The sequence below is a fragment of the Archangium violaceum genome (assembly GCF_016859125.1).
Taxonomy (GTDB): Bacteria; Myxococcota; Myxococcia; order Myxococcales; family Myxococcaceae; genus Archangium; species Archangium violaceum_A.
This window is the reverse complement of the sequence record NZ_CP069338.1, coordinates 7,003,326-7,060,655: the sequence shown is the minus strand read 5'-3', so window position 1 is coordinate 7,060,655 and position 57,330 is coordinate 7,003,326. Positions and strand designations below refer to the sequence as shown.

The 57,330-nt window shown below is 69.7% G+C and carries 45 protein-coding genes and 2 pseudogenes (2 of these 47 running past the window's edge); 13 read left to right on the top strand and 34 right to left on the bottom strand.

What is annotated here, in order from left to right:
* Positions 1-1,086 carry the 5' portion of an FAD-binding oxidoreductase gene (locus JQX13_RS30265; RefSeq protein ID WP_203402955.1) on the bottom strand. Its footprint begins 285 nt before the window's first position, so only the first 1,086 of its 1,371 coding nucleotides appear in the window; the start codon lies at positions 1,084-1,086; its stop codon lies beyond the left edge, outside the window.
* 60 nt (positions 1,087-1,146) lie between these two features.
* On the opposite strand from JQX13_RS30265, the gene JQX13_RS30260 reads away from it, so the two are divergent.
* The gene (locus tag JQX13_RS30260; protein ID WP_203402954.1) at positions 1,147-1,797 is read left to right on the top strand and encodes a hypothetical protein; all 651 of its coding nucleotides are present in this window, start codon (positions 1,147-1,149) and stop codon (positions 1,795-1,797) included.
* 245 nt (positions 1,798-2,042) lie between these two features.
* The gene (locus JQX13_RS30255; RefSeq protein WP_203402953.1) at positions 2,043-2,498 is read left to right on the top strand and encodes a hypothetical protein; all 456 of its coding nucleotides are present in this window, start codon (positions 2,043-2,045) and stop codon (positions 2,496-2,498) included.
* Positions 2,499-2,513: 15 nt separating this feature from the next.
* Here the strand turns inward: JQX13_RS30255 and JQX13_RS30250 are convergent, their stop codons facing one another.
* The 7 genes from JQX13_RS30250 to JQX13_RS30220 form a co-directional block, all read right to left on the bottom strand.
* Positions 2,514-4,400, bottom strand: coding sequence for an OPT family oligopeptide transporter (locus tag JQX13_RS30250; protein ID WP_203402952.1), 1,887 nt, complete (start codon positions 4,398-4,400; stop codon positions 2,514-2,516).
* Between the two features lie 66 nt (positions 4,401-4,466).
* Positions 4,467-4,949, bottom strand: a complete 483-nt coding sequence (locus JQX13_RS30245) for an FKBP-type peptidyl-prolyl cis-trans isomerase (protein ID WP_203402951.1) — start codon at positions 4,947-4,949, stop codon at positions 4,467-4,469.
* A 73-nt stretch (positions 4,950-5,022) separates the two neighbouring features.
* Positions 5,023-6,309: a dicarboxylate/amino acid:cation symporter gene (locus JQX13_RS30240; protein ID WP_203402950.1), complete on the bottom strand. Its 1,287-nt coding sequence runs from the start codon at positions 6,307-6,309 to the stop codon at positions 5,023-5,025.
* A gap of 64 nt (positions 6,310-6,373) precedes the next feature.
* Positions 6,374-7,204 (bottom strand): DNA-methyltransferase, encoded by an 831-nt coding sequence (locus tag JQX13_RS30235; RefSeq protein ID WP_203402949.1) that lies wholly within the window; start codon positions 7,202-7,204, stop codon positions 6,374-6,376.
* A gap of 31 nt (positions 7,205-7,235) precedes the next feature.
* Positions 7,236-7,478, bottom strand: coding sequence for a hypothetical protein (locus JQX13_RS30230; protein ID WP_203402948.1), 243 nt, complete (start codon positions 7,476-7,478; stop codon positions 7,236-7,238).
* Between the two features lie 166 nt (positions 7,479-7,644).
* A complete protein-coding gene (locus tag JQX13_RS30225) occupies positions 7,645-8,775 on the bottom strand; it encodes a TfuA-like protein (protein ID WP_430384220.1) in 1,131 nt (376 codons plus the stop codon).
* Positions 8,776-8,819: 44 nt separating this feature from the next.
* Positions 8,820-9,986: a YcaO-like family protein gene (locus JQX13_RS30220; protein WP_203402946.1), complete on the bottom strand. Its 1,167-nt coding sequence runs from the start codon at positions 9,984-9,986 to the stop codon at positions 8,820-8,822.
* Positions 9,987-10,067: 81 nt separating this feature from the next.
* Between JQX13_RS30220 and JQX13_RS30215 the strand changes: the two genes are divergently transcribed.
* Positions 10,068-10,535 carry a peroxiredoxin gene (locus JQX13_RS30215; protein ID WP_203402945.1) on the top strand — a complete coding sequence of 156 codons (468 nt, stop codon included), beginning with the start codon at positions 10,068-10,070 and terminating at the stop codon, positions 10,533-10,535.
* On the opposite strand, the gene JQX13_RS30210 is transcribed toward JQX13_RS30215, so the two are convergent.
* On the bottom strand, positions 10,532-11,113 hold the full coding sequence (locus JQX13_RS30210) for a TIGR02265 family protein (protein WP_203402944.1): 582 nt from the start codon (positions 11,111-11,113) through the stop codon (positions 10,532-10,534). The genes JQX13_RS30215 and JQX13_RS30210 overlap by 4 nt on opposite strands.
* Before the next feature lie 118 nt (positions 11,114-11,231).
* Complete coding sequence (locus JQX13_RS30205; protein WP_203402943.1) at positions 11,232-11,651, bottom strand: DUF2046 domain-containing protein; 420 nt, start codon at positions 11,649-11,651, stop codon at positions 11,232-11,234.
* Positions 11,652-11,888: 237 nt separating this feature from the next.
* Here JQX13_RS30205 and JQX13_RS30200 point away from each other — a divergent pair, with 237 nt between their 5' ends.
* The 3 genes from JQX13_RS30200 to JQX13_RS30190 are packed head-to-tail and all read left to right on the top strand — an operon-like array spanning position 11,889 to position 13,581.
* On the top strand, positions 11,889-12,467 hold the full coding sequence (locus JQX13_RS30200) for an RNA polymerase sigma factor (protein WP_203412268.1): 579 nt from the start codon (positions 11,889-11,891) through the stop codon (positions 12,465-12,467).
* Positions 12,467-13,015 carry an anti-sigma factor family protein gene (locus JQX13_RS30195; protein ID WP_203402942.1) on the top strand — a complete coding sequence of 183 codons (549 nt, stop codon included), beginning with the start codon at positions 12,467-12,469 and terminating at the stop codon, positions 13,013-13,015. Before JQX13_RS30200 ends, JQX13_RS30195 begins: the two co-directional genes overlap by 1 nt.
* Positions 13,015-13,581, top strand: coding sequence for a hypothetical protein (locus tag JQX13_RS30190; RefSeq protein ID WP_239013944.1), 567 nt, complete (start codon positions 13,015-13,017; stop codon positions 13,579-13,581). The genes JQX13_RS30195 and JQX13_RS30190 overlap by 1 nt, the downstream gene beginning before the upstream one ends.
* A 15-nt stretch (positions 13,582-13,596) precedes the next feature.
* Here JQX13_RS30190 and JQX13_RS30185 read toward each other — a convergent pair whose 3' ends face one another.
* Complete coding sequence (locus JQX13_RS30185; RefSeq protein ID WP_203402941.1) at positions 13,597-14,568, bottom strand: 3-oxoacyl-[acyl-carrier-protein] synthase III C-terminal domain-containing protein; 972 nt, start codon at positions 14,566-14,568, stop codon at positions 13,597-13,599.
* 117 nt (positions 14,569-14,685) lie between these two features.
* Between JQX13_RS30185 and JQX13_RS30180 the strand changes: the two genes are divergently transcribed.
* Positions 14,686-15,324 carry an SGNH/GDSL hydrolase family protein gene (locus JQX13_RS30180; protein WP_203402940.1) on the top strand — a complete coding sequence of 213 codons (639 nt, stop codon included), beginning with the start codon at positions 14,686-14,688 and terminating at the stop codon, positions 15,322-15,324.
* Positions 15,325-15,420: 96 nt separating this feature from the next.
* Here the strand turns inward: JQX13_RS30180 and JQX13_RS54530 are convergent.
* From JQX13_RS54530 to uvrA, 19 genes and pseudogenes are all read right to left on the bottom strand, one after another.
* Positions 15,421-15,723, bottom strand: a pseudogene (locus JQX13_RS54530) (adenylate/guanylate cyclase domain-containing protein); the annotation flags it as partial.
* 420 nt (positions 15,724-16,143) lie between these two features.
* Positions 16,144-17,568 carry an ammonia-forming cytochrome c nitrite reductase subunit c552 gene (locus JQX13_RS30175; protein WP_203402939.1) on the bottom strand — a complete coding sequence of 475 codons (1,425 nt, stop codon included), beginning with the start codon at positions 17,566-17,568 and terminating at the stop codon, positions 16,144-16,146.
* A complete protein-coding gene (gene nrfH, locus JQX13_RS30170) occupies positions 17,565-18,092 on the bottom strand; it encodes a cytochrome c nitrite reductase small subunit (RefSeq protein WP_203402938.1) in 528 nt (175 codons plus the stop codon). The genes JQX13_RS30175 and nrfH overlap by 4 nt, the downstream gene beginning before the upstream one ends.
* A 111-nt stretch (positions 18,093-18,203) precedes the next feature.
* The gene (locus tag JQX13_RS54525) at positions 18,204-18,497 is read right to left on the bottom strand and encodes a hypothetical protein (RefSeq protein ID WP_239013943.1); all 294 of its coding nucleotides are present in this window, start codon (positions 18,495-18,497) and stop codon (positions 18,204-18,206) included.
* 21 nt (positions 18,498-18,518) lie between these two features.
* Positions 18,519-19,991, bottom strand: coding sequence for a hypothetical protein (locus JQX13_RS30165; protein WP_343211021.1), 1,473 nt, complete (start codon positions 19,989-19,991; stop codon positions 18,519-18,521).
* A gap of 127 nt (positions 19,992-20,118) precedes the next feature.
* The gene (locus JQX13_RS30160) at positions 20,119-20,589 is read right to left on the bottom strand and encodes an STAS/SEC14 domain-containing protein (RefSeq protein ID WP_203402937.1); all 471 of its coding nucleotides are present in this window, start codon (positions 20,587-20,589) and stop codon (positions 20,119-20,121) included.
* Positions 20,590-20,745: 156 nt separating this feature from the next.
* Positions 20,746-22,149 (bottom strand): serine/threonine-protein kinase, encoded by a 1,404-nt coding sequence (locus JQX13_RS30155; protein WP_203402936.1) that lies wholly within the window; start codon positions 22,147-22,149, stop codon positions 20,746-20,748.
* Between the two features lie 18 nt (positions 22,150-22,167).
* Entirely contained in the window at positions 22,168-23,490 is a 1,323-nt protein-coding gene (locus tag JQX13_RS30150; RefSeq protein ID WP_203402935.1) for a serine/threonine protein kinase, read from the bottom strand.
* Positions 23,491-23,505: 15 nt separating this feature from the next.
* Positions 23,506-26,304, bottom strand: coding sequence for a DUF1998 domain-containing protein (locus tag JQX13_RS30145; RefSeq protein WP_203402934.1), 2,799 nt, complete (start codon positions 26,302-26,304; stop codon positions 23,506-23,508).
* Positions 26,301-28,697 carry a hypothetical protein gene (locus tag JQX13_RS30140; RefSeq protein WP_203402933.1) on the bottom strand — a complete coding sequence of 799 codons (2,397 nt, stop codon included), beginning with the start codon at positions 28,695-28,697 and terminating at the stop codon, positions 26,301-26,303. The genes JQX13_RS30145 and JQX13_RS30140 overlap by 4 nt, the downstream gene beginning before the upstream one ends.
* Before the next feature lies 1 nt (position 28,698).
* Positions 28,699-31,923, bottom strand: coding sequence for a tubulin-like doman-containing protein (locus tag JQX13_RS30135; protein WP_203402932.1), 3,225 nt, complete (start codon positions 31,921-31,923; stop codon positions 28,699-28,701).
* 415 nt (positions 31,924-32,338) lie between these two features.
* A complete protein-coding gene (locus JQX13_RS30130) occupies positions 32,339-32,728 on the bottom strand; it encodes a hypothetical protein (protein WP_203402931.1) in 390 nt (129 codons plus the stop codon).
* A 12-nt stretch (positions 32,729-32,740) separates the two neighbouring features.
* Positions 32,741-33,184 (bottom strand): hypothetical protein, encoded by a 444-nt coding sequence (locus JQX13_RS30125; RefSeq protein WP_203412631.1) that lies wholly within the window; start codon positions 33,182-33,184, stop codon positions 32,741-32,743.
* 116 nt (positions 33,185-33,300) lie between these two features.
* Positions 33,301-35,379, bottom strand: a complete 2,079-nt coding sequence (locus JQX13_RS30120; RefSeq protein WP_203402930.1) for a vWA domain-containing protein — start codon at positions 35,377-35,379, stop codon at positions 33,301-33,303.
* Entirely contained in the window at positions 35,380-37,557 is a 2,178-nt protein-coding gene (locus JQX13_RS30115) for a hypothetical protein (protein WP_203402929.1), read from the bottom strand.
* Complete coding sequence (locus JQX13_RS30110; protein ID WP_203402928.1) at positions 37,557-38,687, bottom strand: PP2C family protein-serine/threonine phosphatase; 1,131 nt, start codon at positions 38,685-38,687, stop codon at positions 37,557-37,559. The genes JQX13_RS30115 and JQX13_RS30110 overlap by 1 nt, the downstream gene beginning before the upstream one ends.
* The gene (locus JQX13_RS30105; RefSeq protein ID WP_203402927.1) at positions 38,684-40,603 is read right to left on the bottom strand and encodes an FHA domain-containing protein; all 1,920 of its coding nucleotides are present in this window, start codon (positions 40,601-40,603) and stop codon (positions 38,684-38,686) included. The genes JQX13_RS30110 and JQX13_RS30105 overlap by 4 nt, the downstream gene beginning before the upstream one ends.
* A gap of 23 nt (positions 40,604-40,626) precedes the next feature.
* A complete protein-coding gene (locus tag JQX13_RS30100; RefSeq protein ID WP_203402926.1) occupies positions 40,627-41,349 on the bottom strand; it encodes an FHA domain-containing protein in 723 nt (240 codons plus the stop codon).
* A 132-nt stretch (positions 41,350-41,481) separates the two neighbouring features.
* Positions 41,482-46,773 carry an excinuclease ABC subunit UvrA gene (gene uvrA, locus JQX13_RS30095; RefSeq protein WP_203402925.1) on the bottom strand — a complete coding sequence of 1,764 codons (5,292 nt, stop codon included), beginning with the start codon at positions 46,771-46,773 and terminating at the stop codon, positions 41,482-41,484.
* A gap of 156 nt (positions 46,774-46,929) precedes the next feature.
* Here uvrA and JQX13_RS30090 point away from each other — a divergent pair, with 156 nt between their 5' ends.
* From JQX13_RS30090 to JQX13_RS30065, 6 genes and pseudogenes are all read left to right on the top strand, one after another.
* Complete coding sequence (locus JQX13_RS30090) at positions 46,930-48,123, top strand: cytochrome P450 (protein WP_203402924.1); 1,194 nt, start codon at positions 46,930-46,932, stop codon at positions 48,121-48,123.
* Positions 48,124-48,229: 106 nt separating this feature from the next.
* Positions 48,230-49,222 (top strand): S1 family peptidase, encoded by a 993-nt coding sequence (locus tag JQX13_RS30085; protein ID WP_203402923.1) that lies wholly within the window; start codon positions 48,230-48,232, stop codon positions 49,220-49,222.
* A gap of 157 nt (positions 49,223-49,379) precedes the next feature.
* A complete protein-coding gene (locus tag JQX13_RS30080) occupies positions 49,380-51,314 on the top strand; it encodes an ATP-binding protein (RefSeq protein ID WP_203402922.1) in 1,935 nt (644 codons plus the stop codon).
* Positions 51,315-51,340: 26 nt separating this feature from the next.
* Positions 51,341-51,442: pseudogene (locus JQX13_RS56515) on the top strand (SitA family polymorphic toxin lipoprotein); the annotation flags it as partial.
* On the top strand, positions 51,442-51,558 hold the full coding sequence (locus JQX13_RS30070) for a double-CXXCG motif protein (protein WP_203402920.1): 117 nt from the start codon (positions 51,442-51,444) through the stop codon (positions 51,556-51,558). The pseudogene JQX13_RS56515 and the gene JQX13_RS30070, both read left to right, overlap by 1 nt.
* Positions 51,559-51,604: 46 nt before the next feature.
* Positions 51,605-52,501 carry an alpha/beta fold hydrolase gene (locus JQX13_RS30065; RefSeq protein WP_203402919.1) on the top strand — a complete coding sequence of 299 codons (897 nt, stop codon included), beginning with the start codon at positions 51,605-51,607 and terminating at the stop codon, positions 52,499-52,501.
* A gap of 24 nt (positions 52,502-52,525) precedes the next feature.
* Here the strand turns inward: JQX13_RS30065 and JQX13_RS30060 are convergent, their stop codons facing one another.
* The 4 genes from JQX13_RS30060 to JQX13_RS30045 form a co-directional block, all read right to left on the bottom strand.
* Positions 52,526-53,545, bottom strand: coding sequence for an AbrB family transcriptional regulator (locus JQX13_RS30060; protein WP_239013942.1), 1,020 nt, complete (start codon positions 53,543-53,545; stop codon positions 52,526-52,528).
* An 83-nt stretch (positions 53,546-53,628) separates the two neighbouring features.
* Positions 53,629-54,861 carry a cyclic nucleotide-binding domain-containing protein gene (locus JQX13_RS30055; protein WP_203402917.1) on the bottom strand — a complete coding sequence of 411 codons (1,233 nt, stop codon included), beginning with the start codon at positions 54,859-54,861 and terminating at the stop codon, positions 53,629-53,631.
* Between the two features lie 139 nt (positions 54,862-55,000).
* Positions 55,001-56,602, bottom strand: a complete 1,602-nt coding sequence (locus JQX13_RS30050; RefSeq protein WP_203402916.1) for an adenylate/guanylate cyclase domain-containing protein — start codon at positions 56,600-56,602, stop codon at positions 55,001-55,003.
* Positions 56,603-56,605: 3 nt separating this feature from the next.
* On the bottom strand, positions 56,606-57,330 hold the 3' portion of the coding sequence (locus JQX13_RS30045; protein WP_203402915.1) for a protein kinase domain-containing protein. 1,273 nt of this gene lie beyond the right edge of the window; only the last 725 of its 1,998 coding nucleotides appear in the window; its start codon lies beyond the right edge, outside the window; its stop codon occupies positions 56,606-56,608.

Genomic DNA, 57,330 nt, shown 5'->3' with positions numbered 1-57,330 from the left:
CCCCCGCTGCTCGGCGATCCGCTCGACCGCCGCGAGTAGATCCGCGATGCGCGAGACCGGCACCCCGACATCATCGAGCAGCGTCGAGCCCTGCCGCTCGAGCGCGGGAAAGGCGAACCGGCGAGCCCCCATCAGCAGCTCGCCCTCGGCCTCGTCGGCGGAGTGCGCGACGAAGGTCGCCCCGGCGGCCTCACAGGCGGCCACCATCCGAGCGCACTCGGCCACGCCCTGCTCGCCCCCGGCATCCGAACGCGCCAGCAGGAGCGCGGCGGCCTCGACGTCCAACCCCATGGGCCTGGCGGCCTCGACGGCCCGAACGGTCGTGCGATCCATCAACTCCAGCAGCGAGGGCCGGGTGTCGGCCATGATCTCCGTGACCGCCGCCCCCGCCCCGACGAGCGTCGGGAAGGAGGCCACCAGCGTCGTGGCCCGGGGCGGACGCGGCCGGAGCTTCAACGTGGCCTCGGTGATGACGCCGAGCGTCCCCTCGGAGCCCACGAACAAGCGGGTGAGGTCATAGCCCGCGACGTTCTTGACCGTGCGGCCACCGGTGCGGACGACGGAACCATCCGCGAGGACGGCCTCGAGCCCGAGCACCGCATCCCCGGTCACGCCGTACTTCACGCAACACAGGCCGCCGGCATTGGTGGCGAGGTTGCCGCCAATCGTCGAGAACTCCCAACTCGCGGGGTCCGGCGCGTACCAGAGCCCCAGCTCCGCCGCGGCCGCCTTGAGCGCGCCGTTGATCACCCCCGGTTGGACGACGGCGAACAGTCCTCGCCGGTCGATCTCCAGGATGCGGTTCATCCGCGCGAGCGAGAGCACGATGCAACCATCCACGGCATTGGCTCCGCCCGACAAACCCGACCCCGCGCCGCGGGCGACCACGGGGACACGGAGGGCCGAGGCGACACGCAGCACGGCCTGCACCTCGGCCGTCGAGGCGGGACGGACGAGGACACGAGGCGTACCAGCCGGAGCCCACCCCGCCTGGTCCCGGCGGTGCGACTCGAGCACATCGGAGTCGGTGACGAGTGCATCCGGCGGCAGCACGGACGCGAGCTCACGCAAAAGATCCACGCTCATCGATCCCAACGCTACCACGCCGCCCACTTCGAGGCCCCTGGTGCGTTACAAGCATTCCTCATGAGCCATCGCACCCTTCCCGCCCTCCTCGGCCTCACGTTGGCGGCCTGTGCCACGCAACAACACAACACCCGAGAGGTGCTCCAGCGCGTCGACAACAGGTTCTTCCGTCAGGAACAGTGCAAGCCCACGAGCACGGGCTCGCTCACCCGGGAGCAGGTCACCGGGCTCGACGAGCTGCCTTCGGCCCTCCGGGAAAGCGTGCTCGCGAATCTCCCCCTGCAAGCCGAGGGGAGCACGGAGCGCGTGCGGTGCGAGGACGTCGCGGCCCGGCTCCTCGAGAAGCGGCTTCACTCCCTCTGCTGGGTCGAGGCGCGAGTGACCGCGCAGCCCCAGCTGAGCGTCCAGCTCGGGGCGCGCTACCAGGTCGGCACCATCATCTGGGTGACCCAGGAGAAGGACGCGAAGGTGCCACCGGCGCGCATCATCGAAGCGGCGAAGAGTGCCCTCCCCAAGGACAAGGCGTGTACGACGAAGACGCTCGAGAAGATCCGCGAGCAGGTCTCCAAGCTCGGGAGCTTCCACCAGGTGCTGGTCGAATCGGGCCCGGCCGACAGCGAGCAGAAGCAGGTGACGCTGCTCATCGACGTCAAGGAGACGGCTCCGGCGCCCCCGAAGGAGCAGGCGCCCGCGGACCCGAACAAGAAGTGAGGAGCTCCGGCACTCTCACGAGAGCTATAAACCCGCGCATGTTCCGACACACTCCCCTTGCCGTCCTCGGTCTCTCGCTGGCCGCCAGTACCACCGGTACACAGTTGGGAAACACCCGGCTGGTGCTCGAGCGCGTCAACACCACGTTCTTCATTCAGAGGTAGTGCCAGCCCACGAGCACGGCCTCGCTCGCCCCGGACCAGGTCACCAGGATCGACGAGCTGCCCGCGGCCTTTCGTCATCTGGTGCTCGCGGACCTCCCCGTGCAGGCGGTGGGCAGCTCGGAGCTCTCGGAGTGCCAGGAGCTCGCGGCGCAGCTCGTCGAGAGTCGGCTCCGGGCCCTCTGCTGGCCGGAAGCGCGTGTGACGAGCCAGGGAGATACCGCGACCGGAGCCGCCCTGCCCCGCCTGAGCATCCAGCTCGGGACGCCCTATCGGATCGGCAGCATTTTCGTGAGCGTTGACGAAAACCCGAAGGTGTCACCCGTACGCATCACCCAGGCGGCGAAAAGCGCGCTCACGCAGGACAGGGCCTGCACGGTGAGCACACTCGAGGAGATGCGGTCGCGGGTCTCCAAGCTCGGGACCTTCCACCGGGTGAAGGTGGTGACAGGCGCCCCCGATGAGCGAGAGAAGTACAAGGTTCCCCTGATCATCTATGTCGCCGAGCAGTCCTCGGACTCCGGGTCACGCGGCAGGTAACCCGGAGCGTGGTGCCTACTTGGGCATCATCCCGAAGGCCTTGAGCATCGCCACGGCGATGCCCATGAGGCTCTCACCTGCGATGAAGCCCGAGCTCACGGGGAGCACGGTGGCCTCCGCCAGCTTCGCCTGCTTGCGACGCAGGAACTCGGCGATGGCCGCGCCGAGGAAGAAGCTGATGGAGCTGGCGCCCGGAATCACCATGGCCAGGCCCAGGCCCGACGCGGAAGGAATGAAGGGCTTCGCCTTCTTCGGAGCCCAACGATCCAGCAGCACCAGCGCCACGCCCAACGCCAGGCCGCACAGCGCGCCGATCCGCGCGGACGTGTGCAGCATGCTCACCCCGTTCATCAGCATCTTCGACACGCCGGCCCACACCAGAGAGGAGGGCGCGGGGAACTCCTCGGTGCCCAACACCTCCGCGCTCGGCACGAGCAGGTTGAACGCGGGCACCACCACCGCCGCCCCGGCCACCACGCCGAAGAGCTGGGCGAAGAACTGCTGGCGCGGGTTGGCACCGAGCAACCACCCGGACTTGAGGTCCGTGAGCAGGTCCGCCGAGTGCAGGCCCACGCCACCCGTGGCGTTGGCGCTCATCACGTTGGCGGTGAGGTTGCCGGGCAGCAGGCCTCCGTAGATGAGCTGGGTCACCGGCCCGAGCGCCTTGGTCGGCGTGGTATCCGTCTCACCCGTGACGCGCGAGGCGATGACGCCCATCACCACGGACAGCGGCAGGGCGATGACGCCCGCCCACCACGGAATCTGGAAGAGGTAGGCCATCAGCGCCACCACCACCGGGCCGAGCACCAGGAAGCCCAGCGGGAACCACGTGGGCGGGCATTCGATGTCGGCGAGGGGATCCTTCTCCTCCTCGGCCTTCTTCCCGAAGAGGCCCGAGAGCGCCTTGAAGGACTTCGCCACGCTGCGCCACTGGAAGGCGAAGGACAAAAGGCCCGAGGAGACGAGCACCGAGGCCCCCGTCCACAGCGCCCAGGCGTTGATGGCCTTGTACGAGACCTCGGGGATGACGCCGCGGCGGACCATCTCCGGGGCCAGGAAGCCGTAGTTGAGCACGGCGCCCAGCAACATGGACCAGCCCGTCTTGAAGCTCACCAGCGCCCCGGCGCCCACCAGCAGCAGGCTCAGGTCCAACGAGAGCGTCCACGCCCCCGCGGGCTTGCCGCCAATGGTGAAGGGCAGGCTCAGCTTCGCGGGCAGGTTCCACACCAGCCACGAGGCCTTGGCATCCCGCCAGAAGGCGATGACGGCGCCAATCAGGCCCGCGATGCCCAGGTAGCGCGCCTTTCCGCGCGAGCGCTCGTCATGCCCATGGAGCGCCTGGAGCGTCTCGGCGGTGGCGGTGCCCGTGGGGAACGGGAGCTGTTCGATGTTGATGAGCTGCCGTTTGATGGGGATGGCGGCGAAGACGCCCAGCGCGGACACCACCGCGAACCACGCCACCAGCCACCCCGAGGGAGGAAGCGTCCCGGTGAGCATCAACAGCGCGGGCACGGCCGCCATGTTGCCGCCGCCCGTCATGTACCCCGCCGCCGAGGCCACCGAGCCCATGGCGTTGTTCTCGAGCGTGGTGAAGTCCGTCCTCAGCAACCCCACGCCTCGCAGCATGCCGAAGGAGGCGAAGGCGAGGATGCACGCGGTGATGGTGACGCCCAGGCTCCAGCCCGTCTTGAGGATGACGTACAGGTTGGACAGGCACATCACCGCGCCAATCACCATGCCGGCGATGACGGCGCGCACGGTGAGCTGGCGCTCGCCGCCCTTGTAGACGTTCTCGAGCCAGTAGCGCTCGGGGTCCTGGGTCGCGACGGCGGGCGCCGGCTGGGGCGCGGGCCCGGGCGGAATCTGGAGCTGCTGAGGAGAGGGCGAGGCGGGCTGACTCATGGGAGGTCCGAGGATATCGGAACACCCCCTACCCGACGAGTGAGGATCGCTCCCTCGGGCGCCCGCTCAATGCGCGCCGCCAGGCCCGTGGGCGTGGCCGTGCTCGTTCTCCTCGGCGGTGGCCGCACGCACTTCACGCACCGTCACATCGAAGTGGAGCGTCTTGCCCGCCAGCGGGTGGTTGAGGTCCACCACCACCGTCTCGCCCTTCACCTCGCGAATGGTGATGGGGATGACATCCCCTTCCGCCGTCTGCGCGGTGATGCTCAGGCCGGGCTGGAGCTGGGCATTGGGCGGGAACATGCCGCGGGGCACCTCCTGGAGGCCGCGCGCATCGTGCTCGCCGTAGCCCTGGGAAGGCGGCACCACCACCTTCTTCGACTCGCCGGCGGACATTCCCTCGAGCTGTCCCTCGAGTCCCGGGACGATCTGCCCACGACCATGCATGTAGGCGAGCGGTTGTCCGGGCTCACTCTCGTCGATGACCTGCCCATCCCCGAGGTGCAACCGGTACTCCAACGAGACGACACTTCCCTTGGACACCTTCATGTGGCTGCTCCTTCTGTTCCTACGGGTATGGGACACCTGATGGGCCGGGGCAACCCCGAACCTGTCCGGAAGCTCAGGAAGCGGACGATTCGGGCTCGAGCCGGGAGCCCTCGGGTTCGGCCTCGGTCATGGGCTCGCCTCGGGAAACGTAGACGGCGGCGGCCAGGTCCCCCGTCACGTTGAGCGTGGTGCGGCACATGTCGAGGAAGCGATCCACGCCCAGCACCAGCGCGAGCCCCTCGGGGGGAATCTTGAAGAGGCCGAGGATCATCGCGATGACGGGGATGGAGCCGGCCGGCACGCCCGCGGTGCCAATGCCCGCCAGGACGCAGATGAACATCACGATGGTCTGATCCGCCAGGCTCAGCTGCACGCCGAACACCTGGGCCAGGAAGAGCACGGTGACGCCCTCGAAGAGCGCGGTGCCGTTCTGGTTCATCGCCGAGCCGGCGGTGAGCACGAAGCGCGACACGTTGCGAGGCAGCTTGAGGTTCTCCTCGGCCACCTTCAGCGCGGTGGGCAGCGTGGCGCTGGAGGACGCGGTGGAGAAGGCGGTGACGATGGCCAGGCGGCAGTCGCGGAAGAAGCCCTGTGGGTTGCGCCCCCCGAGGAAGCGCACCGACAGCGAGTACACACCGAACATGTGCAGCCCGAGCGCCAGCAGCACCACGCCCACGTAGGAAGCCACCTGCATCAGCACGCCCACGCCCAGGCGCGCCATCATGCTGAAGAGCAGCGCGCCCACGCCGAAGGGCGCCAGCTTCAGCACCCCGTCGATGAGCCGCATCATCACGTCGTGCAGGCCCTGGATCGTCTCGCGCAGCCGCCTCACCGCCGGGGTGTCCGTCAGGGCGAGCCCCAGGCCGAAGATGAGCGAGAAGACGATGAGGGCGATCATGTCCCCGTCGGCCGCCGCCTTCAGCGGGTTGGTGGGAATCATCGAGGCGATCAGCGAGGGCACCGAGGTGTCGCTCGGAGACGGGGCGGCCTTCACCGCGGTGCCCTTCATCGCCTGCGCGCGCGCCTCCTCGCTCAGCCCCACGCCCGGCTGGAGCGTGTTGACCAGCAGCAGCCCGATGAGTACCGCGATGCTGGAGACCACCACGGTGTAGCCCATGGTCCGCAGGCCCAGCCGGCCGAGCTGCTTCAGGTCCAGCTCGCACACGCCCGTCACCAGCGCGGAGAAGAGCAGCGGCACCACCAGCATCAGCAGCAACCGGAGGAAGATCTGCCCCACCAGCGAGGTGATGTTCGTCACCACCCAGTCGAGCCATGGCGAGCCGCCCGCCAGGGTGTTGGCGGCGATTCCCGCCACCGTACCGATGACGATGCCCAGGAGCATCTTCTGGTGCTGCTTCATCCGGGTGCCTCTTCGCGTGTTGCTGGGGGGAAACGCCCCCTGGAGCCCAGGGGGGCGGAGAACACTACCGATGATTCGGGGTGGCGGATACCTTCTCGTCGGGAGCTGTCTCCGGCCGAACCCCTGGCCCCCGAGCCAGCTCGCTCGCCGTCTCACGGAGCCGCCCGGCCACCCGCTCGGCCCACTCCGGCTCCACCTCCATGCACGCCGCCTTGCGCCCCAGCCGCAGCGCCGCCGAGGGCATGGAGCCGCTGCCCGCGAACGGGTCCAACACCCAGTCCCCCGGGCGGCTCCAGGTGCGTACCAGGGGCTCCAGCACGGAGAAGGGCTTGTGGTGGGGATGGTTGCCCCAGCGCGCCGCCTCGGCGTCGTCGTCGTAGCCCCCCACCACCGCCCAGACGGTGGGCAGCTCCCCTGGCGCCAGGGGGGGCGCGGGAGTGCGCGAGAACACCAGCGCCACCTCGTAGACGCGCAGCAGCTGCTCGTTGGCGTTCTTGTCCGTGGTGCGCTTGCCCCAGACGTACTCGCCCCGCAGGTGCCCGAAACCCAGCGAGCGCGCCACCGCGAGGATGGGCTCCTTGCCCAACAGGTTCGTCCAGATGGCCATCGTGGCGTCCGGAGTGAGGTGCGCCACCGCTCGCGTCATCCACGCCTCGGTGAAGGCCCGGTAGTCGCGCACCGTCTCGAAGCGCACGATGGGGTTGCGATCGATTTTCTTGTTCGCGCGGGGATCCCTCAGGTCCCCCCCCTTGCGGCGCCGCGTGAGCAGGCAATACGGCGGATCCGTGTGCAGGAAGGTGGCCTTCGCCTCCCCCAGCACCGTCCGGTATCCCCCGGGCTCCCGGGCATCGGCCCGCACGCAGCGGAAGGTCTCGCTCTCGTCGTGAGGATTCATCCGGCGTGCACCCTACCCCAGCCGCCCCGCTTCACCACCGCGCCGCGACCGGCCCGGCCCGCGTGACGGCGAGAATCCGACCCACGGACACCCGCTCGTGCGACTTGAAGATGGCGAAGTCGTCCCCCTGCTCGGTGACCACGTCCACCACCAGATCGATGAAGGCCTCGCCCTCTCGCAGCTGGACCGCCACCGGCCGGTGCTTCAGAACCGCCTCCTCGAGCACGTCGAGGAAGTCACAGCGACCCACCTCATCCTGGCATATCCGGGCCATCGTCTCGCTGCCTCCAGCGCGAAATCCCCCCCGCGCCGCATCCCTCTACGTAACCACACACGGACCCCCCGCCCACCGGAACGAGCACGAGGCGCTCACCTCGCGGACCTTCCTGCCGTTGGCTGATGCACATCTCCCTCCAGCCCCTGCGCAGCTCGCCGCGGGCTCACCGCTTGCGCCGGCTCCGCCTCGGGGCACCGAACCGCTGGGCCTCCTCCACCCAACGGCCGCGGAGACGCGCCTCGGTCGCGAGCGCCTCGTCCCACGAAGGTCCATCCGGCAGCAACCGCGACGCGTGCTCGAGCGTGAGCCGCTCCAACGCGCGATCCTCGCACAGCCGCCGCAGCTCGTGCGCATCCAGGCCACAAGCGGCCAGGTACTCCTCGCGCGACGCCCGAGCGACGCCGAGGCGCGCCCACCAATCCGCTTCGGCCCGCGCCACCTCCTCGGCGGAGGGGGCGAGCCCCAGCGTGCGGGCCCACCCCGCGAGCAGTGCCCGGCGCAGGCCCTCCTCCGCCAGCTCCCCCGCGTCGGGTGCGGCACGCAGTTGTTCGAGCACCTCCTCCGAGGACACGAGGCCCGACTCCGTCGCGCACAGTCCCTCCACGAGGCGGCGGCGACGCACGTACGAGGACGGCGGGGGCCGGCGGGTCCGCTCGCGCGTGGGGGCTGGCGCTCCGGAGGCCACGAAGGCCGCGGCGGCCAGGATGCAGGCCCGGGCATCCTCGCGCTTGAGGTCCTCGAGTCCTCCGGCGGCCCAGGCCTCCCACTTCGCCCGGGTGGCCGGACGCCACGAGCCGCCCACGGCCGCCAGCATCCGGGGCCAGGTGCGATCCTGGTAGAAGATCGCCGCCGCCGCGTCCACCAGGGACTGGGCCTCACGCGGAGACAGAATCCGCGCGCGCCGGGCCAGCCGGGCCACGTGGCGCACGTTGACGAGCGGCACCGTCAGGGCCCGGAAGCCGTGCTCCGCCTCGGCGTGGAGCAACGCCACCTCGGAGTCATCCACCAGCTCTCCCCGGCGGTACGCCTCGAAGATGTGGCCCACGCCCACCATGCCGTGCACCGCGAGCTCCGCCGCGCGCAGGGCCCCCATGCTGCCCCCGCCGAACACCGCCACTCCGGCATCGAGCGCGGCCAGCAGCTCGTGGTGCCAGACGGAGGGCTGTGCCTCGAAGACACCATCCACCAGCGCGATGGCCTTCGGACGCAGCGTGAGTGCCCGCCAGATGTCCCCCTGGCGCGCCGGTGGCAGCACGCGGCAGGGTGCCAGCGCCAGCGCCTCTTCCTCCGGCATCGAGGGGCCGAGGAAGACGATGAGCTCATCGGGATTGGGACGTTTCACAGCAGCTCCGAGACGAGCAGGCCCGGCACCACCACGCGCACCACGTGGAGTCCGGGGAGAGGGGCCTCCAGCTCGATGGCGGCGGCCCGGGTGAAGCCCGCCTTGCCGAGCCGGGCCAGCACTTCGCGCACCGCTTCCTCTGGAGAGGACACCGCGCCGGAGCGGTCGGGCATGGCCTCCACGGCCCGTCGCGGGCGGACCTCGGCACACGCGGAGGCCAGGGCCAGGGCGGACTCGTGGTCCACCGCGGCCACGTCCTCGCGCGCGCCGTGGATGTCGGTCAGCCGCGACTGCGCCGCCTCCAGCAAGGCCCCGAGCAGCGCCTGCTCCCTCCCCAGCGCGCACGCGTAACCCGCCGCCAGGGGCACCGGTCCCTGCTCCTGGTCCACGAGCAGCGCCGCGCCCACGGGCAGGCCCACCGCACCGGGCGCCCGCGCGCCGGGCGAGAGATCGAAGAGGTAGACGGCGAAGCCGCGCTCCCCCAGGGCCCGCGCGAGGGCCGCCGTGCGAGGGGCGCCCTGCTCCAGCCCACCCGGGCGCAGCATGCGCGAGCGGAGCGCCTCCTCCGTCCAGCCCTCTGGCAGCAGGCGCGCGAGCTGATCCCTCTCCGTCGCCTCCAGCAGCGCATGCAGGAGAGCCCTCGACCGCTCGGGATGGGCACCCGAGCCGTTGCTCGTCCACTGCACACTCACCGGGCCGAGAGCTGGCGCCCCCGTGGGCGGGCAATACACCCCCTGGGCGGGGACGAGCACGGGCTCACCGGAGTGCAGCTCGGTTGCCTCGCACCAGGCGCAGCGCACCTCCCGGCCCCACAGGCGGGGAACGACCACGCCGCCCCGGCTCCCCAGGGCCTCGGCGCCCCAGACGGAGAGCCCCTGGGCATCCAACCCCTCCAGCGTCCCCCAGACGAGCCGCCCCCGCGGCACCGTCTCCGCGGCCCACAGCTCCGCCGTCTCCAGGAGGGCTCCAGCCGAAGCGGCCTGGAAATCCAGGCCCTTGCCATTGCACACCTGCAGCACATAGCCACCTGGACGCACCGCGGCGGCCACCTCCACCCCGGCCCGGTCCAACCCGGTCACCCGCGCCACACGGGTGACGCCGAGCGCACGGGCAAGCCGTTCGAGGAAGGAGGAAGTCAAGGGAACGGAGAGAGGGAGGGCCACGGAAGAGCTCGGTGTTGGGTGAGCGTGGTCGTATCAGCGGGAAGCATGCTAGGGGAGACCGGGCCCAGGAGGCCGAAGAAGATGCTCGAAGTGGGACAAGCCGCCCCGGACTTCACCGGCACCGATTGTCAGGGACGTCCCTTCTCGCTCTCCGCCCTGAGGGGGCGGCGGGTCGTCCTCTTCTTCTTCCCCAAGGCCTTCACCATCGCCTGCACCGAGGAAACGCGGCACTTCCGGGACAACCACGAGCGCATCCAGTCGCTCGGGGCGGAACTGGTGGGTGTGTCGGTGGACACGGTGAAGACGCAATGCGAGTTCGCCGAGCAGGAGGACATCCACTTCTCCCTGCTGGGTGACGAGGCGCGCACCATCAGCAAGGCCTATGACGTGCTCTGGCCCGTACTGAGAGTGGACCGGCGCGTCACCTACATCATCGGCCCGGAGGGTGTCATCGAGTCCGTCATCCGCCACGAGGTGCGCGTCTACAAGCACCTGGACGACGTGCTGCGCTACCTGCGGGAGCACCCGCTCCCCACGGCGGGAGCCTAGACCTCCCAGGTGCAGTGGTACTCGCAGTGGCCGTTGCCGCGGGCACGGCACTTGGGGTGCCCGACGAGCACGTTGCGGCCGCCGCTCAGCTCGATGGCACGCTGGTGCCAACCGATGATGGTGAGACAATCCGCCTCGGTGACGATCTCGGCGCCCACGGTGCGCAGCACCGCGCTCCGCTCCCCTCGCTTCTCGTAGGAGCGCTCACCCACCGCGTAGTAGAGCCGGTAGATCTCCGGCGCGTGGCTGAGGAGGAAATGCGGATCCCCCTTGCGGATGAACACGTGGTGGGGGCCCTTCAGGTTGTCCTCCGCGGAGGCCCGGCCCATGTCGATGAAGGCCTTGCCGCGATCCCTGGGAGAGAGCGAGGCGGCGATGGCCGCGTCGAGCCGGAGGTTCAGCCCCAGGGGATACCAGCCAATGGGCATGATGACGCCCTCGAGGACCTTGCGATCCGCGGGAGGCAGCCGCTGAAGCACATCCTGGAGACGCTCCGACCCCCCCTGCGTCGTCAACAGCTTGAGTCGGGCGATGAGAACACTTCCCTTGATGCGTGCGGCCGCGCTGTCCGTTGCCATGTCGCCGATCCCCCGGAGGGCCCCTTCCTCATTGTGTCAGCCGCATGATGGGGCCAGCAACCCGCTTGGGGAGACTTCCTGAGTCGAGCGGCCAGGCGAGCCCGGTGGACTTACGCCGTCAGCGCGCTGCGATTTCCCGCAGATGACTCTCCAGTTCCTCGCCGAGCTCCGTTGGCCGGCGCAGCACCGAGGCCATCAGGACCACCGTGCCGTCCGTCACGTCGAGACGAGCCTTCACCCGGCGAAACCCCTCATGCGTCTCCGTGCGCAGCTGCTGGACCTCGCCTTTCAGCTGCTGGACCTCGCCTTTCAGCTGCTGGACATCCCCGCGGAGTTGCTGGACCTCTCCGCGCCAGGCGACGAACTCGGCCCCCAGGATTTCCATCAACGTTTCCTGTCTCGTCATTCGGGCCTGCAGGTCCTTCACCTCGGACTCCAGGCTGTCCATCCGCGCTTCCAGCCGGTCCATCCGGACCGCTAGACCCTGCACGGCCTGCAGGATCTGGACGCCAATGTCGCCCCCAAACGTCTCCGCCATCTCCTCACCCTCCTCGCCCTCCCGGGCATCGCGCGAGCCTTCCCAGGCCCAACACGTGCAGGATAGCGGCACACGCTGACGATGCGAAACTTTTTATAACCTCTCAAGTAGTGTCGTCCCAACCCCACCCCAGAACCTCTCCCGTCACCCGGACACCCGCGAAAAAATCCGTTTAACTTTTCGCCAGCCCCAGGGTTTGTAGGGAGCGTGAAGGCCCTGGAGACAGCCCTGGCGCCGATGGAGGCCGCCATCGAACCGAGCGACGAGGCGCTCTGCCACGCCTTCCTGGCTGGTGACGAGGCGGCCTTCGGCACGCTCGTGGAGCGACACCGGACCCTGGTCTTCTCGCTCATGCGGCGCTACACGGCCCGGCCCGAGGACGCCGCGGACCTCGCCCAGCAGGCCTTCCTGCGAGCCCTGGAGGCCTCGCGCCGGGTCTTCTCCCGCTGGAGCCCCTCGGGACCCGCGCCCTTCCGGGCCTGGCTCATCCGCATCGCGCTCAACCTGGCGAAGAACCATGCCCGTCAAGGACGGCGTTGGTTGCAGGTGGTGGACGTCCCGGAGACCGAGGCCCCGGGCGAATCCGCGCACGAGGCCCTGGAGCGGACCGAACAGGAGCGACGGGTCCGCGCGGCGGTGCTCACCCTACCCCGCCGCCAGCGCGAGGTGCTGACGCTCCGGGTGGACGGCGGGCTCAACTTCCGAGACATCGCCGAGACGCTCGGCATCACCGAGACGAACGCCAAGGTGAATTTCCATCACGCCGTGAAGCGCCTCCGGGCGCAGGTGACCGAAACGCCCGAGGAGGAACGCTGATGTCCGCGTGCCGGGATCAAGACGAGTCGTTGACCCTCTTCGCCGCGGGAGCGCTGGAGCCCGAGGAGGAGGCGCGGGTGCGCGCGCACCTGGAATCCTGTGCGGCGTGCCGCTCCGAGGCCGAGGCCCACCGCGACGTGCTCGGGCTCGCCGCGCTACCACCGCCGTCCGCGCGGGAGCAGGCGGTGATGGCGGCCCTGCCTCGAACGGCGGTGGGCACCTGGCGCCGGGAGCAGGTCCAGAAGGCGGCACGGATGCGGACCACCGGAGCGCTGCTGGCGGCGGCGGCCGTGGTGCTGTTCGCGCTGGGACCGGTGGTTCAGCGCCGTGTGGCCCCTCCGGCCCCACTCGCCCCTCAGGTGGAGACCCCCGCCAGCGTGGTCGAGGAGACGGAGTCGGAGCTGGAGCAGTGGGCGCTCACGGATCCGCTGTCCGATGCGCTCGAGCTGTCCTACATGGACCTGGAGGACGCCGAGGACGTCGCCGGGCTCTCGGAGCTCGAGCTCGAAGAACTCCTCTCATCCCCCATCCCTGGAGAGACCCTGTGATGAAGCCCTTTCGACTGGCGGTGCTGACCCTGACCCTGCTCCCCCTGGTGACGCTGGCCGCGCCGCCCGAGGGTGATGCGGCGGCGCGCGAGGAGCGGCGGACGCGGATGATGCGGGTCATGGGGCTGGCGGAGGAGCTGGGGCTCGACGAGTCCCAGGCCCTGAAGATGGCGGACACGATGCGCCAGTTCGACGAGCGCCGCCGGCCCCTGATGAAGCAGGTGCGCGAGTCCGCGAAGGTGCTCAGACTGGCGGCACGGGGAGACGCGTCGGCTCAGTCGCAGGTGGACCAGGCGATCCAGCGGGTATTCGACGCGCGGGCACAGCTCACGGCGTTGGATCGCGACATGTACCAGGCGCTCGCGAAGGACCTGCCTCCACAAAAGCGGGCGCAGCTCGCCATCTTCATGGCCCGTCACGAGGGGAAGATGGCGAAGCTGATGAGGAAGGCCGACCGGGAGGGCCGGCTCAAGGAGCGGCAGGAGCGCATGCAGCAGCGGATGCAGGAGCGCATGCGTCGAATCCAGGAGCGCATGCAGCAGCGCGGCACGGAAGGACAACAGTAGCGCCGGCGCCTCGCTCTACACGCGCACCAGCAGCGCCATCTGGTGCGCGCCGATGCCAATGCCGAAGAGGACGAGGTACTTCGTGCGCAGCTCGCGGTGGTAACGGGCCAGGGTGACGGGAATCGAGGCGAGCGCCATGTTCCCGCAGTCCTCGAGCGTGTGCAGGTACTCGCGCGGGCGGATCTTCTCGTTCCAGTGGTCGAGCAACTTCCGCGTGGCCTGGTGTGAAACGAGGGTGATGTCTTCCCCGGTCAGGCCGTGCTTGCGCAGCAGCCGCTCGACGAGCCTCGGTGGTCCGTCCATGCCGCTGTTCAGGAAGGACCGCAGGCCACGGGCGGGCTCGAGCCCGTACACGGGCCTGTCGAAGCCGCTCTCGGGACGGGGGCGCATGGTCATGGACCCGTACTCGTCACTGAAGGTGTCCACGGCGTAGTCCACCAGGACGAGCCGCTCCCCGAGCCCGAGCACCGCCGCGCCCGCCCCATCTCCAATACCGAAGGCGTGCCCCTGCGCGTAGTCCACGTTGCGCGTCCACCCGGCCCCCACGGCCACGAGCGCCCGCTCCGAATGCCCCGCGAGCATCGCCTCCCAGGCCAGCACGGCGCCCATGACGAAGTTGGCGAACTCGGCCTGCACCGGCACCACCATCGCATGCGAGCCCAGGCCCACCTCCCGGTGGACCGCGTACAACTCGTTGGGGGTGATGAACTCGGGCACGGAGACGTAGCCGTAGAGCCGATCCACCTGATCCGGCCGGATGCCCGCGTCCTCCAACGCCGCGGTTCCCGCCTTCGCGGTGAGGGCGGCCAGGGACTCTTCCGGAGCCAGGCATCGGTGCTCCCGGTTGCCGTAGAAGAGCGAGGCTTCGGACAGCCCCTTTGCTCGGGCCTCCTCGCGAATCCGGTCGAAGATGGGATCGGAACTGGTGCGCACCCGCTCCGGCAGCGCGGCACCAAAGCCCAGGAAGGAAATCGAAGGACGCGTCATCGCCGGGCGCGCCATAGCACACCCGAACCGCCACGCGCGTTCCCGAATGCCCGAGGGACAGGAAGGCAGGCGGGCGCCGCTGCGGACCCGGCTCCAGGCCGCTATGGAAGGACACTCATGAGCGCACTCTCCCTGAGATACGTGGCCCTGGGCGACTCCTCCGCTGTCGGAGTGGGCGCGCGCAACGGCGGCTACGTGGAACACCTCTTCCAGCGGCTGCGCCGTACCCGGCCGGGCGTGGGCCTGCTCAACCTGGGCGTGAGCGGGGCCACCAGCGGCACGGTCCTCTCCGGGCAGCTTCCCAAGGCCATCCGCTCGCGCCCCCACGTGGTGACGCTCGCGGTGGGCATCAACGACCTGTGGCGCGGCGTGGAGCCCCACCAGCTGGAGTCCAACCTCGACCAGATCGCGCGCGGCCTGGTGTCCACGGGTGCCCCGGTGGTGCTGGCCAACCTGCCCGACATGTCACTCGCTCCCGTGGCGCGGCTCGCGACGCACTTCCTCCCGCTCGAGCTGATCGCCGCCCGCATCGCGGCCTTCAACGAGGCGCTCGCCCGAGTGGTGTCCCGCCATGGCCTCTTCGGCGTGGACCTCTACTCCCCCAGCCGCGTGGAGCTGTCGGGGAGCGCCGACTACTTCTCGGCCGACGGCTTCCACCCCTCCGACACGGGCTACCAGCGGATGGCGGAGCACTTCTGGCCCGTCCTGCTCCAGGCCGCCGAGCGCGGCGTCAGCTCCGAGCAGGCCGCCGGGTGACACCCCGCCGGGCGACACGGCGGCACGGTTCCTCCGTCCCTCGAGCAGGTAGGTGGTCATCTCGCCCTTGCCCTTGATGGGGATGCGGCCCCGCTCGGTGAAGACGTACGTGTCGCGCAGGCGCTCGTAGGTGGCCTGCGTGACGTGGATGTGCCCTGGCAACCCATGGGATTCCATGCGACTGGCCGTGTTCACCGTGTCGCCCCACAGGTCGTAGGTGAACTTCTTCGTGCCGATGACGCCCGCCACCACCGGCCCGGTGCTGATGCCGGTCCGCAGGCGCAGCGAGACGCGCTTTCCCCTGTTGAAGTCCTGGATGAACCGCCTCATGTCCAGCGCCATCTCCGCGATGGCCTCGGCATGGTCCGGCGTGGGCAGGGGCAACCCTCCCGCCACCATGTACGCATCCCCACCGGGCGACCCGGACACCAGGAGCGACAGGACGAAGCCCGACACCACCCCGCCCCCCCACCACGCGGCGGAGACGGGCAGCAGGGCAACGAGGCCGAAGAGGAGCGGGGCGAGGCACCGGGACGTCAGGCCCTGCCCCACGCCCCTCTCGCAGACGGCCAGCACGGCGGAGATTCCCAGCAGTCCCGCCCTGAATGCGGTAGCGCTCCTGGAACGCCTTGACCTGATGACGCCAGGCGCTCTGCTCGGAGCCGAAGCCGTGGGCGAAGATGAGCGTGTGCCGGCCACTGCCGAGGACCTGCACGTTGTTCACCGGTTTGTCACCAATAGCGGTGGAAACGCGAATTGCAGTGGGCTTCACGCGCGTCGAGGGTTTGTTCGTCGTGCACCCGACACACCCGGGAAGCGCTACTCGAGCTTGCGCGCGTCCTGCTGAGGTACCGGCGGCTGCTTGCGCAGCGCCTTCTGACCCAGGCGAGAGTAGTTGATGGACTCGCCGAGGATGCGGGCCGACTCCTGCGGCGCGTGGAAGCCATTGGAGTTCTCCGCCTCCACGAAGTCCAGGTAGAACTGGGCCTTGCGCTGGAAGCCCCGAGCCTCGGCCAGCTCGACGTCGGTGGCGCCCGCCAGCTTGCGCTCCTTGACGTCGTGGATGAGGTCCACCAGCGCGTCCATGGCCGTGTTGCGCAGCGCGTGGTGCCGGTCCTGGAGGATCTCCACCCGGTGCTTCATCTCCTCCTCGGACCACTTGTGGCACGTCTGGCAGGCCCGGTTGATGTTGAGCAGCGGGCTGCGCACGTGGTGGTCGCTGATCTTCATCGCCCCCTCGCGCTTGTAGGCCATGTGGCAGTCGGCGCAGGCCACGCCCGAGCGGGCATGGATGCCCTGGTTGTACATCTCGAACTCGGGGTGCTGGGCCTTGAGCACAGGCGCGCCCGTCTCGGAGTGGACCCAGTCCTTGTGCCCGTTCTCCTCGTAGTAGGCCATGATGTTGTCGATGTTCAGGCCCTTGGCCCATGGGTACGTCAGCCGCTTCTCCGGACCCTTGAAGTAGTACTCGACGTGGCACTGGCCACAGACGTACGAGCGCATCTCCTGGCGCGTGGCCTGAGCGTTCACGTCGTAGTCCCGCACTCCCTGCCCGGCCTTGAGCGCGCGCATGCCCTCGATGAAGCCAGGACGCGTCACCCGGAGCGCCATCGTCTTCGGATCATGGCAGTCGATGCACGCCACCGGATGATCCACCAGTTTGCGCGCCTCCATGTAGGGCATCTGGTTCATCTTCTCGAAGCCCTTGATGAGATCGCCCTCCCCGAGCTTCTTGTAGGGCAGGTAGACCGAGCCGTGGCAGTGCATGCACGTGCCGGGCTGCTTCGTGACGTGCTGGCGCTCGGTGAGCGTCTGATCATCCAGCATGTACGCGTGGCCGCGCTCCTCGCGGAAGTCCACCGCGAAGGCATAACCGGCCCACATCGTCTTCAGGCGCGGGTCCTCCTCCAGCCGCGACTGGGCCACCACCGAGCGCGGGTCCGCCGCGGTGGGCGTGTGCGGCACGGCCTCGCTGCCGCCGTACTTCGTGCGCACCTGGTCCACCGTGCGCTTGTAGTCGTCGTACTGCAGGGGGAAGTTCTTCCCCCAGACGGCCGGGTCCTCCATGGTGTCGTCCAGCTCCACCACCCGGTAGAAGGGGTTGCGCGCCTCCTGCTTGCGCTCGGAGATGTTCACCAGCAGGGCGGTGGCCGCCACCGCGCCTACGGCCGCGATGACCGCAGTGAGGATGACGAGCCGGGTCCTCCGGAGCCTCGGCTCCGGTTGTGTCGTGGGGTTGCTCATGGTCTGGACTCCTGCGCCGTCAGCCCGGGCTGGCCGAGCCCTTCCGGGTGGCCCACCGAGTTGTGGCAGCGAAGGCACGAGGTCTCCGCGGCGCCGTGTGGGGCCTCGAGCGGCTCCACCTGATCGCCGTGGCACTTGCGGCACGCCTGCTCCGTCACCTCCCGGTTGCCAGGGCGGATCTGGATGGGCTCGTGGAAGGTGCCGGTGGTGAAATAGAACGAGTGCCAGAAGCCATTGGACGCCTTGGTCGCGTACTTGCCGATCAGGCCCGACGGCGTGTGGCAGTCATTGCAGGTGGCCACCGCGTGGTGGCTCGACTTCATCCAGCCCTCGTACTGCTCGCGCATGACGTGGCAGTTGGCGCAGGAGGCCGGATCATTCGTGAGGTACGCGTAGCCCTTCGCGTAGGTGAAGGTGAAGCCACCGATACCGAGGGCGAGGCCCACGCACGCGCCCAGTGCGATGAACAGCCAGGTCCGGGCGCCCAGGGCACCTCCCACCGTTCTGTCCGCCTCGCGTTCCATGGCCCGTCGCGATTTCAATTCCCGGGCCACGGGTGTCCGCCCGGAAACCCTACTTCCTGGATGCAGGATTTGCGCGGGCGGGGATGCGCGTGGAGAAACTTGCGCGAGGCGTCAGGGCTCGCCCACCGCGCGCACCTGGAAGTCGTCGAACCAGACGCCGGCGATGGGGGTGATCAGCCCCGCGAGTCCCTCGCCCGTGAGGGCGGCCGGGTCCGCGTCCGTCACCGAGAGGCGGACCTCTCCATCCACCGTGGACGAGAGCCGCACCGGCTCCGAGCCCCACACGGACAGGGACAGCGTCGCGGCATCCCAGGGAGACGCCTGGCCGCTGGAGGCCTCGCCGAGCACGGTGAAGCTCCCGCCCCGGTAGCGGCGAAGCTGGATGCGCCCCTCCGGCAGCAGCACGAGCGCATAGTGCGCGTCCCCCTAGGCACGCAGCACGACACCTGCCTCGTCCACGGCAAAGGCCTGGAGCCGCGCCTCCACCTGGCAATCCTCACACCGCGAGGACAGCGCGAGGGCGAGGTTGTTCCCATACGAGTGGTCGAGGTCGCTGATGGCCCACTTGCCGTCCGTCCGCCAGAGCCCGCTCAGGGTCCAATCGGGCCCGAGGCCGTTCGACGGGCCGCGCGAGAAGGTATCGCTGAAGAGGAGCTGTCCGGGCTCCGGCTCCGGCTCCGGGTTCGAAGGTGGCAGATCCTCGGGCTCGTCCCCGCCGCCTGGCACGGAGAGGGCCACGCGGACCACGTTCCCGCGAGAGCTGGCGTCGGGGGCCTCGCCGAAGAAGCAGGGCACCTCGGACGAGCCCTCCGGCAGCGTCTCCGGGGCATTGGGGTAGCCCTTGAAGGTCGAGCGAGCGTCGAGCACCACCGGCTCGCTGATGTGCCCGTCCTTCAAGACCCGGGCATGCACCTCGTAGGAGACGTTGGAACGACGCATGACGTTGTAGAACACATACAGCGTGTCGCCGATGCGCGTGGTGGTGGCCTGCATCGCCCAGTCACGCGAGCCCTCCAGCAGCGTGCGTGGGCCGAACGTGGAGCCATCGAAGTAGCGGTAATAGAGGCGCTCCAGCTCGTCCTTGTAGACGAGGTGCATGCCACCCCGGCCGTCCGCGACCGCGCTCAGCGCGGCCCCGTGGTAGATGCCCTCGGAGAAGGCGTCGCGGACGGAGCTCCAGGAGTCCAGCGGATCGCCATCGTCGCGGACGCGGAGGCGCGTGGGCTCGAAGCCATCATGCATGGCGTAGAGGAAGACGAGCTTCGAGCCGAGGCTCAACAACCGCCCACCTCCCCGGTGCTTCACCCGACCCAGGTTCGACTGGCGCTGGAAGCTCGCCCCTCCATCAGTGGAGACGGACACCACCGCGGTGGAACCGCCATCCGACTCCAACCGGAAGGTCTGCACCCACAACCGGCCACGTGAGTCGCGCGCGAGCAACGCCCGCGAGTAGGCCGTGGAGTCACCGGCATCGAAGACGCCCACCGCTGGCTGCGGTGCCCAGTCGTGCGTGCCCGGCCGGTAGCGCCACCACTGGAAGAACACGTCGTGACGGCGCGAGGCATTGAGGCTCGGCGCCTCGAACGAATAGACGAGCGCCACGTCCCGTCCCACCGCGAGCACATCCGCGCGGTCCGCGTGGCTCCCGTCCGGCTGGATGGCGGCGGCGAAGCGATAGGTGCGCCCACCATCGTCCGAGCGGAAGAAGGACAACCCCCGTCCCTCGACACCGGCCTGCTGTACGGCGAGCAGCCAGGTAGGCGGACGACCTCCGCCCGTGTCGATACGCACCGCGTGACGTTGAGCCGGCAAGGTGAGCGCGTTGCCCGCGCTCACCGGAACCACGGGCGCCGTGCTCGCGAGCAGCGTCGCGAGCAGCGCCATCGAAAACCCCACCATCCATCCCCTCCCCATGCACCGCGGGACAAGCTAAGGCACTCGGGGGCAGGAAAAAAGCGTCCGCGCCACAGAGGGCGGAACCCCCGGGCAAGGCGCAACGCACCGCGCCACCGCGCTCCGTCGGGGCTCAACCCGCCCGGTGATGTTCGGACACCAGCCCCAGGTCGCGCCGGATGCGCGCGGCGGACGCGTGCATCCCCGAGTCCTCCAATCGGTGGACGGCCCACGTGAGCGCCTCGTCTTCCTTGGAGACGAGGATGTACGGATAGACCGGCCGCCGCAGATACAAGACGACGTTCATCGCCAGTTGGATCGTGGGCGTCTGGGTGACGTAGGCGATGCCGAGCAACGTCCGTTGCATGGGCTCTTCATGTTGCCGCAGCCACGCCGCCAGCTGTTGGCGCTGCTGGGTCGACAGACCGCCGGCCCGGCTCATGTCCATGAGGAGGACGTGTGGCTGATTTCGTTTCAGGGACTCGGTCGCCTGGGCGAGGTATTCCTCGAACTCCTGACTCAACGCATCTCCCACGAGACGGTTGATGAGCAGCGGCCAGTGCGAGTCATCGAAAATGAAATAGGGAGCAGCGCGTGTGCCCACGGACCAGCCCTCCTCTCGTACATGAATCCGAAGTGGAGCTGGATGCCCCCCCTTACCGCGACTGCACGGCGCATTCTGCCAGGGCGCGTGTCCGCGCGAGCGCCCTGGCCCCCTCTTCTTCCCGGATGTGTCTGAAAGGAATCGGAGCCCCGGCGCCTACCGGATTTCGACGAAAGGACTGTCATTCCGAGGCGTGGAGGAGCGGGTGCCGGACGAGCCACCGGCCCGCTGCACCGGAGCGCCACCCACCGACCGCTTCGGCGGGGAGCGGTTCGGCGACTCCGAGAGTCGTCCCATGACCATCCCGATGAGCGCCGAGCCGAACAGGGCCAACAGCCCCGCGAACGCGAAGAGCAGGGCCCAGCGCCACGCCTTGCGGCGAGGAGGCGCTTTCTCCTCCTGGGACGCAGGCACGGGCTTCTTCGCGGGCAGGGCACGCTCACGGACAGCGGGCACGCTCTTCTCGAGGGGCGCGGCGGGCGCTGGCTCGGCGAGCCGGACGGGCACGACCAGAGGCTCCTGCCGGACCGCCACGGGACAGGGAGCGGGGACCTGCGCCGGCTCGGGCGCCTCGGCGAGAGCGGTCGCGACCCGAGCGCTCATCGTCGCGGGAGCGACGGACACCTTCGCGGGTGCCGGAACGCTCGCCACGGGGACATGAAGAGGCGTCGCCGCCCGGGAAGCGGGTGGAGCTTCCGGAACCGCCTCCTCGACCCGCTCCACCGGGACCTCCGCCACCAGCGCGGCGGCGAACTCCCGGCAGGAGGCGAAGCGCCGCTCCGGCTCCAGCTCCATGGCCCGGAGGATGGCCGCGACGATTCCTCGCTCGAGCCCCGGGTGCACCACGTCCGGACGCACGAAGTCCGCCCGGACGATCTTCTCCATGATGTTGAAGTCGCTCTCCCCCTGGAAGCAGGGTTGCCCGGTGGCCAGCTCATAGAGCGTCACCCCGAGCGAGAAGATGTCCGAGCGGAGCGTGACGTCCCGGGCCTCGCGGATCTGCTCCGGGCTCATGTACTGCGGGGTGCCCATGCGCGCCCCGGTGCGCGTCGTCGGCCGGCCCTCCGTCCCGGACACCTTGGCGATGCCGAAGTCGAGGATGCGCACCACCCGCCGGCCGTAGGACTGCTCCAGGAAGATGTTCGAGGGCTTGAGATCCCTGTGGATGACGCCCTGTTCGTGGGCGAACCCCATGCCCTCCAACACCTGCCGGAAGATGTCGCGCACCTCGTCCGCGGCTGGAGGCCGCGTCGCCCGGGCGAGGTATCTGTCGAGCGACTCGCCCTCCAGGTAGTCCATCACCAGGCCCGCGACACCAGGGGCCGCGACCACATCCGTGATGCCCAGGATGTTCGGGTGCTTCAGGCGCGCCTGGATGCGTCCCTCGTCGAGGAAGCGGGCTCGCAGCTCCGCGTTCCCCACCAGCTCGGGCTCCAACACCTTGAGGGCATGGACACTGCCCAGGGCCACATGACGCACCTTGTAGACGCGCGCCATACCGCCGCCGCCCAGCTCGCGCTCCACCTCGTAGCGCTCGACCACGTTCCCCGGGCTCAACATGCGGCGACTCTACTCCAACTAGAAGAACTCCCAGGGACCCACACGCTGCCCTCGCTTGCGCTTGGAGGCGATGCGGTACGCGTCGATGGTGAAACCAATGTACCCCAGGAGCCACAAACACACTCCGCCGGGCCCATTCGCCAGCGCCACGGCGGACAGTCCCAGACCGAGCAGGCCCTTGAGCGTCTGCCCGTTATAGAGCTGCCCGAGCCCGGATATGCACAACAGGCTCAGGAACACGGCCAGGCCGGGGGAGACATTGGAATCGAGGGCGCTCGCCTGGGGCACCGGCTGTGAGCGCAGGGTGTTGACCGGAGTGCGCTGGAGCGCGGATGGGGTGTACGTCGGCGCGAAGGCGGACTCGGGCACCGGCTCGGACGCGGAGACCTCGGGCCTGGGCGGAGTGTCCCCCACCTGCGTCACCGCGTACGAGCGGGACGGCTTCTGGGGAACCGAGGGGTCCGCGTCGCGGAGTTTCTCCAGGGCCTCGCGGAAGGAGGCGCAGTCCTGGAAGCGCTCGGCGGGGCCCACGGCCAGGGCCTTTCGGATGCAGCCCGCGATGACGGGATGCAGGCCACCCACGACGCGCTCGGGGGGCTCGTAGGTGCCCTCCACGATGCTCTTCATCGTGTCGTAGTCGCTCGATGCGTGGAACGCGACCCGTCCCGTGGCGGCCTCGTAGAGGATGGCGCCCAGCGCGAAGATGTCGGTGCGCGCATCCACCTCCCCGGCCCCGCGGATCTGCTCCGGGCTCATGTACAGCAGCGTGCCCATGCGGGCGCCGGCCTGGGTCCTCGCCCTGCCATCCGGCCCCTCCCCCTCCAGCATCTTGGCGATGCCGAAGTCCGTCACCATCGGCTGGAGCCGGCCCCGGCTGTCCCTGCCGACGAGGATGTTTTCCGGCTTGAGGTCCCGGTGGACGACGTTGTGCTTGTGCGCCTCCTCGATGGCGTCCAGCACCGGCAGGAACACCTCGAGGAGCACCCGCGGCTCCAACCCCTGGCCCCGGCAGAGCTCACCGAGCGTGGGGCCATCGATGTAGTCCATCACCAGACCCGCCACCGGGTTGGTGACGATCTCCGTCACCTGGACGATGTGGGGGTGGCGCAGGCGCGCCTGGATGCGGCCCTCGGCGAGGAAGCGCGCGCGGATGTCATCGTTCCGCGCCAGGTCCGCGTTGAGCACCTTCAGGGCGTGCGTGCTGTGGAGCCCGAGGTGGCGCACCTCGTACACGGCGGCCATGCCACCCTGCCCGAGCAGCCTCACCACCTCGTAACGGCCATCCAGCTGAGTCCCTGGCTGGAGGAGGTTCATGTCCCCCTGCATACGTCCATCCGTCATGGCGATTGCCTTTGCCTATCCCAACAGCCCGAGCACACCCGACTTGTCGGGGCCGGAGGTGAGCACGTCCTGGGGTGTGCACTCGGGGCACCCGTTCGCGCACTTGCAATTGGCGAGGATGGCCCGGACCCACTTGAACGTGTCGTCGACGAGCGCCAGATCCAACGCCTCGGCCACGCCCATGCCCTGGAGGTGCCGGTCCACCACCACGATGCCCGCGGGAGCCTCCGGGAACATACCCGCCCCCACCGGAACCACGTCCATGTCCTCGTCGTTGGAGAGCAGGTGCGCCACCAACACTCCGTCCGTCGAGCGCGCCAGATGGACGAGCACCTGGGGCGTGGTGGCCGCGGGGAAGAAGATGCCGCGCACGCGGGTGCGATAGCGGCAGCTCACCGCGCCCACGTCCACCCGGCCCGGCCGCCCCACCTGCGAGTAGCCGGTGACGCTCTCCACCACCGTCGCCTCCAGGGTGCACACCTGGTACACGCACCGCCCGGTGCGCACCGTCTGCGGGGACTCCACCACGGTGGCGGACTCGAACTGGATACGTAGCTGCGGCTTCGTGAGTGGCCTGTCGTTGGGCACCGGCTTCACGCGCAGCTCGTTGCGCTTGGTGTCCAGCGAGTGCAACGGCACCTCGTAGCGCGCGTCGCCCACGGCGAACACGCGGCCCGGGTAGTAGCGCGTCTCCACCAGCAGCCGGTCTACCTCCGTGAGGAGCTGGCCGCTGTGCACGTCGAGGATACGCACCACCTGCTCGCTCACGGTGCGCCGCAGCGGATTGACGGACTCGGACAGGCCGGCGGGGACGACGGGGCTGCGCACGGGCTCGCGCCCCTGGGGCAGGCGCACCACGTGCCGCTCGGGCCGGAACTTCGGCCCCAGCACCTGCTCCACGCGCGAGCGGCCGAAGACGGCGGCCAGGGACTCCACGTCCTGCGAGCCCTCTTGCATGGCGGCCTTGAGGTGGGCCGTGGCCAGCGCGCCGTTGTGGTAGCCCACGAGCGGGCGCGGCGGCAGCAACATGCCGTGGCGGGACAATCCGTCCAGGTTGCCATCGCGCGTGAGGAAGCGCGTCACCGGGTTGTCGGCGAGGCCCCACAGCGCGTCATGGGCCTGCCCGTCCGCAAGCGGCACGCGGTGAGGAAGCGCCCGGTATGCGGCCACCAGCCACGCCTCGTCCAGCGTGCCCACGGAGGCCACGCCGAAGAGCGATACGTCACGAACGAAGCGCAGCTCGCCGCCCCAGAAATCCACGGCCTTGAGATCGAAAGTGCCTCCCGGGTCTCCCACCGAGGCAGGCAGCTTCGCCCCCACCACCGGCTCCAGCGCCCGGCGCACCCAAGGCGTACCGGGCTGGACGCGGAAACCCTCGGCCACGCGCCAGACACGCACGGGGGCCGCTGCGCGCGGGGTGAAGGGCACCTCGCGCACGGAGATGCCCGGGAACATCTGCTCCACCAGCCCCCGCGTGCCCGCGCCCCCCACGCCCGTGGCCAGCACATTCCACCGGGCCCCGGCCGCCGACAGCGCCAGCTCCAGCCGCCGCAGGGTGAACATGCGGTGCGTGGACGCGAGCGGCGTCCCCCGGTCCACGCGCGACAACAGCACCAGCCCCACGGAGCGGGCCCACAGCCGGCCACAGCCGCCCCGCGTCTCGGAGAGCGCGCGGATGCCTCCGGCGGACAGTTGCTCCACGTCCAGGAAGACGGCGGCCGGCATCCGGTTGCCCGCGAAGGCCTCGCGCATCGCCGCCTCGCCGGCCAGCAGAGGCCCCGAGGGCCACGAGCCACTGCGTGCGATGGCCTCGCTCACCGCGTCACGCAGCGCCTCCGGCTCGTCGCTGATGACGAGGCACGGCAGGCCCTCCCGCTGCAACGCGAGCTGCACGCACGAGGTGAGGAAGTGGCGCTCCGTCGGATCGGGCAGGTCGCCCACGAGCCAGCCCTGGGTGGGCGTGCTCCACGCGTTGGCGATCTCCTCCAGTGCCCGAGGCGGAGCCCCGGTGGCCCCCGAGTCCCGCCAGGCGGCGGCGCTCCAGGCCGGAGCCGGCTCCTCGTTGGCCGTGCCCTGCGTCGCGAGCAGCGGGCGCCCCTGGGCCTCGATGGCGCCCAGCTTCCGCCACATCCCCGGTATGTCCGCGCGAGGAAGCACGGGCGTCTGGGGTTGGGGAGCCTCCTCCTTCACGGGCGGAGGCGCGAGGCGCTCGGAGCGCGTCCACACCGCGAGCGCCATGCACAACATGGGCAACACGGCGGCCAGATCGAGCAGTGCGCGGGGTTTCTCCTGGCGCCACGCCCCATCCACCGCGATGAGGGACAGCACCGGCACCGCCACCAGGACGGCCGCCAGCGGATCCGCGAGCGGCACGCGGAAGGACGTGAGGCTCTTGTGGTTGGACTCCTGGAACGCGAACACCGTCGTCGCGAAGAGGAAGGCAACGGCATGGGGCAGCGCCAGCAGCAGGACCGCGTCCACGGGGTACCAGGTCGCTTGCATCGTCACCGGAGCGCTGCCCGGGACCTGGACCTGGGGCAACGCCGAGAGCGCGGCGAGCCAGCCGAGCGGCCCACCCCGCATGGAGGCACTGGCGGCCTCCACCAGACGGGTGACGAGCACGAGCGACAGGGTGACGAGGACGGCCTTGCCCACGGGCAGCGCGGCACGGCGCCAGCGGGAGTTGGGACCGGGGCCCACCACCAGCGCCGCCAACACCCAGGCCCACAGGGGCGTGGCGAGCACCAGCACCCAGACCAGCAGGTAGACGGCCGTCGTGAAATCAGAGGACGGATGCGGGAGCTTCACGTTCATCGCGCACCTCGCGGGGCCACCACGGCCGGCTGCGACAGGGAGCGAGCCCCTCGCGTCACCTCCTCCACGGAGAAGCCCTCCCAGGTGCGCAGGAAGATGACCCGCGCGGCCTTCGAGGGCGACCAGAGGACGGGAAGCCGCGTGGGCACGTCCCGGAGGCCCGCGTCCAACGTGTCGCGCCCCGCCGACGGAGCGATGACGAAGCCCTCGCCCGGACGCAGGCCGAGCACCGGATCTCCATGCGCGTTCAACGGCTGGCACGGCGGAGCGAGCACCGCCCCCATCCTCGCCCCGAAGTCGCGCAACACGTCCGCCGCCTGCTGCCCCCCCTCGGGGTCATCCAACACACTGCGCTCGCCCATGGGCTGCACCTGACGCCGGCTCAATTCAGCGACGCGCTCGGGGTCTCCGCACGGGACGTCCTCGAGCAATCCGCCCTCGGGCCAGGCACCCTCGAGGAGACGATCGGCCCAGACGCGGTCCTCGGAGATCTCACGGCGTGCGGCGATCCACCGGCTGATGACCTCCGGGGGCACCAGCGAGCCGTGCAACAGACCGCCCGCCCCGAGCAATGGCCCGAGGTCATCCAACCGCGCCTCGGCGGCCGGCGTCACCCCGAGCGACAGCAACTCCTGACGCTTGCGGTCCCTCGCCTCCAACAGCGCGTGACGCACGGCCTGCAACCGGGCCACGGCGTTCTCCAGGGCGAGGATGGCGCCACGACGGGCACGCTTGCGGCGCACCACGAGCTGCAGCTCCGCCTGCTTCGCGCGCCGCCCTCCCCCTCCCCGGCTGACCAGAGATTCCAGCGCATCACGCCGGAGCTTCAGCACGCGGCGCACTTCCTTCCGCGTGTGATTGCCGACGAAGTAGAGCCACCCGCCTCCGGCGCCCAGCGCGGCGAGCACTCCGACGATCCACGGCATGGCCTCGCGCCAGTCGAAGCCCGTGGCGACCGGGGTGGCCGAAGCGGTTACCTGGACGCGAGCGGGGCCAGTGCCAGCGGAAGCCGCGGCCGGAGTCATGAGGGACAGCGTGCCGAACGAGACGCCCAGCAGCACGGCCAGCGCGAGCGCCGCCGCCGCCGCGAATGCCATTCCGCGCGAGGGCAGCGCCAGCAGGGCGTGCTCCAGCTCCTCCCGGTGCGGATCCACCGGAGGGCCCGGCGGCTGGGACGGATCCAACTTCCGCAGCGTGGCGTCCTCCTGGACCTGCTCGTCATGCAATTGCGCGATGACGCGCTTGAGCCCCTGCTCGACGGCGGGGAGCTGCGACAGGCCCGACGTGGGCCCGAGCGAGGCGTCGAACACCGCCTGGATGCCCTGCTCCACCGAGGAGGCCACCTCGGCCTCGGCGCGGTCGAGCGCGCGGAAGGTCTCGTCGGTCCGGGCCTGGTCCACGGTGGTGGGCGCGGCCTCCACGGAGGCAGGCTTGAAGAGCCCGGCGTGGCGGGCGCGGATCTCCTCGGGAGTATCGAGCGGCCCCACGTGGATGTCCGCGGGCAGATCCACCGGAGAGCGGGACAGCTCGGCGGCGAGGCGCCGGGAGAGCTGCGCGGCCTGGCCCTCGACGAAGGGCGCCAACCACCGGTCCCGCTGGAGCGCGGAGACGGCTCCCATGGCCAGGGTGGCGTCCGTCCCGGGCTCCTGCACGCGCTCCACCAGCACGCCGAGTCCGTCATAGGCGGCACGGGCGGCGGCATAGGCGCGCAGACGCGACTCGGGCAACTCCACCGAGGCCAGCGAGACGAAGCCCACGAGCCCCTCATCGAGCGCCGGGTGGGCCAGACGGCGGGACACCTCGTCCTCGGTGCGCAGGCCCGAGGCCACCATGCCGAGCGCGAAGGACGCGCAGGTGGACACCATCTCCTCGGAGGTGAGGGTGCCCGCGGCGGTCTGCTGGGACACGACCCAGATGCGGGCCAGCAGGGGGAACACGGGACGGGAGCGGGCCCAGCTCTCCAGGGCGGCCAGCCGCGCGAGCGCCACGGAGGCACGCGGGTTGGACAGCGCCGGCACCTGCACCACGAGGTGGAGCGAGGCGGTGCGCTGCTCCGGCGGCCGGTCCGGAGGGAACATGGCGCCGTAGCCCTCGGCCAGCAGACGCGCGGCCTGATCGCACGCGACGAGCAGGTCCTGGTCTCCGCCCTGCAGCGCCGCGGCGAAGGCGATGAGGTCCAGCCGCTGATCGCGCCGCTCGCCCGAGCCACGGCCCGCGCGCAACAGGTCCTCCAGCAGGGGCTGGAGCCCGGCCGCCACGCCCGAGGGCTCACAGCGCAGCACGCCCAACAGCGGCGAAGAAGCCTCCAGGGACTGGAGGGCGCGGCCGATGACCTCATGGCCGAAGCGCCCCAGTCCGAGGAGGACGGTGGGGTACGAGACGGCGGCGTCCAAGCTAGCTCCTCAGCTCGGCGGCGAGCGCCTCCACCACGGTGCGCTCGTCCTGGAGGAAGCGGCGCTCGGCGTCCTTCTGCTCGGAGACGGCGCGCGCGTAGGCCTCGGTGAGGCGGCGCTGGTGGGCCTGCACCTCCTCCAGCAGCTTGTTGCGCGAGGGCCGCTCCGCCGTCGCGTTCAGCCACGAGTCATGGGCGTTCTTCTCCAGGTCCCCGCGCAGCACGGGATCCAGGGCCTCGAAGGCCTCGAAGGCCCGCGCCCGGTCCGGCGCCAGCTTGTTCTTCGTGCCGGCGAAGCTCCAGTGGTAGCCCTCGTCGTCGCGCGAGATGCCTCCGAACAGGGCGCACAGGGTGAAGGCGCGCAAACGGCTCTCGCGGGCCTCGCGGGAGGCCTGGGCGGAGCGCTCGGCGGCGCGGCGCTCCTCGGCGCGCTTGAGCTCCACCGGATCCAGGTCCGGCAGACCCGGCGAGGACTCCCAGGCCGCCTCGATGTGCAGCGGGTAGGTGCGGTTCTTGTCGTCGCGCACGCGCTTGTAGCCAGAGTACAGGTCGGACTGGACGTTCTTGAACCAGTACACGGGCACGCCGAGCAGCGCGCGGTAGAGCACCAGCGAGTCGCGCTCCTCCCATCCCGCCACGCGGTTCGTCCCGGACACCACGCCCTTGAGGACGCTCCAGAGCGAGCCCTCCTCGTCACTGGCGTACTTGTCGTGCAGGCCGGCGTAGAAGACGTCCGCGGGCGTCACCGTGGGGTCATCGCGGCGCGTGGCGTCGATGTGCGCGAGCAGCACGCACTCGTCGGACAGCCGCTTGAGCCGGTCCTCGATGCCACGGCGCACCTCGGTGGCGGACACGGCGCGCAGCTCGTCCTCGAGCTTGCCCTTGCGGCGCAGCTCCTCCAGGTCCTTCCCGGCCTTGTGCAGGGCGATGTAGCGCTGCTCGAGGTCCAGACCCGAGGCCAGGTCGAGCCCCATCTCCTCCATCACCCGGCCGTAGACCTGAAGGGCCTGGGCCTCCAGCCTGTCACGCACGTGCGTGACGATCTCGTTGGCGTCGCGGGCGCGGAGCTGACCGCTGGGGTCTCGCACCGGGGTGAAGGCCTCGGTGACGGAGTCGAAGATGTCGGCCACACGGAAGTTCGCATCGCTGTCGAGCTTGTGGGCGTAGAACTCCTTCCACAGCCGCTCGCGGCGCCGGTCGTCGCGGAGCACCTCGGCGTCCAGGTAGAACTGCGCCACGTCGGAAGCGGGGTCCACCGCGGCCGGATCCTTGCGGAAACGCTCGGCCTGGGACTCGGCGTCACGGGCGCGCTCGTCGGCCACCTGGGCCACCTTGCGAAAGGACTCCAGCCGGGCCTCCGCGTCCTTGCGCAGCTCGCTCTCGAAGGACTTCCAGAAGAAGCGCTTGATCTCGTCGCGGAACTCGTTGGCCCAGCTCTCCACCTTGGCCACGGCGCGCAGCTTGGCGGTGGCGAAGGCCTTGTTGTCACGGTCCGTGAGGCTCTGGAAGAACCCCGGCTGCGCCTGCTTCGCCATCTCCGAGTCGAGCCGAGCGATCTCCTGGCGCAGCTCCGGGCTGTCCAGATCGGGCGGAGTGCCATCGGCCTTGAGGTAGGCGCCCTCCTCCGGGTCCTTGAACGGGACGATGAAGGACTGCTCCAGCAGGCGAACGAGGAAGAGCCGCTGGGCGATGGGGTTGACCTCGTACTCCTTGAAGAAGGACTCGAAGAAGCGGCCGGTGCGCACGTCGCCACGCTGGGCCTCGAGGTACTCGCCGCACACGCGGGCGCGCGACTCGTCCTTGGCCCGCCGCAGCACCGCGATGGCTCGGCTCAGCGAGGGATTGCCCGGGTTGATGGACTGCTTCTCCACGTCCGGGATGTCGATCTGCTCGTCCAGCCTCCCGAAGATGGCCTCCAGCTTCTCGCGGAAGGCCTCGGCCAGGTTCTTCCCGCCCCTACCGATCTGCTGCTGGATTCCGTAGAACTGGCCCTTCTCGTCGCGGCGCTCCTCCTCGGAGGCTCGGAAGGCGACGTAGCCCTTGAACTTCTCGTCGATGCGGCGGTTCTTCTCGTTGACCTCGAGCCGCTGGAAGGCCGGGTCGCCGTAGGGCACCTGGAAGTCCGGATGGTCCGCGCCGAAGCAGAGGAACTGCCGGAAGGCGCTCGCCACGTAGCGCAGGCCCGCGTACTTGAGGATGTCGCGGCGAGGCAGCTGCAGCAGCGCGGTGCCGAACGAGCCGTAGTGCACGGAGAAGTGACCCAGGGCCAGCTTCTTCTGGTGCTTCTCGTAGTTGTCGTACTCACCGGCCTGCGCGCCGAGCAGCGGCGAGAAGATCTGCAGGTAGCAGGCGTCGGCCACCGCGTTCTCGTACTTCTCGATGGAGAGCTGGTCGGGCCGGTCGATGAGGTAGGTGAGCGTGAAGGGGCGCTCGGCGACGACCTGGCGATCGCGGTCCTGGCTGCCCGGGTCGTAGTGGAACTCGATCTCGCCCGAGCCGCCCGCGTAATCGAGCTGGCGGTTGAGGAACTCCAGTTCCTTCAGGGCGGAGTAGCCGTTGGCGAGGATGTCCGGGTGGAGCTGGGGCTTCACCTTGTCGAGGAAGGCGGTGGGCAGGGTGAGCACGCCCGTCACGTTGGGCCGGCCCCAGCCCGCGTCGAGCACCATGCGCCGCAGCAGGTAGGCCATGGGCAGGAAGCCGCCCGAGCCGGTACCGCCCGCCACCGAGCCATAGAGCATGACGCGGACGACGCGGTTCTCGTTGTCGCGCCAGGGGTTCTCGCGGCGGGTGGACTCGTCGAGCAGCTTCTGGAGGGCCTTGCGGATGCCGCGTCGATCCTCCTCGAGGTTGTAGTAGAGGCGCAGGCGGCTCTCCATGCGGATCTGCCCGGCGCCAGCACCCTGGGTGGAACGGAACTGGTACGTGGAGGGCACCCACTGGGTGACGAGCGGATCCTCCTGGAGCTCACGCTGGCCGCGCTTGCGCTCGATATAGGCGCGCGCGTCGAAGGCGGAGACGAGGAAGCGGTTCTCGACGGGGATGTCCTTGAGCTTGTCGAGGTCATCCTTGTTGGTGTCGATGGCCACGAAATGGGTCATCGACTTGATGCGCTCCCAGTTGGGATGGCGGCGCAACCGGCCGGCGAGCAACTGGACGATCTTCCCGCCGTTACCACCGAGCCCCACGAACAAGGTCGGGTTGAACTTCTCCGTCGCGAGCAGCCCCAAGGCTCCCCCTCCGCGTCATCTGTGTAGAGAGTACGTGTCCGATATAGCACGTCGTATCAAGGGCGGAGGGTCACTCGTGGTGTGCCCACCTTCACGCCTCGGAGAACCTCACCGGCCCGGCTCCACCCCAGCCCCCGACGCATGCTGCCCGGCACCCACATAACGCGCATCACCAACACGAAGCTCAGCAGGTCACTGCTGAGCAGGCTCCCGCCGAAGCGGGCCAGGGACACCCTCGCTCCAGGGCCCGGCGCCGAAATTCTCCGCCAGCGCGTGCATCAGGCTGAAGATGCCGCACAGGTCGATCCCCGTCAGCATGCCCACAGCCGCGCCAGGACCCCTCCAGGGTCACTGCACACGACGATAGCGCAGGGGTAGCCCACGGCCCTCCCACCCGAGGAGAGAGCACGGGCGTCTACCTGGGCTCTGACTTCGTTTCCGAGGGTTCCACTTCGTCCGGCAGACGTGTCCGCAAGAGCCTCCAGCCCTTGACTCCACGGACCACGGTGAACCCCTTGCCCTCGATGGTGACAAGCTCGCCATCGTTGACCTTTCCACTGGCGAGAGACGCATCTGCTTCCTCTCTCGTCGCGAACGCATGAGAAGCGATCAGCGGATTGCCAGTGATGAAAGCCCTGAAATAGCTGCGGTAATCCTCCAGCTTGTCGATGTCTCGCACATAGAGCAGCGCCACCGCGGCGATTCGGAGGGCCTCCTCTTCCGGCGAGCCCTCCGGGTACTTATCGCTCACGCTACCGAGCGTCTTCATCACGGCTTCGACATCGAAGTTTGAATCATAGGGCATGAGCGCACCGGGTTAGAGGGCAAGAGGAGCAAGAATCAGCGCGCCAGAACCACCTGTCGTGATGACAAAGGCAACGCCGGCGATGATGACGACCGTTCCCAGAGCCACCTCGGCCTTGTGACTCCTAATCCAATCGAGAGCCTCGTCAACACGCGAGAACTTCAGTTCCCTGGCCTGCTTCTCATTGGCCTTTTCGCATTCCATATACAGCTCGCGGCATTTCTTGGTGCAGTACTCACGAAACCATCCATCCCGCTTCGTGTGAGGGTAAGGCAGAGGCTTGGTATTCCAGCACTCATCGAAGCACTCACGCTCCTCTGCCTCACAATTGCGGAAGCCAGCGCCGCCAGTTCCAGGTGGGGCACCAACCCCCCGCGTATCTTTTGAAATGAGATAGATTCGCCGCTCTGGCTGTTGCGAATGGGCGCACGCGGTGACGACCAGCATGGCGGCCATGATGGGAGTAATCCGCCCCACTGTACACCTCCCCCAAGTCGAATGGCCCATGCTCCCATCGCCGTTCAGGAACAAGCAAGCACCGGAGACGTAGCAGTCAGGCAACGAACACCTGCTCAGCTCCACTTCAGATAGAGACTGCCCACCCGGTACACCACGTTGGGCGTGTACCCGAGAGCCAACTCCTCGGATGGCACGGGCTCCCACTTCCCGGTGCGCTGCACCTTGCGCTCCAGGCCCGGCGCGGTGGCGAAGCGCGTGGAGCCTCCGGGTCCCGCTTCGAGGACGAGCACGGCCGCACGCGGCGCGCGCACGAAGTCACCTCCCGCGTTCAAACACATACGCGCATTGCGGTAGAAGCCCCGCGTCCCTCCCGGAGTCTCCCGCAGAGTGAGCGCCGAGGCTCGCTTGAGCCCCATCTCCGAGCCCGCCACGTAGACGCTGGCCGCCGGGTCGAAGTCGTGCGGCCGGACGAAGCCCGCGACGACCCAGCCAAAGCCAATCATCCCTCCAGCCAAAGCGAGCCAGGGCCACCAGCAACGCAGCCAGCCCGTCTCCGATACCTTCACGAGTGTCGGGACCGTCACGGCTGCGGCGGCGTAGTGGGGATGGGACGCGGCGAAGAGGACGCCAATCCCTGACGGAGCGATATCGCCACAGCAGCTCTCGGCGGTGAAGCAGATCTCGTATTTGAGCGGCTGTCCCTTACGGCCACCACCCAGGTCCGCCTCCGAGCCCGCGACGGGAGCACAGCTCAGCACGCCTCCCTCCACGGCCCCCTGCGCGGTGCATTGGATGGGGATGCGATCCGCGTTCGTGGATCGGGACAGATCCACCACCGAGCACCGGCGCGTCTCGCTGCGCTCGCCCCTCCACGTCCCGAAATCGAGCGAGGCTGGATTCGGCACCAGGGCGAAGTCGAGGAACCCCTCCACCTGCACGGCCCTGCGCGCGCTCTGCTCCATCCACGCGTTGCGGAAGGTCACCCGCACGGGCGTGGACGCCCCGTCCAACGAAGGCTCCGAGGGCGTCCAGTCCGCCACGAAGCGCCCTCCCCCCTCGTGACGCAGGGGCACCTCCTTCCCCTCGAGCGTGGCCACGGCCGTGAAGCCGTCCGCCTGGAAGAAGGTCTCGTCGTCGAAGGTCTTCCCGCGGAAGAGCAGCCGTGCATCGATCTGCACCGTTTCCCCCACCCGCGCGGTCGTTGGTACGGCCAGCGAGGCCTCGAGGTCGTAACGGAGGATGAGGCCATAGTCGATGGCACCCGACCCCTTCGGCAGCGACAGCGTCCAGGTGCTGCGCTGATCCGGCGAGTTGGGCGCGCGGAAGACCTGGTAGTGACGGTGTGGCGGCTGGCACAGCTTCGGCGCGCCCGAGTAGCGAATGCCGGGCGGACACCCGTTATCACCCGAGGCCTGGGACGGAATCTCACCCCCAGGGCCCTCCAGCTTCGCGGTGTACGCGGGACCGGGCGAGGCCGACGCCGTGGCCACCAGCACCTCCACCACGTACTTGCCCACCTCGAAGGTCTTCGACTGGCCCGGGGACAGCGCCCCCGTCTCCGGCCTCGAGCCCAGCACGTGCGCATAGCCCCTCGTGAAGGCGCCAATCACCTCGCGCGGCGTCTCGACGAAGAGGAGATCCTTCTGGGGCTCCCGCGCCAACGGCCGGAGGAACTGCTCGCCCATCTGGCGGACCTCGTCGCTGCCGAAGAGGCCGATGACCAGCGTCTCGAACTCCGCCGACTCGGAGAGCCCGAGGGCCCGGGGTCCTTCCGAAGGGTCTCTCAGGTCCTCGGGGATGCCGTCGGTGAAGAAGAGGAACAGCCGCTTCTGGAGCGCCGAGCCCCGCAGCCGATTGCCCGCCTCCTCCAGCGGGCGGCGGAAGAAGGTGCCATTGGAGTACGGAAGCGCGCGGATGTCATCCGCGCTCCGGGCCGGGCGCGGCGGAGCATCCTTGCCGTCACCGAAGGCCAGCACGTCCACCCGGTCGGCCGAGCCACGCGCCAGTCCCTCGACGACGAGCGTGCCGAGCACCGCGGCGCGCTCGGGATCATTCGGAGGAATGCGGCGGCCCTGGTCATCCCGGGACTCCACGCCCATGGAGCACGAGTTGTCGAGGATGAGGACGATCTCGTGGCCCCCGCCGGCCGCGCCGGAGAGGAGCAGGGGCAGGACGAGCTGCGCGAGCGTCATCTAGAGTTCCACCTTGAAGTACGTGCCCCCGGCCCGGTACAGCACCGAGGGAGAAGGGACATGGCCCTGGGCCAGCTCCGCCACCGGCTCCCACTTGAGGGTGCGGCGATCCTGCTGCTCCAGGGGGCCCGTGCCCGTCAGCACCACACCGGCCCCTCGCGTGGCACGCAGGACGACGACCGCGTTCCGGGTGCGGCCGTTCACCTCGCCATCCCCGTGCAGGCCCAACCGGGCGGCACGGTAGAAGCCAGGGCCGCTGCCGGGACACGCCTGCAAGAGGATGGCGGCGGCCTGACGGATGCCCCGCTCGCTCCCGGCCACGCGGATGGACGCACCGGGAGGAAAGCGCGCGGGCTGCGTGAAACCGGCGAGCACCACCCCGAAGCCGAGCAGCGCCAGCGAGGGCCACACCCAGGCGCCGTGACAGCCGAGGAAGCCCCGTCCCTCGACCTTCCAGCGCAGGCGCACCGTCTTCTCCTGCGCCTTGAACTCGGGGGGGAGCGGCACCACACGCAGCACGGCCGACTCGGGCGACACCTCGCCCGCACAACGGGGCACCTCGAGACAAATGTCGAGCCGGAGGTCTCGGGGATCCAACAACGCCTGCGTGCCCGACGCGGGCTCCAGGCCGCGCACGTCCGCCTGGTTCAGCGCGTTGAGGAAGTGCAGCACCGGGCGCGACTGGCAACTCCCGAGCCCCTCGACACGCAGCGCCAGGAGATGTTCCTCGGCGCCCCGCGAATGGCTGAAGTCGAGTTTCTGGCACGCCTCCGTCACCGGAGTGCCCGCGTTGACGGTGCCGAAGTCCAGCTCGGCTGGCAGCTTCAACTCGAGCTGGGGACGCACCTGGACCTCGTGCGTGGGCATGGAGACAGGCCCTCGTGGCGTCTGGAACACGAGCGACCAACTCGCGGCTCCGACCTCGGTGTAGGTGGCGGCGAATTCGTAGCGGTCGCCCGGCCGGGGAGGACCGCGGTAACGCTCCTCGCCCGTATCCACCACGAGAGCCTCCACCGAGGGATCCGCCAGGAGCGCGTCCACCCGCTGGCGGCCCGGCCCAGGCTCCGGGCGCACGAGCCGCACCGTCCCCGTACAGGGAAGGCCGACGTAGCAGGTGCGCGGCAACGTCGACGTGTCGAAGCCGAGTCCGAAGTCACTCACCGTGGCGGGGACCTCGCCCGCCGGACAGACCACGCGATCGCCCGCGCGGCCTCCCGCGCTGATGCGCACCTCGCGCGGCTTGGGAGACGCGGGCGGAGTCCATGATGCCGACAGCGAGGCATCGGCGGAGAGCGACTCTGGCTTCTCGCCCTCCACCTGCACGTTGAATCGCAGTTCGAGGCCCGCCGGAGGTGCGCTCACGGGCACCTGCCCCGCCGCGTCGAAGAGTCTGGCGCTCAGCAGGGTGGCCTGTCCCGACACGAGCGCCTCGTGCATGGCGGGCTGCACCACGCGCGCTCGGAAACCGCAGACCTCCACCTTCAGCTCCTGGCCTCCGGAAGCCGCCGCACGGAGCGTCTCGTTCCCCGCGAGTGGTGGCGCCACGGGAATGAACTCGATGCGGGCGGAGCTGGAGGCCGGAAGCGAGTAGTCGGCCACGACGGTGCCATCCGGCTGCACGGTGCCCCGAAGCTCGGAGCTCTGTCCGCTCGCATCGGTGACACGAAAGGAGCCCCCGGAGATGCGGCGCAGCGCCCCGTGCTCGTCACGGACCGCCCCCACCACGGTCACCTTGTCCCCGGCGGTATACGGACCGGGGGAGATACGCTCCACCCGGGCCTCCAGCTGCACGGGAGGAGGCGGAGCACCAGGCGTGACGGGCTGGCCGTCGATGACGTGCGCCACCAGGTTGCCCGCGCCGTGCTTCTCCCCGTAGAGCCGTGCACATTGGTACGGATCCGCGCGCTGATAGGTCCCCGGATTGCGCCGCAGAAACGTCGAGACGCAGGTGTTGTCCTCCTCGTCGTAGCAGACGAAGCACTCCTGCCCGTTGGTGACCCAGCAGTGGTAGTGCCATCGGGCGTGCATCGCACGGACGTCTGGCATGTCGCACGCGGCCACCACGTTCGGCGGAGTCCCCTCGTATCCTCCGACGCAGTAGGTCTCTCCCCCCGCCAGGACTGGAGCAGCCACCAGGAGCGGGACGACCGTGAGCAGCGCCAGAAGCGCGCGGACCATCACTGCCCTCCGACTTCCGTATGAGGCGTCCCCATGCCGACGCCCGCGTCCAGATTGGAACTGGAAGCGCTGGAGGGAGACGATCCTGGCGCTGGCGGCGGCTCGGAGGCCCTCAGCCCCAGGACCAGGCCCACGCCCAGCGCCACGAGGCCCGTCGCGAGCAACCACCACAGCGGAACACGGCGTCCGGTGCGAGCAGCCGCCGCGGGCTCCTCCGTCTTCCCTTGCGGCTCGGAAGCGGACGAGGCCTGTACCACGGGAGCGCTCGGAGGAACCGACGTGGCCTGCACCTCCGGAGCCGGAGCTGGCGCGAGTATCGGCATGCCGTCCGGGATCGTCTCCCGCCGGTCCCGAGGGGGATCCTTCACCGTACGCGGCACCTCGGGCTGTCCCGCCACGAGCAGGATGACCGTGATGTTGTCGGCCCCACCGCGCTCGTTGGCCGTCTGGATGAGCCGCGCCACAGCGTCCTGGTAGTCGAGCCCCTCGATGAGCGGATACAGCTCGAAGTCCTCGATGAAGTCGTACAGCCCGTCGCTGCACAGCAGCACCACGTCGCCGGACCGCAGCTCCAGCGGATCCGTCCACACCTCGGGCTTGAAGCGCTTCTGGACTCCCGCGCTTCCTCCCAGCGCCTGCACGAGCACGTGCGAGTCGGGATGATTCCGGGCTTCCTCCTCCGTGAGGATGCCGTGGGTGACCATCTGCGCCACCCGCGTGTGGTCTCGCGTGCGATCGACCAGCGCCCCCTCGCGGAACTGGTAGAGGCGGCTGTCACCCACCCAGCCGACATAGCAGCGCGAGTCCATCACCCAGGCGATGACCCCCGTGGTCCCCATCCCCTCCGCGCCCCGGGTGAGCGCGGCATCGAGCACGGCCTGATTGGCCTCGATGAAGGACTGATAGAGGGCGCGGGGCGGATGGTCCGGAGCGCTCGCGGCGAGCACCTCGACGATGCGATCGCTGGCCACCTGGCTGGCCACCTCACCGGCCTCGTGGCCTCCCATGCCGTCACAGACGACGAGCAGTCGGGAACCGTCCGGCTGGGCGACGATGCGGTAGGAATCCTCGTTCTGCGCGCGCTGGCGGCCGACGTCGGTACTCCCGTGGATGTAGAACGGGAGGCTCATTCGTCATCTCCCCTTGCGGGTGCGTAGAAGGTCTTGGACTTCGCTCGGGGCGCGTCCGCGGACGGCTGGGCGGCCACGGGCGCGGCGGGAGGCGCCGCGACGAGCGGTTCCCCCGTGGAGGAGGGCTCGACGGCGGGCTGGAGTCCCGGCTGGACCAGGGTGAGCTCCAGCTGCTGCGACAGACGGATGCTCTGACCGGGCTTCACCTGGACTCGCTCGCCCGGGTTCAAGCGGCGCCCGTCCACGAAGGTGCCATTGGTGGAGTGCTCGTCCTTGATGAAGACATTGCCCGCCTTGAAGAGCTGCACGGTCGCGTGGTGGCCGCTGAGCTGTGGCAGATCGATGGCGAGGTCCATCTCGCCCGACCGGGCGCCAATGGTGAACGAGCCCTTGTGGATCCGGTAGAACGGCTCGAGCCCGGGAGGTCCCTTGACCACCACCAGCCGCGTCTCCGGCAGGGTCGCGAAGGGATCCTTCCACACCGCGGGGGCGGCCGGCGGGGGCTCGGGCTGAGCGGGAGGAGGCTCGGCGGCGGGCGGTGGCGCGGCCACGGGCGCGGACACCTGGGGCGCCGGAGCGGGCTCCGAGCGGCGCCGGGACAGCAGCGCGATGAGCGCCAGCATCAGGAGGAATCCCAGGCCGATGAGCAGGACGATCAGCCACCAGGGAAGCCCACGGGAATCCGAGCCACCGGGTTGCATTCCCGCCCCGGGAGCTCCCACCGCCGTCCCGGATGGGGGCGTCGAGGCTCCGGGGCTTCCCGCCGCGCTTCCGGTGGAGTTCGTCCCGGGAGTCGCCGTCGAGGAACCAGACGGCGTCGTGGAGCCAGAGTTGCCCGCTGCCGTCCCAGGAGGGTTGACCGAGCCGGAGGCCCCCGTCTTCGAGCCGGTACCCGTCCGTACCGGAGAGGGTCCCATGGCGACGGTGCTGGGGCAGACTGTGGTCGCACGACCCTCGGCCCTCTGGCGGAAGGAGACCGGATCGCTCCAGGCCGCGGTGGTGGCACGAGCCGAGAGGGCCGTGACGGAGAGCCGGTCCGAGGTCTGCCCGGGCTTCACGCCACAGAAGTCCACGTCCAGCCAGTAGAGGTGCTCCAACGCGCCCACGAGACCCGTGAGCGCCTGCCGGGCATTGCCATCCTCCACCTGGATGTAACGGCCGCCGGAGCCCTCGGCGAGCTGGGACATCTCGTCGAGCCGCTGGGCGAAGCCCTTGCCCCTGCCCTGGCCACTGAAGACGACCAGGTGGATGCGCACGCCCTTGTCGCGCGCCTCCCGGGCGAGGTCCTTCACATTGAGCGCGGCCGACTCCTCGCCGGCATCGGTGAAGACGATGACCTCGCGCGAGCCACCACGTGAGAGCGGCTGCGCGCTCGCGGCCTCACGCACGGCCTGCTGAATGTAGAACTTGAGCCGGGTGATGCGCTGGACGGTCCCGAGCTGCTGGACCTTCGCCAGACACGCCTCGAGTGCCGCGGCGGTGCGCTCCTCGCAGTGGGTGCGCTTGCTCTGCCCGAAGGTCATGACCGCGACGGTGTGGTTCCGGGGTCGGGCGCCCAGCGCGTCCACGTAGTCCTTCGCGAACACGAAGGCCTGGGACCAGTACGCGGAGAACGACCCGGACTGATCGAAGGCGAGGACCGTGTAACGACCCTCGGAGGAGTCAGCCATCCGGCGGACATCCGTCACCTGCGCGCCGGCCTGATCCACGGCGATGCGGAAGCGATCCGGGGAGGCCCCCGTGGAGCGGAGCTCCTGCTGGAGGGTGGGATCGGTGACCTCGATCTGGAGCCGCGTCTGCCCGTTGGACGCGGGCGGTACCGCGAGCACGGTGAGCCCATTGTCCGCTGCCGCCGCGGGTGCGCCCACGAGAAGGACGGCGAGCAGACCCGCGATCATGAAGACGGTGCGATGCATGTGCATCCCCCCTCGGGAGCTGCTCACTGGGAGCGCCGGGACAGCAGCTTCTCGGGGACGATGACGAGCACCAACGTCGTCCCTCCCAGCATGAGGACGGCCTGGTTCTGCAGGACGACCTGCTCGCCGTGGACGACGGAGCCGTTGACGACGGAGCCGTTGCTGGAGACGTCGATGAACGAGGCGTCCTCCGCGCGGATGAACAGGTAGGCGTGCTGGCCGCTCACGCGTCCATCGTCGAGCACCACATCGCACTCGGGGTTGCGGCCGAGCACGTTGCGCCCGACGCGCAGCGGGTGGACGCGACCCGGGTCGGAGGGATTGCGGTACTCGAAGAGGGCACCACGAACGAGCCCCGCGGCCGCGCCCTCGTTGGCGGTCTCCACGAAGGTCCGGGCCTTGGGGCGCGGAGCGGCGGGAGCCGGCGGCATGACGGCGGGAGCGGGAGCCGGAGCGGCCGGAATGGACGCGGCGGCGAAGGGGTCGCGCGGGTCGAAGGTAGGCCGCGGCGGAGGCGGATTGGCGAAGAAGTCCGCGCCCCGTTGAGGGGCGGGAGGAGGAGCCGCCGGATCCGGCTCGAAGACGGTGTGACGTTTTTGATGCGGGTTGGCTGGCTGCTGGGGAGACGGGGGCACGGGAGCGCTCCCGACGGCCGGAGCCGGCTTGGGGGGCGTCAGGTCCATGCCGCACATATCGCACCAGGCGGCACCGGCATCGTTCTCGTTCTGGCAGGAAGGACAGCGCATGAGGGGCGTATCCGACTCTAGGGCACGCCCTGGAGGAAACTCCAGCAAGGACGAGCCCCTGGGCTCCTACGAACGACGGAGTCGACGATTTCTTCCCCCCATGATGCGCCCGCCAGACCTGCGATTACGTCCTCACAGCCTCCCCTTGGGGGCTGGCGAAGCCAACAGTGACTTGAGCACCCGGCCCGTGGCCGTCTTCAGCCGCGCGACCTCCTGGGGTGTCCCCTCCGCCACGATGAGCCCACCCGCCTCGCCGCCTTCCGGCCCCAGTTCCACCACGTGGTCCGCCGAGGCGATGACGCTCGGGTGGTGCTCGATGACCACCAGCGAGTCCCCACGGTCCACCAACCTGCGCAAGAAGGCGATCAGCTTCGACACGTCCCCCAGGTGCAAACCCGTGGTGGGCTCGTCGAGCACGTACAGCGTGGGCTCGTGGCGCGTGGACGCGGTGAGCTCCGCGGCCAGCTTCAACCGCTGCGCCTCGCCGCCGGACAGCGTGTTCGAGCCCTGCCCGAGTTGCAGGTAGCCCACGCCCAGGTCCGACAGGCAGGACAGCGGCGCGGCCACCTTCGGCAGCGCGTGGAAGACATCCTTGGCCTCGTCCGCCGACAGGCGCAGCACGTCACCGATGGTCAGCCCGTGGTAGCGCACCTCGAGCGTGGCCGCGTCGAAGCGCGCCCCGCCGCAGGCCTCGCAGGGGGTGACCACATCCGGGAGGAAGGACATCTCGTGCGAGATGGCTCCCTGCCCGTCGCACGCCGTGCACCGGCCACCCGACGCGGTGTTGAACGAGAACCGCGCGGGGCTGAAGCCGCGCAGCTTGGCCTCGGGAGTCGCGGCGAAGGCCCGGCGCAGCTCGTCCCAGAGACCCAGGAAGGTGGCGGGCACCGAGCGCGGCGTGCGTCCGATGGGCGACTGGTCCACGGCCAGCACCCGGCGGATGGCCTCCGTCCCCCTGAGGGACTTGAAGGGCCCCGGGCGCGTCGTCACCAGCCCGAGCTTCTCACGCAGGGCCGGGTACAGCACCTGGCGCACCAGGGTGCTCTTTCCCGAGCCCGACACACCCGACACCACGGTCAGCCGCCCCACGGGGATGCGCAGGTCCACGCCCTTCAGGTTGTTGGCGCGAGCGTCCTTCAGCTCGATCCAATTCTCCGGCGAGCCCCGGGGCGTGCCGGCCAGTACGGCGGGCTCGCGGAGCGCGCGGGCCGTGGGCGCGTCCTCGACCTGTAGCACCTTCTCGGGCGGGCCTTCGGCGAGGATGCGTCCGCCCCCCCTGCCTCCGGTGGGCCCCAGCTCGAGCAGGTGGTCCGCCGCGCGGATGGTGTCCGTGTCGTGCTCCACCACCAGCACGGTGGAGCCCGTGTCCACCAGCGCGCGCAGGTTGGACAGCAGCCGGTGGGTGTCACGCGGGTGCAGGCCAATGGTGGGCTCGTCCAGCACGTACATCGCGCCGGTGAGGCCCGCGCCCAGCTGCGCGGACAGTCGCAGCCGCTGCATCTCGCCACCCGAGAGCGTGGACGCGTTCCGGTCCAGCGACAGGTAGCCCAGCCCCACGCGGTCCAGGAACTCCATGCGCCGCAGCAGCTCCTGGCGGGACGGCTCGCCGAGCAGCGCCCGGTCCCCACGGAACTTCCACTCGCGCACCCGCGCCAGGGCGGCGGTGACGGACTGCCGCACCACCTCGTGATAGCGCAGGCCCTCCAGCTTCACGGCGCGAGGCACCGGCTCCAGGCGCGAGCCCTCGCAGGTGCGGCAGGAGTCGGAACGGCCCTCGGCCAGCGCCTCGGCGCCGCCTTCCACGCCCGTCCCCTCGCAGTCCACGCACCGGCCCTGCTTCGTGTTGAAGGAGAACCACCGCGGGTCCATCTCCGGAACGGAGAAACCGCAGACGGGACAGGTGCGCTCGCTGGACAGGAGCGTCTCCTTGTTGCCGGTACCGCGCACCTTCAGCGCGCCCTTGCCCCAGGTGAGGGCCTTGTCGAACACCTCGCGCGGCAGCTTCGCCAGCTTGCCCTGGTACATGACGAGGTCGATGTCGTGCTCGCGCGACTTCACGAGCTGCGGCGGCTGGTCCGTGGAGACCACCTTCCCGTCGGCGATGGCCGTCTCGATGCCCGCGCGCGCGGCGGCGGTGAAGACGTCCAGGTAGGTCCCCTTGCGCGCCCGCACGGCGGGGGCGAGCACCGTGCCATCCCCCTTCATCGCGGTGAGCTGCGCGTAGAGGACCTCGGGCGTGGTGGAGGCGATGGGCTCGCCGTCACGCGGGCAGTGGGGCTGGCCCAGCTTGGCGAAGAGGAGGCGCAGGTAGTGGGCCACCTCGGTGACGGTGGCCACGGTGCTGGTGGCGCCCGCGCGCGAGGTGCGCTGCTCCAGCGCCACGGACGGCGGGATGCTGCTGATGCGCTCCACGTCCGGACGCGGCATGGTGGGGAGGAACTGGCGCGCGTACGGCGTCAGCGTCTCCAGGAAGCGGCGCTGGCCCTCGGCGAACACCACGTCGAAGACGAGCGAGCTCTTCCCCGAGCCGCTCGGCCCCGTCACCACCGTCATCTTCCCGAGCGGAATCCGGCAGGACACCTCCTGCAGGTTGTGCTCGCGCGCGTGCTCCACCTCGATGGCGGGAGGCACCTCCGCCGGGCCCTTGCCCCGCTTGCCCGGCACCACCGGCTCCACCAACGTCCCACGCAGCGCCGCCGCGGTGAGCCCCTCTCCTCGAGAAACCAGCTGCTCCGGCGTGCCCTCGGCCACCAGCCGCCCACCGTTGCGGCCACCACCCGGCCCCAGGTCGATGATCCAATCCGCGCCCCGCATGACGACGAGGTCATGGTCCACGACGACGACACTCGCGCCGCGCGCCACCAACTCATGCAGGGCGGCGAGCACCTGGCGTACGTCCGCGTCATGCAGGCCAGCACTCGGCTCGTCGATGAGGAAGAGCGAGCCCTTCGCCTCGCTGGCCAGGGCACGCGCCAGCTTGAGGCGCTGGGCCTCGCCACCGGACAGGGTGGACAGGGGCTGGCCCAGGGGCAGGTACCCCAGACCCAATCGGGACACGGGCCCGAGAGCGCGCGCCAGCGGCTTGTCGTCGGCGAAGCGCTCCAGCACCTCGTCCACGGTCAGCTCCAGCACGTCCGCCACGGAGAGCCCGTGATGCCGGATGGCCAGCACCTCCTCCTTGAAGCGGCGGCCCCGGCACACGGGGCACAGCAGGGAGACGTCCGCGAGGAACTGCATCTCCACCGTCTCGTAGCCCTCGCCCGAGCAGGCCTCGCAACGGCCCTTGTCCACGTTGAAGGAGAAGTGCGCCGAGGTCAGCCCCCGCACCTCGGCCTCGGGCTCGGAGGCGAAGCGCTCGCGCAGCCGATCCCACGCCTTGGTGTACGTGGCCGCGTTGCCACGCGAGGTGCGCCCCAGCGGCGACTGGTCCACGAAGGTGACGCGCTCCACGGCCTCCAGCCCGTCCACCCCGTCCGCCTCGCCGGGCGCCTCCACGTCCTTCTCCCCCAGCGCGCGCCCGAGGTGGCGGTACAGCACCTCGTCCATCAGGGTGCTCTTGCCCGAGCCACTGGGGCCGGTGATGGCGCACAGCACGCCCAATGGCACACGCACGGAGACGCCCTGGAGGTTGTGGGCCCGGGCGTTGCGCACCACCAGCTCACCGGTCCGCTCGCGCGGCGTGCGCTTCTCCTCCCCTGTCCCCGACAGCAACCGGCCGGTGGGAAGCTCCGCGCGCTTCGCCAGCTCCCGCGGGGTGCCATCGAAGCACAGCCGTCCCCCGTGCTTGCCAGCCCCAGGCCCCAGCTCCAGCACGCGGTGCGCGGAGCGGATGACGAGCGGATCATGCTCGATGACGAGCGCGATGTTGCCCCGTGTGGCCAGCTCGGCCATGGCGCCGGTGAGGGGCCCCACGTCGGCGGGATGCAGGCCCACGGTGGGCTCGTCCAGGACGAACAGCGCCCCCGTCAGCGAGGTCCCCAGCGCCGCGGTGAGGGACACGCGCTGCGCCTCGCCGCCGGACAGCGTGCGCGCGGGCCTGTCCAACGTGAGGTAGCCCAGGCCCACCCGCTCCAGGTAGCCGAGGCGGTTGGCCAGCTCGCGCCGTGCCAGCTCGCCCTGTCCCGTATGGGTGCGCAGCGAGTCCAGGCGCGCGCGCGCATCGGACAGCTCCAGCCCGTGCCACGCGGCCAGATCCAACCCGCCCACGCGCCACGCCCGCGCGGACTCGTTGAGGCGAGCGCCCTTGCAGCTCTCGCACAGCGAATAGGCGCGGTAGCGCGAGAGCAGCACGCGCACGTGCATCTTGTACGTGCGGCTCTCCATCCAGCGGAACCACGCGCGCACGCCCGGGTAGACGCGGCCGCCGTCGTAATCCCCCTCGCCCTCCAGCACCCGCTCCCGCTGCGCCGGGGTGAGCTGCCCCCAGGGCTTGTCCAGCGGAATGCCTTGCTCGCGCGCGTAGCGGAACAACATCTTCCGCTCCCACTCGGACGTCTTGCCCGACCATGGACGGATGGCGCCCTTCTCCAGGCTCAGCGCCGGGTTGGGCACCACCTTGTCCCAGTCGATGCCGATGGTCCGGCCGAAGCCCCGGCACGTGGGGCAGGCGCCGGTGGGCGACTGGTAGCTGAAGAGCCCGGGGCGGGCCTGCTCGAACTCGCGCGCGCACTGGGGGCACACCAATCCGCGCCGGATGCGCCGGGTGCCCGAGGGCGTGAAGGCCACCGCCTCGCCATTGCCCATGGCCCAGGCCGACTCCAGCGCCGCCGTCACCCGGCCGAGCTGCCCCTGGGCCAGCTTCACCCGGTCCACCACCACGTGCGCCACGCCGGCCGAGTCGGTGGCCTCGCTCGGCCGCAGCGACTCCAGCTCGCGCACCTCGCCCCGCACCACCAGCCGGTGGAACCCCTCCTTGAGCAGCCGGGCGCGCACGTCGAGGAACTCGGCGGTGTCCGCGATGCGCAGGGGAAAGGCCAGCACGGCCAGCGCGTCGGGCTCGGCGGCGAGCGTCGCCGTGGCGGCCACTCGCGCGTCGGTGCGCACCGCCTCCACTCCGCACGTCGGGCACACCGGCATGGCCTCCCGCGTGAAGAGCGCGGACAGGTACGCCTCCACGTCCGCCAGCGTGGCCACGGTGGAGCGCGAGCTCTTCACCGGCGCGCGGCGATCCACCGCGACGCCCGCCGCCACGGGCTCCAGGTTGTCCATCGGGGGCCTCTCCAGCCGCTCGAGGAACTGGCGGGCATACGGGCTGAAGCTCTCGACGAAGCGGCGCTGTCCCTCGGCGTATAGGGTGTCGAGTGCGAGACTCGACTTACCAGAACCTGAGACTCCGGTGAGGCACACCAGCTCGCCTTCGGCGAGGTCCACGGAGAGGGATTGGAGATTGTGGGTCCGGGCGCCAACGAGGTGCGTCTTATGCATGGAGAGCGCTGATTTAACGGCAGAAGTCGGGCTCGCCAACGGAATCCTTCACGTGGGATGAAACGGAACAGTGCTCGAAACCAGCCGGCTCGCGGAGCACCAACTGCATTAGCATGAGCCCGCTCTCCACCCAGTCCACATCGCGAGATACATCCGATGAGCAATCGAGTGAACCTGCTTGCCCCCGAGGTACGGGCCAACCCCTACCCTGTCTATGCCGAGCTGCGCCGCAACGCGCCGGTGAGTCAGGTGGACCCGGATGGACTCTGGGTCGTGGCCCGCCAGGCAGACGTGCTCACCGTGTTCAAGAACCCCCAGCACTTCTCGTCGGATGGCATCCGGCAGGCCTATCGCCCGGCATGGCTACCTGATTACCCACTGGCCGACTCCATGCTCGTCATGGATCCACCGCACCACACCCGGCTGCGTGCGATCATCAACCGGGCCTTTGGAACCTCCGTGGTGGCGCGCCTGGAGCCTCGCATCCGCGAGGTGGCCCACCAGGTCGTCGCTTCGCTGCCCGTGGGCCGCTCGGTGAACTTCGTGGACGCCTTCTCCATCTGGGTGCCGATCGCCGTCCTCGGAGAAATGTTGAGCCTGCCCCAGTCCCTCCATCCGCGAATCAAGCATTGGGCGGAGGTCTACGGCGAGTTCACCAGCATCGGCGAGAACGACACCGAGCGGCAGAAGACGATCCTCGAGACGGTGGCCGAGACCCGGTTTCACTTCAATCAGGTGCTGGAGGATCGCCGGCGCACTCCTCGTGACGACCTGGTGAGCGAGCTGCTGCGGACCCACGTGAACGGTGAGGAGCTGTCGTACACGGATTTGATGGGCTTCCTGTTCCTGCTCCTCATCGGCGCCCTCGAGACGGCCGTGCACCTGCTGAGCTCCTGCGCCCTGATGCTCCAGGAGCAACCGGAGCTGATGGCGCGGCTGCGCGCGGCTCCCACGCTCATCCCCCGCTTCATCGACGAGATGCTGCGACACAGCGGCCCGGCGCACGGGCTGTTCCGGCTGAACACCGACGAGGTGGAGCTCGGCGGCGTGCGGATTCCCCGGGGCGCGCGGATGCTGCTGTTGATCGCCTCGGCCAACCGCGACGAGGCCGCCATCCCCGATCCGGATCGCTTCGACATGGACCGTCCCGGGCCGCAGAACCTGCCCTTCGGCCATGGCATCCACTTCTGCCTGGGTGCCCAGCTGGCGCGGATGGAGGTCCGGGTGGCCCTGGAGGCACTGCTCGCCCGCTTCGCCCGGCTGACGCCCGGGGATGGACCCATTCAGTGGAATGCCTCGCTGGTGATGCGGGGTCTCACGCAGCTGCCTCTCGTGGCGCACCTGCCCTGAGGCCCCGGGGATCGCCCGCCTGCCCTGCCTCCATCGGGCCATTCCAGTGCCGTTGCTGCCCGGCTGCGCCGGCGTGTCCATGGTGAAGGGAAGCAGGAGACCCCCCATGTTGACCGTCGACACCGATCTCTCCACCGCTCGTGCGGTCGCCGCCCGGGCAGCCCCCTCCCTCGCCATCCTGGAGATGCCGAGCCGACAGGGCGTCGGCTTCGTCGCCGCGCCCCACGGTCTGCTCGTCACCAATCTGCACGTGGTGGCGGGCGCCGAGGAGATCCACGTCCTGCTCGCCGACGAGCAGCTCCTCCAGGTGGAGCAGGTGGTCGCCCTCGACGAGAAGCGGGACCTGGCCGTGTTGAAGCTGCCCACGCACGACGTGGAGGCCCTGCGGTTCGATGGCGGAGCGAGCCCGGGCGAGGGTGATGCGCTCTTCATCCTGCTGCCGGCCGGCGGGGGCATGCTGGGATTGATGGAGACGCGCGTCCATGCCGTGCAGGTGCTCGACGAGTCCCTCACCTTCCTCGAGCTGGAGGCCTCGCTGCCGGAGGATGCCTCGGGCAGTCCGGTGATGGATGCCAGGGGCGAGCTCGTGGGCGTGGCCACGTGCGCCTTCGCCGACGGGCGTCCGGTCACCATCGTCATCCCCTCGCGCTACGTGGTGCCCCTGCTGGATCGGCCCGGGACGCAGCCGCTCTCCACGCTCGCCGTGGCCAGGCCCGCCGCCTCCCGCGAGCGGCAGGTGCCCTCGCATCCGCTCTCGCTGCTGGAGGGGTGCGCCACGGATGGGGTCGAGGAGATCGCCCTCGCCATCATGCAGGCCATCCAGCTCGGAGCCCCCGCCTACAATCGTGGAGACCCCGAGGCCTGTTACCGCCTCTACGAGCGCACGGCCGAGCGTCTGCTGAAGGAGCGCTCGGACTGCCCGGGCGCCCAGCTCGCCCTGCGCGAGGGGCTCCAGCGCTGCGCACGGCTCGACAACGCGGACTCGTGCGCCTGGGCGCTGCGCGACACCTTCGACGGCCTGCTCCACGTCATCGACCGCTGGCTCCAGGCCCAGGCCGCCTTCGCGCGCATGTCTGCCCCCAAGTCCTATCTCCAGTGAGGTTGCACCTCGGAAGTCCCACATGGAAATCATGGATTCCATGACTCCCCGAACAACAGCCGCACCCGGAAGAGCCCGCGAGGAGGCCCCCACCGTCGGGGCTCGTGCCTGCCCGTAGTAAAACAGGGTCGTCACACGGCACCCCCTCGAGGCGCACATGCGGGCCCTGTTGGTTCCATCCGGGAGCATCGATCTATCGCCCGTGGAGTTCCTGCTCCGGCAGCTCGGAATGACCCCGACGCGGGCAGGAGACGACGAAGCGGCCATCACGGCCTTCCACCTGTCCCCCTACCCGCTCGTGCTGGTGGGAATGGACGATGAGGGAGAGCGCGTCGTGCTCGTGCGCGCGCTCCGGGCCAGTCCGAGCGGAACACGGGCCACCCTCCTCCTGGTGGCCCGCCCCGAACAGATGGAGCGGATGGGGCCCGTGCTCGAGTCCGGAGCGGATGACTTCCTGCTGCTGCCCCTGGACGAGACCGCGGCCACGCTGCGGCTGCGCCTGGCCGAGCGCAGGTCGACGCGACGGCCAGAGACTCCGCCGGCGAACCTCACGCTGGACGGACTGGGGACGATCCTGCTGCGGGAGAGCCCGGTGCCCACCTGCATCACCACGCGCGAGGGTGACGCTTTCGTCGAGGTGAACGATGCCTGCACACGGTTGATCGGCTACTCCCGCGAGGAGCTGCTCTGGCGCACCCCGGTCGAGCTGAACCTGTGGGAGAGCCCCGTGGAGCCCGATCGACTGGCGGCGCTCTTCCGGCAGCACGGCGTGCTGCGCGGGGTGGAGTCGCGGGTGCGCACGAAGGGTGGCGAGCTGCGCCACGTGCTCATGTTCGCGGGCCTCGCCGAGTTCGCGGGCATGCCCCACATCGTGACCATGTTCGCGGACCTCACCGAGCGCAAGCAGCTGCAGGACAGGCTGCTGCTGGCGGACCGGATGGCCTCGGTGGGCACGCTGGCCGCGGGCGTGGCGCATGAGATCAACAACCCACTGGCCTACGTCATGGCGAACCTCGGCTACGCGCACGAGGAGCTGGTCCGCCAGCTGGAGCGCTGGCCCAAGGAGCCGGCGGATGGACTGCCTCCGTCGGGTCCGCTGAAATCGGTGTGCCTCGCGCTCGGCGAGGCGCTGCATGGCGCGGACCGGGTGCAGACGATCGTCGGGGACCTCAAGACTTTCTCCCGCGAGACGCAGGAGTCCGTCCGGCCGGTGGACGTGAGGAAGGTACTGGACTCCACGATCAACCTGGCGTCCGGGGAGATCCGCCACCGCGCCCGGCTGGTGAAGGAGTACGGGGAGGACGTGTCCCTGGTGCGAGGCAACGACTCACGTCTGGGGCAGGTGTTCCTCAACCTGCTGGTCAACGCCGCCCAGGCCATCCCCTCCGATGGTGACGCGGAGCACCATGAAATCCGCGTCACCACGCGCAGGGCCGGGCCCGGGCAGGTGGCGGTGGAGGTATCGGATACGGGAATGGGCATCGCGCCCGAGCTGCTGGGCCGCATCTTCGATCCCTTCTTCACCACCAAGCCGCCGGGAGTGGGGACGGGGCTGGGCCTGTCCATCTGCCACAACCTCGTCACCGCCATGGGCGGGGAGCTGCACGTCCAAAGTGACCTGGGGCGGGGCTCGACCTTCCAGGTGCTGCTGCCGTCGGCCACCACAGCGGAGGAACCGCCCGCGCCGGAGCCGCAACCCACGCTCGTCACCGAGGGACCGAGGGGCCGCGTGCTGGTCATCGACGACGAGCCGATGCTGTGCTCTGCGCTGGAGCGGATTCTGAGGCCCCACCACGACGTGGTGCTCACCACGCTGGCGGCCGAGGCGCTGCCGCAGCTGGAGGCGGGAGCGCACTTCGATCTCATCCTGTGTGACTTGATGATGCCGCGAATGAGCGGGATGGACTTCCACGCGGCGCTGCAGCGGCTGAGGCCGGATCTGATTGGCCGGATCATCTTCCTCACGGGAGGAGCCTTCACACCACAGGCGAAGACCTTCCTGGAGCGGGTACCCAACCGCCGGGTGGAGAAACCCTTCAACGCGCGCGCACTGCTGGCGGTGACACGCGAGGTGCTCGCCGCCCGCGGTTGACACAACACGGACGCGCGGGTTGCAGTGCATCACCCGAGGAAATCTACCGCCACGCAGGGGAGCTCATTTTCCGCTTCGAGCTGACGGGACCCATCGTGCCGTACCATCGAGGAGGAAGAGTGAAGTGATGAGGCTCTACGAGCTGCGAGCGCCAAGAGAATCGAAGTACACTGGCAATCTCAGCGCCAGGCACAAGTGGGGTGGCCTTCCCGGGCTTCGCTGTCCTGAATGCAGGGCTGTTTGATCCGTTGGTGGGCACAGCCACCGGCACCTTGGAAGGGGGAAGTCGCATGGCGGAACGGATGGTGAAGTCCAATGGTATCGAGCTGTGGACCGAGAGCTTTGGCGAGCCCGGGAACCCACCGTTCCTGCTGGTAATGGGCGCATCGGCCCAGGGCATTCTCTGGCCCGAGGAACTCATCGACCTGCTGGTCGCCGGAGGGCACTACGTCATTCGCTACGACCACCGGGATACCGGCCAGTCGACCAGCTTCGACTTCCAGAAGAACCCCTACACGCTGGCGGATCTGGCCAAGGACGCGCTGGGCGTGCTCGATGCGTATGGAATCGCCGCGGCCCACCTGGTGGGTGCATCACTGGGCGGGATGATCTGCCAGCTCATCGGCATCCTCCACCCCGAGCGCGTACTCTCCCTGACGGTGATGATGTCCACGCCGCTGCGGACCGGGGTCGTGGAGACCTTCGCGCAAGCCTTCCAAGGTCAGGCAACGACAGAGGCACTGCCACCGCCCGCCCCACGCGCGATCGAGGTGTTCATGTCGGCGGCCACCAACCCACCTGGAAACCTCCAGGAGGCCATCGACTACCAGGTGAAGGTGGCTCGGGCCATGTCCGGAAGCGTGGCCCCCTTCGACGAGCAGGAGTGTCGGCGCACGGTGGAACGGATATTCCACCGTGCACGCAACCCGGCGGCCTCGGCGAACCACGGGCTCGTGCCATCACCCACACGTGAGCAGGCCGAGGCGCTGAAGAACCTGCGCGTCCCCACGCTCGTCATCCACGGGACGGATGACCCGATGTTCCCCCCCGCGCATGGAATCGCCGCGGCGGAGCGCATCCCTGGAGCCAGGCTGCTCATGTTGGAAGGAATGGGTCACGATCTCCCCCGCCCGCTGTTCGGGGAGATCGCTCGGGCGATCCTCGCGCACACGAGCGCGAAAGCCTGAGTCCTTCGTTCATCTCAACGACCATCAGCGGAGCCCTGCGTGCCGCGCGGACAGGCGGCGCATGAGCATGGGGGCGACGAGGAAGACGAGCAGGAGTCGCCCCACCTGCACGGCCACCACCAGGGAGAGGCTGGCCCGGGTCTCGAGGGCGATGGCGAGCACCGAGTCGGCTCCCCCGGGGGAGGTGGCGAAGTAGGTGGTGAGCAGATCCACCCCGCCCACGGAGGACCAGAACCAGGCGAGCAGCAGACACCCGCCCACCATGGCCACCACGGCCCCCAGGGCGCCGAGCGCCACGCGCTTCAGCTCGTGCACGGCCGCTTCGTCGAAGTGGCTCCCCACGCGCACCCCGAGCACCCACAGCGATACGAACAGCACGCCCGGAGGCCACGCGCCCACGGGAAAGCCCAGGGCCGAGAAGGGAATCCCCAACAGGAGCGGCCCCAGGAAGCCGCCAGCGGGCAGCTTCAACCACGTCCCCACCGCTCCGCCGACCACGGCGACGAGGGCCGTCGTGCCCCACGCCATCACGGGCGACGGAGCACCCGGCAGCGCCGCGGCGGTGGCCACCTGCGTCTCCGGCCCATGGCCCATCCACCGACCCACCGCCGCCGCCACGAGGATGACCACACCCAGGCGCAGGTACTGGAAGAGCGCCACCAGGCGCGTGTCCGCGCCGAGCTCCTCGCTCAGGACCATCATGGCCGAGGCGCCTCCTGGCATCAGGCCGATGGTGGCGGTACGGACGTCCACCCCCCCCAACCAGCTGAAGGCGAACGCCACCCCCTGGCCAATGGCCACCACGCCCACCACGTTGATGAGCGCGACGAGCCAGTGCTCGGCGAGCGCGCTCCACGCGGAGGGTTGGAAGGAGGAGCAGAGGGCCGCGCCCAGCACGGCCTGCGCGCCCAGCAACAGGAAACGGGGCACGGGGACGTGTACCGACAGGGAGAGGGCGGCCACGAGCGACACCAGCATGCCGCCGAGGAGCGCACCGGCGGGCACATGGGCCCATTCACCCAGGGCCGCGCCAACCAGGGTCACTCCCGTCACCGCCCACACACGGGAGCGCGACCGTCCATCGGGTCTCGAGTCCTTCCCCATCAGGCGGCGGAAGGTAGCGCATCTCAGACGCGCTGGTCGCCCTCGAACAACTCGTGTCCGGAGAGGAGCCGGGCCGTGCGCTGGAGACGCGCGGAGCTCAACCGCGACAGCGCCTCGCGCACCCCGGGCTGGACGAGGATGTGACGCTCGACGGCCTGACGCTCCAACCGGAGCAGTGTGCAGGGCGTGTCCGCGTACACGGAGGCGGTGGCGGGCAGGCCGAGCAGCACGGAGAGCTCGCCGAACAGGTCTCCCTCACGAAGGACGGGGTAGGCGCTCTCACGCCCATCCGGGTGCTGGTGAACCACCCGGCACCGGCCCCGGAGAAGCAGATACAGGGCCTCTCCCGGCTGTCCCTGGACGAGCAGGGGCTGCCCGGCGGGCACCGTATGGAGTTGGAAGGCGTGGGCCGCGGCCTCGCGCTGCGCGGGGGTGAGCGCGGAGAGGAGCGGGTTGCCGCGCAGCACGTTGGCCAGCAGCCGCTCCTCGTGGAAGGACCGCAGCACCTGACCCACGGAGGGGTGGCGCTGCACGAGCCGCTCCACCTGCGCCCGCGTCAGCTCCAGCGCCACGGTGCGCTCGGTGGCCACCACGCTCGCCAGCCTCGGCCCCTCGGACAGGAGGGCCATCTCCCCGAAGAACTCCCCCTCCCCCACGGAGGCCACCTTGCGCCGGATGCCGCCCTCCAGCTGGCGCACCACGTCCACGCGCCCTTCCACGAGGGCGAACATGGAGCTGCCCTGCTCCCCCTCCAGGACGATGGAGGCCCCTGGCTCGAAGCTCCTCATCGCCAGCTCCTCGAGCACCGCCACGAAGGCCGCCTCGTCCAGCTGCGAGAAGAGCGGGATGCGCGGCAGGGTGTCGCGCGGCGCGGGCGGCGGGGGCGGCGCGGGCGCCACGGAGACCGGGGCGGGAGTCAACCGGGGCGCGGGCGCCCTGTGGCGCGCGTAGAGCTCCGCCAGCATCCGCTGCGTCCGGCCGTGGCTCGAGTCGAGCTGGAGGATGACCTTGCACAGCGCGATGGCGCGCAGCAACCAGCCCTGACGCGCCCAGGCCATGGCCACCGACTCGTACGTCTCGACGGCTTCCTTCTTGCGCCCCAGCCGCTGGAGCAGCTCGGCCACCTTCTGGCGGCTGCCCAGATCCTCCGGAGCGGAATGCGCCACGATCTCGTACTCGGAGAGTGCCTCCTCCAACCTTCCACTGGCGAAGAGTTGAGCGGCCTTGTCCTTGTGCTCGCGAAGCGTCTCACTCATGGCATGACTCCCCATGCGGGCTCCTCGGGTCGTCCCCGGGTCTCTCATCCCGCCTGCATTCCGTTTCTCTCACGGTAGTCACGCCCAGGGGTGTGATGCGGTTGACGCCCCTGGAGTGAGGTCCATCACAGGGTCCGGCTCACTTCACGAGCGGCTCGCGCCACTCCAGCCGGTAGAGCGTCAGGGCCTCCTGCTTGCCCTTCACCTCCGTGGGAGGCAGCGGGCTCGTGGGCCAGGCCCTATCCCGCCAGCGCTCGAAGGTGGCGTCGGTCATGCAGATCTCCCCGTCCTTGGCGACGGAGCACACCCGACTGGCGACGTTGGTCGCGTCGCCAATGGTGGCGTACTGCAGGTACTGCTCGGAGCCAATGTTCCCGGCCGCCACCCTCCCCGTGTTCAGGCCCACGTGGATCTTCAGTTCGGGCCGGCCCTGGGCCTTCCAGCGCGCGTTCAGCTCGGCGAGCGCCCGCTGCATCTCCACCGCGGCCCGCACGGCCCGGTCCGCGTCGTCGGGGTGCGAGAACGGCGCGCCCCACACCGCCATCAGCGCGTCGCCGATGTACTTCTCCAACGTCCCCTCGTACCTGAAGACGATCTCCGCCATCACCGGGAAGTAGTCATTGAGCAGATCCACCACCTGACGGGGCTCGAGCGTGGAGGAGAGCGCGGTGAAGCCACTGATGTCGGAGAAGAGGACGGTGACCTCCGTCTCGATGGTCTCCAGGGGGCCGCCCTTCGCCATCTGCAGCTTCTTGAGCGTGGCCGGAGGGAAGAAGCGAAGGTAGGCATTGCGCAGCACGGCCTCTTCCTTCAGCCGCTGCGAGAGGAGCGAGTTGTCGAGCGCGATCGCCGCCTGGTTGGCGAAGGCCGTGAGGAACTCCAGGTCCTCCTGATTGAAGCCGTTGGGCCGGGTGAGGTTGTCCACGTAGAGCACCCCCAGCACCTCGTCCCGGGGCTTGAGCGGTGCGCACATCGACGCCTGGATGGACTGCAGCACCACCGAGGCGGCGTCGTCCAGGCGGGGATCCACCCGGGCATCGGAGAAGAGCGCCGCCACGCTCCGGGTGCGCACGTAGTCGACGATGCGCTGGCTGTAGAACGGGCCGGAGGGGGACTCGCCCGTGGAGAACCTCGCCACCCGAGGGCTCAGCCTCCCGGAGGAGGGATCCACCAACAGGATGGCGGCGCGATCCACCTCCATGATCTGGAAGACGAGGTCCAGGATGCGCTCCAGCAGCGCCTCGATGGAACCGGGCGAGGAGAGCAGCTGGCTCACCTTGAGCAACACCTGGAGCTTCTCTTCCGCCTGACTCTCCTCGCCCGCCTGCCGCACCTTGAGGGCGGAGTTGTCCCTGGACTCGGAGTGCCGCGACAACAGCTCGTCCATCGAGCCGGGAGAGAACCGCGTCTGGAGCGACTGCACCTGGGTCGGTGACAGATCCAGCGGCAGCTCGCGGGCGGTGTTCACCAGCTTGAAGCGCACCTCACCACACCGGAAGGACTCGCCCCCCTTCAACTCATGGCGGTCGATCCGGAGCTCGTTGACGAACGTCCCGTTCTTGCTGTTCAGGTCCAACAGCACGATCCGCTCGCCGACACGTTCGAGCCGCGCGTGTCTCCGCGACAGGCTCTTGTGAAGCACGCAGATGCTGCTCTCCTCCGTGCGGCCGATCGTCACGGGCCCCTCGGGGAGATCGAAGACCTGCTCGTCCAGCAGGCCCGGGTTCATGATGAGCTGCATGGGCTACTCCATCTTCGAGGCCGCGAGCACGGGCGGAACGGATGAGTGCCGTGGCGCGCTGGCCTCCATGGAAGCGGTCTGGTCGGAGCTGGACACCCGCTCCTCCCGGCGGGACAGGAGCTCGAGGACGGCCAGCGCCTGCGTGGAGCCGGGCAGACACCGCGACCCGAGCTCCCTGTACTCGAAGCCCCCCTCCAACCGCAGGCGGAGATGGTCCCCGATGAGGATCTGATCCCTCTCCGCCATCACGGTCAGCCGGGCCGCGGTGTTCACCGTCGCCCCGAGTACCGTGTAGTCCAGACGGCCCAGGCCCTTCGCGCCGATGCTGCCGCGGATGAGCTCGCCCGAATCCAGCCCGATGCTCACGCCATGAACATACGGGGAGGCCTCCCCATACCGGAAGGCCATGGCCCGAATCTGCTGCCTCGCCGCCAGACAGGCCTCCAACCCCCGGCTCAGGTGCCCCGGGCCCCGGAACACGGCCATCACCGCGTCCCCGACGAACTTGTCCACCACGCCGCCCCGGGAGAGCAACTCGGGAACGATGACCTCGAAGTTGGCGTTCAACCGGCGGATGACCGCCTCGGGCTGATCCTGCGTCGTGACCGGAGTGAAGTCCTTCAGATCGACGAAGGCCACCGTGGCCTCCACCCGCTCCCCGTCCACCACGTCCGGGCCGCGCATCAGCGGCAACGCCCGATCGAGGATGCCGCCGTTCACGAACATCC

What these genes read in the sequence shown, in the direction of transcription:
- JQX13_RS30260 (WP_203402954.1), top strand. Translation starts at nt 1,147, where the DNA reads ATGAGCCATCGCACCCTTCCCGCCCTCCTCGGCCTCACGTTGGCGGCC.
- JQX13_RS30250 (WP_203402952.1), bottom strand. Translation starts at nt 4,400, where the DNA reads ATGAGTCAGCCCGCCTCGCCCTCTCCTCAGCAGCTCCAGATTCCGCCC.
- JQX13_RS30245 (WP_203402951.1), bottom strand. Translation starts at nt 4,949, where the DNA reads ATGAAGGTGTCCAAGGGAAGTGTCGTCTCGTTGGAGTACCGGTTGCAC.
- JQX13_RS30240 (WP_203402950.1), bottom strand. Translation starts at nt 6,309, where the DNA reads ATGAAGCAGCACCAGAAGATGCTCCTGGGCATCGTCATCGGTACGGTG.
- JQX13_RS30235 (WP_203402949.1), bottom strand. Translation starts at nt 7,204, where the DNA reads ATGAATCCTCACGACGAGAGCGAGACCTTCCGCTGCGTGCGGGCCGAT.
- JQX13_RS30230 (WP_203402948.1), bottom strand. Translation starts at nt 7,478, where the DNA reads ATGGCCCGGATATGCCAGGATGAGGTGGGTCGCTGTGACTTCCTCGAC.
- JQX13_RS30225 (WP_430384220.1), bottom strand. Translation starts at nt 8,775, where the DNA reads ATGCCGGAGGAAGAGGCGCTGGCGCTGGCACCCTGCCGCGTGCTGCCA.
- JQX13_RS30215 (WP_203402945.1), top strand. Translation starts at nt 10,068, where the DNA reads ATGCTCGAAGTGGGACAAGCCGCCCCGGACTTCACCGGCACCGATTGT.
- JQX13_RS30210 (WP_203402944.1), bottom strand. Translation starts at nt 11,113, where the DNA reads ATGGCAACGGACAGCGCGGCCGCACGCATCAAGGGAAGTGTTCTCATC.
- JQX13_RS30205 (WP_203402943.1), bottom strand. Translation starts at nt 11,651, where the DNA reads ATGGCGGAGACGTTTGGGGGCGACATTGGCGTCCAGATCCTGCAGGCC.
- JQX13_RS30200 (WP_203412268.1), top strand. Translation starts at nt 11,889, where the DNA reads ATGGAGGCCGCCATCGAACCGAGCGACGAGGCGCTCTGCCACGCCTTC.
- JQX13_RS30195 (WP_203402942.1), top strand. Translation starts at nt 12,467, where the DNA reads ATGTCCGCGTGCCGGGATCAAGACGAGTCGTTGACCCTCTTCGCCGCG.
- JQX13_RS30190 (WP_239013944.1), top strand. Translation starts at nt 13,015, where the DNA reads ATGAAGCCCTTTCGACTGGCGGTGCTGACCCTGACCCTGCTCCCCCTG.
- JQX13_RS30185 (WP_203402941.1), bottom strand. Translation starts at nt 14,568, where the DNA reads ATGACGCGTCCTTCGATTTCCTTCCTGGGCTTTGGTGCCGCGCTGCCG.
- JQX13_RS30180 (WP_203402940.1), top strand. Translation starts at nt 14,686, where the DNA reads ATGAGCGCACTCTCCCTGAGATACGTGGCCCTGGGCGACTCCTCCGCT.
- JQX13_RS30175 (WP_203402939.1), bottom strand. Translation starts at nt 17,568, where the DNA reads ATGAGCAACCCCACGACACAACCGGAGCCGAGGCTCCGGAGGACCCGG.
- nrfH (WP_203402938.1), bottom strand. Translation starts at nt 18,092, where the DNA reads ATGGAACGCGAGGCGGACAGAACGGTGGGAGGTGCCCTGGGCGCCCGG.
- JQX13_RS30165 (WP_343211021.1), bottom strand. Translation starts at nt 19,991, where the DNA reads ATGGTGGGGTTTTCGATGGCGCTGCTCGCGACGCTGCTCGCGAGCACG.
- JQX13_RS30155 (WP_203402936.1), bottom strand. Translation starts at nt 22,149, where the DNA reads ATGTTGAGCCCGGGGAACGTGGTCGAGCGCTACGAGGTGGAGCGCGAG.
- JQX13_RS30150 (WP_203402935.1), bottom strand. Translation starts at nt 23,490, where the DNA reads ATGACGGATGGACGTATGCAGGGGGACATGAACCTCCTCCAGCCAGGG.
- JQX13_RS30145 (WP_203402934.1), bottom strand. Translation starts at nt 26,304, where the DNA reads ATGAACGTGAAGCTCCCGCATCCGTCCTCTGATTTCACGACGGCCGTC.
- JQX13_RS30130 (WP_203402931.1), bottom strand. Translation starts at nt 32,728, where the DNA reads ATGCCCTATGATTCAAACTTCGATGTCGAAGCCGTGATGAAGACGCTC.
- JQX13_RS30125 (WP_203412631.1), bottom strand. Translation starts at nt 33,184, where the DNA reads ATGGCCGCCATGCTGGTCGTCACCGCGTGCGCCCATTCGCAACAGCCA.
- JQX13_RS30120 (WP_203402930.1), bottom strand. Translation starts at nt 35,379, where the DNA reads ATGACGCTCGCGCAGCTCGTCCTGCCCCTGCTCCTCTCCGGCGCGGCC.
- JQX13_RS30115 (WP_203402929.1), bottom strand. Translation starts at nt 37,557, where the DNA reads ATGGTCCGCGCGCTTCTGGCGCTGCTCACGGTCGTCCCGCTCCTGGTG.
- JQX13_RS30110 (WP_203402928.1), bottom strand. Translation starts at nt 38,687, where the DNA reads ATGAGCCTCCCGTTCTACATCCACGGGAGTACCGACGTCGGCCGCCAG.
- JQX13_RS30105 (WP_203402927.1), bottom strand. Translation starts at nt 40,603, where the DNA reads ATGCATCGCACCGTCTTCATGATCGCGGGTCTGCTCGCCGTCCTTCTC.
- JQX13_RS30100 (WP_203402926.1), bottom strand. Translation starts at nt 41,349, where the DNA reads ATGCGCTGTCCTTCCTGCCAGAACGAGAACGATGCCGGTGCCGCCTGG.
- uvrA (WP_203402925.1), bottom strand. Translation starts at nt 46,773, where the DNA reads ATGCATAAGACGCACCTCGTTGGCGCCCGGACCCACAATCTCCAATCC.
- JQX13_RS30090 (WP_203402924.1), top strand. Translation starts at nt 46,930, where the DNA reads ATGAGCAATCGAGTGAACCTGCTTGCCCCCGAGGTACGGGCCAACCCC.
- JQX13_RS30085 (WP_203402923.1), top strand. Translation starts at nt 48,230, where the DNA reads ATGTTGACCGTCGACACCGATCTCTCCACCGCTCGTGCGGTCGCCGCC.
- JQX13_RS30080 (WP_203402922.1), top strand. Translation starts at nt 49,380, where the DNA reads ATGCGGGCCCTGTTGGTTCCATCCGGGAGCATCGATCTATCGCCCGTG.
- JQX13_RS30070 (WP_203402920.1), top strand. Translation starts at nt 51,442, where the DNA reads ATGAGGCTCTACGAGCTGCGAGCGCCAAGAGAATCGAAGTACACTGGC.
- JQX13_RS30065 (WP_203402919.1), top strand. Translation starts at nt 51,605, where the DNA reads ATGGCGGAACGGATGGTGAAGTCCAATGGTATCGAGCTGTGGACCGAG.
- JQX13_RS30055 (WP_203402917.1), bottom strand. Translation starts at nt 54,861, where the DNA reads ATGAGTGAGACGCTTCGCGAGCACAAGGACAAGGCCGCTCAACTCTTC.
- JQX13_RS30050 (WP_203402916.1), bottom strand. Translation starts at nt 56,602, where the DNA reads ATGCAGCTCATCATGAACCCGGGCCTGCTGGACGAGCAGGTCTTCGAT.